Genomic DNA, 57,671 nt, shown 5'->3' with positions numbered 1-57,671 from the left:
CTAACTGTTGCACTGCTTTTACACCTGTTCCAGTGATGGATTGGTACGTAGAAACAATAACACGTTTAATGTTGTATTTTCTGTGTAATGGAGCCAAAACCAACACCATTTGTATCGTAGAACAGTTTGGATTTGCAATGATTTTATCGGCTGCAGTCAATTCAGATGCATTGATTTCAGGAACGATTAATTTTTTGGTTGGATCCATTCTCCAAGCCGATGAATTATCGATAACGGTTGTTCCAGCTGCTGCAAATTTTGGAGCCCATTCCAGTGAAGTATCACCTCCTGCAGAAAACAAAGCAATATCAGCCTTCATGTCAACAGCAGTTTGCATACCAACTACTTTATATTTTTTACCTTTATATTCTATTTCTTTTCCCACTGATCTCTCAGAAGCAACCGGAATTAATTCTGTTACAGGGAAATTTCTTTCTGCCAATACTTTTAACATTACTTCGCCAACCATTCCAGTAGCGCCTACAACTGCTATTCTCATAGTATATTTTATTATTGAGTACTAAATTTGAATGGCAAAAGTAAGTAATATTCAAATTAAAACAAGCGTGTTCACAAAAAATAACAAAATGTTATAAATACAACAATTCATTATTTCCTGTTTTAAACAAAAAGAAAAACCGCCTCCATTACGAAGCGGTTTAGTCCTGAAATTAATTCAGGATAAATTAGAATATATAGTATAGCGGTATTATTTTTTCAATAAATCTCTAATTTGTGTAAGCAATTCTTCCTGTGTAGGTCCAGCTGGAGCGGCAGGAGCAACTTCTTCTTTCTTTCTCGCTTTTTCAGCAGCTCTTAAAATGACAAAAATAAAGAACGCAATAATAACAAAATTAATTATGGCTTGAACTAAATTTCCATAAGTAATTACGGCAGCTCCGGCAGTTTTTGCAGCAGCTAAAGTTTCATAACTGTTTCCGTCAAGTGTGATGAATTTTTGCGTAAAATCAATTCCACCAGTTATCAAACCTACAATTGGCATAATAACGTCATCTACAGCTGAGCCAACAATTTTACCAAAAGCACCACCTATAACAACAGCAGTGGCTAAACTCAATACGTCACCTTTCATTAAAGATGCTTTAAAATCACTGAAAAATCCCATAATTTATTTTTTTAGGTTAAAATTTATTTTGCTTTACGAATTTAATTAAAATTTCAAAACAATTAACAGTCTTTTCCCTAATATTTAATTATTCCCTGTAAAACACCCTTTTTACTCGTTGCGATATGCTCGTAAGAATTTCATACGGTATCGTGTTTAACTTTTGGGCAATAACATTTACGGTTGGGCTTTCGCCAAAAATAATTGCGGCATCCCCTTCTTTACAATCAATTTCGCTGATATCTACCATTAACATGTCCATGCAAATACTGCCAAGGATAGTCGCTTTTTCATTTTTAATAGTCACAAAACCAACTCCATTTCCCCAACTCCTTGAAATTCCGTCCGCGTAACCTATAGGAATTGTGGCAATTTTTGTTGGTTTCTCCGCCATAAATCGTCTGCCATAACCCACACTTTCACCGGCAGGAATGGTCCTGATTTGAGAAATCACTGACTTGAGTGTGCCTACATTTTCTAAATACTTTTGTTCTTCACTGTCATTCGAAACGCCGTAAAGACCAATCCCAAGACGAACCATATCGTATTGTGAATTGGGAAAATTACTGATTCCCGAAGTATTTAAAATATGCCGAATGGGTTTTATTTCTAATTCAGTCATTAATTTTGAGGATAATTTATCAAACAAATCAATTTGTGAATGCGCAAAATCCTTATGTTCTAAATCGTCACTCGTAGCCATGTGAGACAAAACGCTTTTGACTTTAACGGTTTGATTTCCTTTTAAAGTAGCTATCAAATCATCAATTGTATTGTTCTCAAAACCCAAACGGTGCATTCCGGTATCGAGCTTTATATGAATAGGAAAATGTTTTAGTTTCTTTTGTTCGGCAATTTTAAGGAACGCACGCAATCCTTTCAAGCTATAAATTTCGGGTTCTAATTGATGTTGAATAATCGCTGCAAAACTGGTTGTTTCAGGATTCAATACCATAATTGGTAAATTAATCCCGCCATTTTTTAACGAAATCCCTTCATCGGCGAAAGCCACACCCAAATAATCCACTTTGTGATGCTCCAGTAATTTGGCAATTTCAAGACCTCCGCTTCCATACCCAAAAGCTTTTACCATCACCATTATTTTAGTTTTTGGTTTCAGCTTCGATTTGAAGAAATTCAGGTTATGACTAATGGCATTCAGGTTGATTTCCAGAACAGTTTCGTGTGTTTTCTCCTCTAACAAAGCCACGATTTCCTCAAAATGGAACGTGCGCGCTCCTTTAATCAAAATCGTTTCATTGCTAAAATTTAAATCCTCAAAACCGGAAATAAATGCTTCCGTATTTTTGAAAGTAACACAATTAGTAAATTTATTTTCGAATGATGAAATGGTTTCTCCAATCCCGATAACTCTGGTAATTTTATTTGAAACTACCAATTGGGCAACTTTGGAATACAATTCCTCATTGGATAAACCACTTTGAAAAATGTCAGATAATATTAAGGTCTTTTTTTGACGTTTATTTTGACTTTCGAGAAAATCCAATGCTATTTTCAGCGATTGAAAATCGGAACTATAACTGTCATCAATAATACTGCAATTGTTGATTCCGTTTTTAACTTTCAAACGCATTTCGACCGGATATAACAATTCCATTCGGTTTTGAATCGTCTTTTCGTCATATTTAAAATGCAACAAAACCATCAAACACGAAATCGCATTTTCAATGGACGCTTTATCCTGAAACGGAATGGTCAATTCGAATAAATTTCCTTTATATTGGTATTGAATGGTTGCGCTGTCGTTTTTAATTGCTGCATGAAAGACAAAAACATCGGCATCTTTAGCATCAAAACTCCATGTAAAAGCTTTTGTTTTTTTAGAAATACAGGAATCAACTATTTCATTCTTTTGATAAATAACCACTTCTGAATCTTCAAAAAGCAGCATTTTCTCTTTTATTTTTTCTTCTAAACTTGTAAAACCTTCATCGTGAGCAGAACCAATATTCGTTAAAATCCCAATCGTCGGCTTGATAATGGATTCCAGTTTTTCCATTTCTGAACCAGTGGAAATCCCAGCTTCAAAAATTCCAAGATTGTGTTGTTCATTGATTGCCAAAACGGACAAAGGAACTCCCACCTGTGAATTGTAGCTTTTTGGGCTTCGAATAATATTATAATCCGGGCTTAACAGAAAATTAAGCCACTCCTTTACTATCGTTTTTCCGTTACTTCCAGTCAATCCAATAATAGGAAAATGAAAAAGACCACGATAATACGCCGCAAATTGTTGCAAAGCTTCCAAAGTATTTTTGACAACCAAAAAATTAGCTTTAGTTTCACAATCATCAGGAATATGGGTAACTACGAAATTTTGAACACCTTTTTCAATTAAATCTTTAATATAAATGTGCGCATCATTATTGGTTCCAACCAAAGCAAAAAATAAGGTTTGCGAACCATTTTGCAACGAGCGGCTGTCGATAGAAATAGTATCAATTGAAACGGTACTGTTGTTGCCTACAAATTCGGCCTGAATTTGAGGAATGATATTTTGGATTTTTAGACTCATTGATTTGCAACGCGACTGACGCCGATTTTACTGATTGATACGAATTATTCTATCGAAAGGAAAGCAGCGTAACTTTTGCGAAAGCGCAGCAATTACTAATTTTCTTTCTAAAACTTCCTCAAAAATAACACTTCTTTTCAAAATGAAGACTTCGAAACGCTACAATTTACAGCTATTTCGGTTTATTAAAACTCAAATAAAAATACCTTCTATAGTTAGAAATACGTTAAAAACGCCATAAATACCAACCAACTATTTTGTCATTATTGCTATATTTGTTGGTATAAATACCATTAGAAATCTTGAAAAAAATCCTTCCAATATTCTCCTACATTTTTCATCCGATATTCATTTCGGTAATGGCAACGCTGGTTTACCTTTTTTACAATGCTTCCTTTATTATAAATCAGGAAAAGTTAGTCATTTTTTTACAAATCTTAATTATTACGGTAATCGTTCCCGTTCTACTATTTTTTTTACTACGTGCTGCCGGAAAAATTGATTCCATCATGGTTGCCGAAGTCTCCCAACGTAAAATACCTCTTCTTCTTCATTCTTTTCTCATTATTATATTGGTTCGAAAAAGCATTACGATAGATAGATATCCCGAGTTGCATTTCTTCTTTTTGGGAGCGTTAATGAGTACTTTGCAAGCTTTAATATTATCGTTTTTTAAGACAAAAGCCAGTTTACACATGATGGGCATCAGTTCCTTAACGGTATTTGTTATTGGAATAAGCATCCATTATCAGGTTCAAAGCACTTTTTTGATTGTCTTTTTAATATTTATGAATGGTGTCGTGGCTTCCTCCCGCTTAGAAATGAAGGCACATACGACTACTGAACTGATTATTGGGTTTCTCCTAGGAAGTGTATCGCAACTGCTTTTGCTGTACTTATGGCTATAAAATATAGAAAATAATTCCAATATTAAGAGAAGTCATATCGATAGGTTTGCCGTCAATTTTTGCGGTTTTGAACAGGGAATTAAAACCATAATACGCATATACATTTATTGTATTATACCCCGATGAAATATAAGCGCCATATAAAAACTTATTGAAATCTTTATTACCCGAAACAACTATTTTACTCTGATCATCACTATAAATAGATCGGTCATAAATTAAATAACTGAATTTAAAACCACCATAAATTCTCCAAAACTTATAACTTTCATAGGTTGATGTTCTCCATCTGAACTCCAGAGGAACCTCTACTAATAGTTGTGAAAATTTGTTCTTGCTAAAGATTGTTTCGGCATCAATAATTGAATACGCAGGTGTTTGGTCCATTTTAGAAATGGCAAGATTTTGATTATAATTGTTATAAGAAAAACCAATTCCGGACGCGATTGCAACGGTTCTATTTTTATTTATAGGCATGTCTCTAAGAAAACCAACCGAAAGACCAGTTGACAATTTACTTTGAGACAACCCCACAGGTTTGTTCAATAACGTATTGTAGGTAAACCCAAAATAAAACTGATCTTCTCTGTACAATGAATCAATTTTTGCTTTTGGCGTATTTTCTTGTTTCACAATTTCTTGCGAAAAAACAGAAAGAACGGATAAGAAAAGAAAAGAACTCAGAAATAATCGCATATTGCTTTTGGTTTAAAATTACTTAATGATTGTTCCACACCTATTCATAGGTTTCTATTTCTCATTATGACTTTACAAATATAGGATTTTGATACTTTTCTTATACGTATTGCTCACAAATAAAGCTTATAATAAACTAGACACAGAAAAACTTAAATCAACTTATATTTGTCTTATATATTGAGAAACATAAACCCTGTAATAAACATAAGTTTATTTAAAAAATTGTGTAGCAATTCAAATCTGCTCCATCAAAAACCAATTAATTAACATATTGATTTAAGCTAGTTTAAATATTTCTTAAATAAATTGCTTGTTAAAAAATTAAAACTAATATTTTTACTAGAAAAAAAATTTAAACGCTTTTACAAAAGCATTTTCAAATTATACTTAAAACAAAAAAGTCATGCAAATTGGAATTATAGGATTAGGAAAAATGGGCTTCAACCTTGCCCTTAACTTACAGCGAAATGGTTACGAAGTAGTAGCCCAAGATGTAAACACAGACTTTGTAACAAAAATTGGTCAGGAAGGAATCACAACTGCTCTTTCGGTAAAAGAATTATGTAATAAATTAATCGACAGAAAAGTGATTTGGTTAATGGTTCCCGCTGGCGAAATTGTTGACGGAGTTATCACTTCCCTAATTCCTTTTTTAGAAAAAAATGACATTATCATTGACGGAGGAAACTCTAACTATAAAGATTCTAAACGCCGCTATTCCCAACTGAAGGAACTTGGCATTGACTTTTTAGACTGTGGAACTTCAGGTGGAACTTCAGGAGCTTTGAATGGTGCTTGTACGATGATTGGTGGAGATGCTCCAGTATTTGAATATGTTGCGCAAGTTTTCAAGGATATTTCTGTTGAAAATGGTCACTTACATACCGGTGCAGCCGGAAGCGGACATTTTACTAAAATGGTTCACAACGGCATCGAATACGGAATGATGCAATCCATCGCTGAAGGTTTTGAAGTTTTCGAACACTCTGAATTTGATATTGATTTCGAAAAAACAGCTAAACTATTCAATCATGGTTCCGTAGTCCGCAGTTGGTTAATGGAATTGACAGAAAATGCTTTTTCGAAAGATCCAAAATTAGATGGTATTAAAGGAATCATGCATTCCTCCGGCGAAGGGAAATGGACATTGGAAACAGCCTTGGATTTAGGCGTTCCTACTCCGGTTATTGCCCTTTCAATCATGATGCGCTACCGTTCCCAAATGCAGGATACTTTTTCCGGAAAAGTGGTAGCTGCACTTCGCAACGAATTTGGCGGTCATGCAGTCGAAAAAAATGAGTAATAGAAAATCTTTTACAGCATTTAAAAGTTCAAAAAAAAGTCTCGACTGCACTCGATTTAACACGCATTTATCTGATTCCTAATTTATCACATTCCAGTCTATGTCCATATTAATTTTAATTGCAAGTATTCTTTTATTGCTTGTTTTGATATCCGCAATAAAACTGAATGCTTTCATTTCATTGATTATTGCTTCTCTTTTTGTGGGAATTGCTAAGGGCATGGGCTTTCCTGATATCATTAATTCGTTACAACAAGGAATCGGAAGTACGTTGGGTTCTTTGATTTTGATTATCGCTTTGGGAGTTATCTTGGGAAACATCCTTTCGGATAGTGGCGCGGCGCAACGAATAAGTTCTGTAATGATTCAGTCTTTTGGTATTAAACACATCAAATGGGCGATGATGCTTACGGGTTTTGCAGTAGGAATTTCGATGTTTTACAATGCCGGTTTTGTGATTTTGATTCCAATGGTTTTCGCTGTCGCAAAAAGTACTAAGCAACCCATTATTTATCTTGGAATTGCGATGGCTTCGGCCCTTTCGGTAACACACGGGTTTTTGCCACCTCATCCTGGACCAACAGCCATTGCCGTGATTTTTAAAGCAGATATTGGCAGGACCTTACTTTACGGATTAGTGATTGCTATTCCTACTTTAGTGATTGCGGGGATTGTTTTTCCAGAATTCATTAAGAAAATTATCGCCAATCCACCCAAAGGATTATTCGAGAGCAAAACATTCGATGAAAACGAAATGCCATATTTCGGTATCAGTTTTCTGACGGCTCTAATTCCTGTGATTTTAATGGCATTGGCAACAACAAGCGAATTAACCTTACCCGAAACATCATCTTTACGTCATATCCTTGGATTTATTGGAAATCCAACCACTTCAATGCTTATTGCCGTATTGTTTGCAATTGTTTTTTTAGGCATCAATCGGGGTCGAAAGATGCAGGACCTTATGGATAAATCCAGTTCGGCATTGAGTTCTGCCACCATGATTATTATGATTATTGCAGCAGGTGGCGCTTTCAAACAAGTATTAATTGACAGCGGCATCGGCACTGATTTAGCCGCATCTTTCGAACAATCAACACTTTCTCCTTTACTTTTAGGTTGGTTAATCGCAACGATTATTCGCATTGCATTGGGTTCAGCAACTGTAGCTGGATTGACTGCGGCAGGAATTGTACAGCCTTTGGTAGTTAGTTCCGGAATCAGTCCTGAATTGATGGTATTATCAATTGGAGCAGGAAGTTTAATGTGTTCGCATGTAAATGATACGGGTTTCTGGATGTTTAAAGAATATTTTGGAATCAGTATTTCGGATACGTTTAAAACATGGACCGTCATGGAAACCATAATCGGAGTTATGGGATTAGCAGGTGTATTGTTACTGAATTTATTTGTGGGATAAGAATCGTAAGCTTTAGAATAAAAAAAATTAAATGAAACAGTTTTACATAGGAATAGATATCGGCACCACAGCAACCAAGGCGGTGTGTTTTGACAAGACAGGGAAAGTGATTCGTCAATTTACCCAGTCCTACCCTATGTATCATCCAAAGCCTGATTGGAGCATACAAAAACCCGATGAAATTTTAACGGCAGTTTTAGAATGCATTGCCGAAATTACAAAAGAAATTCAGCCTGAATTCATCAGTTTTAGTTCGGCTATGCAAAGCATCATAGCTATAGACAATACTGGAAAACCCATTACCGATGCGATTCTGTGGGCAGATAATAGAGCACATTCACTAGCCGAAGCATTAAAAGAATCAGAGCAAGGTAAAAACTTCTATCAAAAAACCGGGATTCCCATTCATACTTTTTCACCAATGACTAAAATTGCTTGGTTGAAAGAATATGATACAACACACTTTTCTAAAGCGCATAAATTCATTAGCATCAAAGAATACATTTGGCATCATCTTACGGGCCAATATGTAATTGATTCCTCCATGGCTTCCGGCACTGGCTTGATGAACATTCATACGCTACAATGGGAATTGGAAATTCTTGAATTTTTAAAAATAGAAGAATCCCAACTTTCCACTATTGTTAGTCCTACGCATCAAAGCAAAGGACTATCCGATGGTTTCCATTATATTCTTGGTGGCGGTGACGGAGTATTGGCAAATTTAGGAACTGGAGCTATGGAACCAGGCCGAATGGCATTATCCATTGGAACCAGCGGTGCGGTGCGTTTGCCAGTTGACAAACCTTATATTGATTCCCAAATGCGAACGCAATGTTATCATTTGATGGACAATCAATACTTAAAATTAGGAGCGGTGAACAATGGTGCAATTGTTTTGCAATGGCTGAAAGAATCCATCTTAAAAACGGAAGAATCTTTTGAAGAATTATTTGAACAGGCTGAAACAATTCCTGCCGGATCCGAAGGCTTGCTTTTTGTCCCTTATTTATTGGGCGAAAGAGCTCCTATTTGGGATGCTTCCGCTCAGGGAACACTTTTGGGAATCCGAATCATCCATACCAAAGCGCACTTGATTCGAGCTACACTCGAAGGCATTTTATTTGGATTGTTGAGCATTACTGAAGTCTTACTTCCTGATCCAGAAAAAAGATACGAAACCACTATCATGGCTAGCGGTGGTTTTGGAAAAAGCGAACTTTGGCTGCAAATGGTCGCTGATATTTTTCAAATGAAAGTAATTGTCGCCGAAACAATCGAAGCTTCTGCTTGGGGAGCTGTTTTAATAGGGTCTAAAGCTACTGGGATTACCGTTCCATTTGAAAATAAAGTTGGAAAAACCTTTTTACCAAATAAAGATCACAAAGAAATCTACGAACAGGGTTTTGAGAAATTCAAACGGGTTTATCCTTTGTTGAAAGATATTTAAAAACGAATTTTTTAAATTAATCCAAATATCTGCTATAAAAAAAGTTTGTCACGCTATAAACCCTTTCAATTAGGGATTAACTTCGTTGATCTCTGATGGGACGTTTCATGCCCGACCCTTTTTTGTTTTATACGCTTAGACAAATAAAAAGTTTGTCACGCTATAAAACAAAAAATGCTCCCCTTTCGGGAAGCATTGATTTTTTTGCAGAGAGGATGGGATTCGAACCCACGATGCAGTTACCCACATACTAGCTTTCCAGGCTAGCTCCTTCAACCACTCGGACACCTCTCTATTTTTATTCAAGGTTGCAAAGAACACAAAAAAAACTGACTTAGAAAAGTAAAATCTGAATATTATACCATTTCTCCCCGTAAAGGTGTTTCAAAGATAGTTTTGAAGTCTTTTGGGGCAATTTTTTGGTTCAATAAGTACATTAATTTTGTGATTGCAGCTTCGGTAGTGATGTCTTTACCAGAAATCACTCCTATTTTTTTCATTCCTGTACTAGTTTCATAATGTCCCATACTGACACTTCCTCCTGAACATTGGGTAACATTAATGATGTACAATCCTTTTTCAATCGCTTTACTCAAAAGAGCTATAAACCATTCTTCGGTTGGAGCATTTCCAGAGCCATAGGTTTCTAAAACAATTCCTTTAAGATTTTGAATATTAAAAATGGCTGACAAAACTGTTTCATTTATTCCAGGAAACATTTTTATGATGACCACATTATCATCTAAATTCTTATGAACCTTTAATTTTCTTACTCTTGGTATTGGTAAAAATAATTCGGGATTCATATTTAAATGAACACCAGATTCTACCAAAGCTGGATAATTTGGGGATGTAAATGCTTTGAAATGTTCTGCATTTATTTTTGTCGTTCTGTTACCACGATATAATTTGTACTCAAAATAAAGACAAACTTCTCTTATAACCGATTTTCCATTTTCACGTAAAGACGCGATTTGGATAGCCGTAATCAGATTCTCTTTAGCATCTGTCCGTAAATCCCCAATAGGCAACTGCGACCCCGTAAAAATGACTGGTTTTGATAAATTTTCGAGCATGAAACTCAATGCCGATGCAGAATACGACATGGTATCCGAACCATGAAGTACTACAAATCCATCAAATTCAACATAATTTTCTTCAATAATCGAAGCAATTTTAGCCCATTCTTGAGGATTCATATTGGAGGAATCGATAGGATTTTCGAAAGAAATAGTCTCTATTTCACAGTCTAATTGTTTCAATTCGGGAATGCGCTGCAATAATTTACTAAAATTAAAAGCCTTGAGCGCACCCGTTTCAAAATCTTTCCTCATACCAATGGTTCCACCAGTATAAATTAGAAGTATTTTGGCTTTAGATAACATTATGGTATTTTGATTTATTAACTACAGGATTAGAGTACATAGCTAAAAATCCTTGTAATGCAATGGGATTCGTTTCGTCAATACGCATCTCTAACCTACGTTCAAAAAGTGATTTCTCATTTTCTGTATAAAGATGGGAATGGGTATTGATTTTATTAACAATATCATACGCGATATAATTCGTTGGCCATAGCTTATAATTGGACAGTATAGAATCATCAATAACTTGTGCCAATGCCAGTATTTGCTTGTTACAATTGTCATTTTCAGCAACGATTGTATCTATTTCAGTGTCTAAAACTTTCCCTATATGGATATGAATTCTTTTCTTCTGTCCCAAAGCGCCACTGAGAATCGTCATGAAGTCTTCATTTTTTTCTTTTATGTAAACTTCATTATTGGCTTCAGCCATTAATTGAGGCATTTTCAAAGCATCAGTTGGATCGTATTCATACGAAATAGAAACTGGGACGATTTTAATTTTTTTGAAATAATCCATTAAATTCTTTTCATCTGAAGCCATTCCCAGCATTTTTAAAACCCCTGGGTTTGTAGCGTCATTTCCATCTTTGGTTCTTCCTTCGCGTTGTGCAATCCAAACCGAACGGTTTTCATGAAGCAACAAGTGACCTATATATTCTGACAATAACTTTGAACTCTGCAACATTTCCCTAGGCGTTAAGCCACGTTGTACCAGAAAATTACGGTTCAGCTTTGCTAATGTCTTCAAAAAAGATTTTTTGACCAAATTATCTCCAATTGCTGAAGCTGTCATCACTAATCCATGCTCAAACAAAGCAGCATTCAATAAAGTGGTATCTAAAAGGATATCACGATGATTTGAAATAAATAGGTAAGAGGTATTAGGTTCTAAATTTTCGAAGCCAGAAGTAGTTAATCCTTCGGAACTTTTTTCTAGTACTTTCTGAACGGAGTTGTAAATAAAATTACATTGAAAATCACGAATAGAATGCGTTTTTCGGAGTTGTTCTTTCCAAACTTCGTCAGCAACATCCGGAAAAGAAAAATTCATTAATGCCTTCATCATAGGGTGATGAATCACATTTTGAAGAGCCTCGTTTATTTCGGAGTCGTAAAATGGCCGAATGGCGTCAAATTTCTGCATTGTTAGTTTTCTATGTTTGTGTGGGCAAATGAACAAAAAAAAAGTTAAAATAAAATAAATTTGTTTTAAATCCCAAAAATTGCTTTAGAATTTTCAGTTGTCGTGGCCGCAATTTCATTTGTCGTCAGACCATAAATTTCGGATAACTTGTTTACAACATTTACTAGATAGCTGCTTTCATTCCTTTTTCCTCTATAAGGAATGGGTGCTAAATAAGGGGAATCTGTCTCTAAAACGATGTTTTTCAAGTCTATTCGATTCAGGAATTGGTCGATTTTACCGTTTTTGAAAGTAACTACACCGCCTATTCCTAGTTTCATATTATACGAAATTGCTCGTAATGCCTGCTCGTATGTTCCCGAGAAACAATGAAAAATCCCAAACAAATCCTCAGATTTTTCTTCCTCTAGAATTTCGAATATCTCCTCAAAAGCATCTCGACAATGAATCACTATAGGTAATTTATATTTTTTTGCCAATTGAATTTGTCTTCTGAAGGCAATTTGTTGCTGAGGCAAATGGGTTTTGTCCCAATACAAATCAATCCCAATTTCACCAACGGCATAGAATTTCCTTTTAGCCAACTCGGCTTCTACATGTTGCAACTCTTCCAGATAATTATCTTTTACATAAGTAGGATGCAAACCCATCATCAAGAACACATTATCAGGATAATTTCTTTCTAATTCATACATGGATTCCGTACAAGAAGAATCGATTGCAGGAATAAAAAAACGAGAAACGCCGGCATCAATCGCTCTTTGGATCATCTCTTTTCGGTCTTCACCAAAATCTTCTGAATATAAATGAGTATGTGTATCGGTTATTATTGTTGTTGTTTCCAAGTGTAAAGTTTAAGAGTACAAAGTTGCGAAGTTTTTTAAAATTTAACCACAAAAGTCACAAAAGAAAAAAGACACTCCAGAAAATTCTTTTGTGTCTTTTTGATGCACTAATAAAATGCCATTTCTTTTTGTGCCTTTTGTATTTAAAAAACCTAATCCAATTTCTTCAACAATTCCTGAACTTGATCATAATCCTCGTAATCCGAAGGAATCGTCAACAAGATTTCCTTACATGACTTATAATCTTTCTGTTTTAATTTAGACAAAGCAAGACTCCAAATCGCTTTGTTTTTATAGATGGAAGTTCCTGCTTTCAGCTCCTTAAAAACAGCTTCGGCTTCTTTAATTTTATTCGTTTCCAATAATGAAATCCCATAAAAATATTGAATTTCAGGAGTTTTTTTCTCTTTTAGAACCGCTTCAAAAAACGGAATAGCCGCTTTATAATTTTTGGCATTGAAAGTAGTTTCTGCTTGTTTCAAATTAGCATCAACACTGCCTCTTTCGACGAAATAAGCATTCTCCTGTTGGTTGAAATCTTCAAAATTTGGATTTGGATTAAAAAGAAACAACCCAAACAAAACAGCAACTGATGCGGCAACTAAATACATCCAAGGCTTGAATGCAATCACTTTTGCTTTCGGCTTAGAATCTTTGAAATGATTATTAGAAATCGATTGTAAATTTTCTTTGAAAGCATCAAACGCATCAGCGTTTCCAAATTTATTTTCCAAGTGAAGATTTAATTCCTTGAAAGTGTCAAATGCCGAAGCCAATTCCGGATCTTCAGACAATTGGTTCTCGAACTTTACTTTATCTTCGGCAGACAATTCGTCTTGAAGATATTGGTCGAATAGTATATAATGTTCCTCGTTCATGGCTAAGTGATTTTTAAAGATTTAAAACGACTCGTTTCCTGAATCCACTGGGTTAATTGCCCCGTACACAACGATTTTTTCTTGCGGACATATCCGTAAGTCACATTGAGTTTCTCCGCCACTTCTTCCATTGACTTAATAGTAAAACTCAATTTTAATAACTCTTGGCATTTATCGCCCAGTTTTTGAAACATAGCATCAAAAAGCTGTTGTTTTTCTTCGAATGCTTCGGTTTCTGTAACCATCTCGGCTGTGGGTTCATTATTAGATATAAAATCTTCATCAATTGTTACCCCTTTATTCGATGCTTTTTTCAATTCATTCAACCATTTCCTTTTACACAATAAAAAAAAGTAGGCATCAAACGGGCAGGTGAGTTGCAATTTATTGGCTTTAGACTGATTAAAAAGCAAAATCATAATTTCCTGTACCACATCTTGAGCCTGATCTTCATCACCAGAATTATTCCTTATATAGGAAACCACTTTGGGAACAAATTTTTTATAAATAGATTGGATGATTGCCGAATTATTATTGGCAAGTCCCTCTATATATATTTGGTCGGGATGAATCACATTATTAGCCATAAAAAAACTTTTTATGGCTAATGTAAAAAAGAATCTGAAATAAATTCAGATTAAAGGGGTAACAATTATAAAACCAATTTGATATAGCTATGTAAACGTTCTTTAAACAACTTGAAATTATCCAACCTCTGAAAAAATTAAATTTTAAGGGGTAACAAAATAATAAGAGAGTTGATATAAGAATGAAGCCATAAGAATCTGAAATAAATTCAAATTAAAGGGGTAACAATTACAAAACAAAAAGTATCTATTAAAAAAACAATTAGAAAACAATTTAAAAAATTAGAAATCATGAAATCAAATTTAAAAAACATCGGATTATTATTCTTAGCAACAATTTCATTAGTAAGCTGTAACAATGATGGCAACGACACCGCCATTTCACCAGCATCGGCAGCAGAATTTGCAGCTGTCAAAAAAGCGGCTTTAGACGGACAAACACAAAAATTCACCATGACCGCAGGAACTGGCGTAATCACGCTAACATCAGTCAAAGGAGTTAAATTATACATCAATGGAGATTGTCTTACCAAAGGCGGAAATCCTGTAACAGGAACAGTCGATATTGAATTTGTGGAGCTTTTCGATAAAGGTAAAATGTTGGTAACCAACAAACCTACCATGGGAATAATGGGAGATGGAAATAGAAATTTATTGATTTCTGGCGGAGAATTCTTTATCAAAGCGACACAAGGTGGAGTTGATCTTGCAACCACATGCAACATTAATCTAATGGTTCCCGCAAGTTTAACTGACGGTGTAGATACTGCAATGACATTTTGGACAGGAATTGTAGATGCTAATGGAGACTTAGCTTGGAAAGATGCCAGAGATGCAGCTGGGACAAATGGAGGAAAAGGCGGCGTACAAGCAGAACAAAATAATTATTATGTTTCTTTTGGAAACTTTGGATGGACAAATGTAGATAAATTTTACAGCGACCCAAGGCCTAAAACGACGATTCTTGCTGATGCTCCTGACGGTTATGACAACACCAATAGTGCGATTTATTTATCTTACGATGGCGAAGGACAAAATGCACTTGCAAAATTAGACACCTACACTGCAGCCGGATTATTTAGCGAACATTACGGTCAAATTCCAATAGGATTAGCATGTCACGTAATTTTTGCAACCGAAGACAACGGGCAATGGAGATACGCTATCAAAGCCGTTACCGTTCAAGCAAACGATGTGTATACTTTTACCTTAGCCGAAACTACGCTAGGTACCGAAGCCCAATTAGTAGCCGCAATCAATGCTATTCAGTAGCTTACAAAATAAATTTAATAAAAAAGTGATGATTTGCTCATCACTTTTTTTTACATTTAAAAATATTTTCGAATTTATCCTGATGCTTTTCAGGAGCTAATCCTGCTGTACACTGTATCTTTCTTGTCCAGAACTTGCTTCTGGAGCCTGAACTAAATTAAGGACAAGAAAGGATGCCGTTTCCATCAGGGCTAAAACCATCCCGATTATGAAACCAACTTTATTTTTCCTCTTATTTCTAACCTCTTTTCTACTTTATTCCCAAACAAAAATAAAAGACACCATCACCCGAAGAGCAAACATTGGTTACAATCAAAAAGGGAATCTAGTCACTTTCAAGCCAGAAACGCCACCACTTATCCCAATATCCGGCGCACCAAAACCCAGTTATTCCTACTTATGGGAAATGGGTGACGGGCATTACAGCAAAGAAGCGGAACCCAAACATGTCTATAAAGCCAAAGGAACCTATACCACCCGACTCACCGTAACCAATAATTATGATAACGGAAAACCACCCGCAACAAGACCAAAAAAAGTAGTCGTAAATGAAGTTTCTGAAGAAGCTTACAAAGACATTGCTTCCATTGAAGACCAAAACGGATTCGCTATCCAAAAAAATTGCGACCCCATCCCTGAACAAGAAATGGTTGTTATTTTAAGTTATCAAAATCTGGAAAACTATGTGAGCAGCGGTAAATTATATCTTTTTTACAACGAAAAACAATTCAAAAACAACAACTTCGAATTGGTTGATTTTAGAACACATGCCGGAGAAAGAGAAATCAAGGAAAACACCATTGCATCCATAAATGACTTGGACGATTCTAATTCGTATTTGGCTTCCAGCGAAATTTTGGCTCCAGCCAAAAAATACAAAACCACCACCACCGAAGAGGATCTGGACGCCACGCTTTTAGAAGCCCATAAAACGTACAAAAACGTTTCCATTTTGGAATTTGACGACACTAATCCAAAAGAAACCCACAATGTTTTCTATACGTTCAAAACTACTCCCGAAATGATTAAAGACACGAGCGCAACCATAACCATGCGTGGTATATTTGTCCCCAATCGAAGTTTCAAGAATCACAAAATAAAAAATCTGGAGATGGAAATCGTCACTTCGCACGACCCTAACAAAATGGGTTCTAATGGAAGTTTCCTGAATTATAGGTTGGTGCGTTTCAAGAGAGTTAACTTCAAAACCCGTTTCCAAAACAATGGCGAAGGCCCGGCAAGAATGATTCGTCTGGAAACGGACATTCCGAATATGTTCGACAAAAGAACATTTCAAATTGAAGATATGTACCCCAAATGTCCTATTTGCCCTAAAGGCGAAGTACCCACAACGAGTTGTTTAGACACAATTATCAAACAAAATCAAATATTCTTCACTTTCAAAAACATTTATTTACCCGGAAGCAATCAAAAAAACATAAAAGAAATTGACAGTACCAAAGGCTTTGTAAAATACTCCATGAAATTCAATAAAGACTTTCACAAAACAAAAACCAAAAGCAGAACCGCGATAATTTTCGACAAAAATGAACCTATTATTACCAATTATGCTACTACCCGATTCTTACCCGGAATTTCTATTGGCGCTAAAGCGGGTTATAATTTGTATCCCAATTTGGAAAATTCCAAAAGCTATTTTGTTGGCGCAACCATTTCTCCTTTCAAATCCTATCGGTATTATTGGCAGGCCGAATTCGTAAACAGCATTCATACCTTTCACAATTCAAGTTCAGTTACAGATGCATTTATAACCAGTTCCAATGGAGTTCGGCAACTACAACGTACCACAACAGCATCAAATAACAGCAACATCAACTGCGAAATCCCGGTATTGATTCGTTACAATATCAATAATTATATTGGTATTGGAGCCGGATTGCAAGCTAACATCAATATTTCGGAGCAACAAGAACAAAGACAAAAAGTCGAAACCTATGAAGGGATAACCGATAAATTTTTAATTAGCACAACCCAACAATCCAACTCGGTTTCCGACTCTTTTACCAATTTAAAAACGGGTTTGCTTTTTGATTTAACAATAGGCGCAGCCAGAATTGGTCCAAGTTTAGGAGCTCGATACGTGATGAATTTCAAGGAAAATTTTAATTATTTTCAGTTTTATGGAATATGGAAGTTTTAGCTTAAACCCTTTTTAATGACAAAACCTATTTTCTTCTTTTTACTCTTTACAACTCTGACTATATTCGGACAGAAAGCACTCACCCAAGAAGACAAAATTTACCATACAATTGATATTTTTGTAGCAAATCCATCCGCTGAAAACTTACAAAACCTCACTAAAAACGAAAAGGAATTTTACAAAAGTCCAAATCCAAAATCCAAGAATGAACTATTGGCGCTTGTAGTATTAAATTGCAATATCGCTTTCTACCAAAACCAATTTGGCCAAACCAATCAAGCGATTTCAAGCTACGAAAAAGCATGGCAACTTTATCAAAAGAACAAACTTAAGGATTATGATATTATCGAATATTGTCTAAAACCATTGGGGAATTTATACACGATTTTAGGTGATTACGACAATGCCGAAAACACTATAAAACAGTATTATTTCATTGCCAATGCCGAGAAAAACCAATCGCAAAAAATAGCAGCCATTCTCAATTTATCGAACGTGTACCAAAGTTCCGGCAAGAGTATATTGGCTATAGAATTATTAGAAAAAATCATTAATACTGAAAAACTATCAAACGCCCAAAAAGGAATTTTACTCAATAATTTGGGAGCTAATTATATTATTAGCAGTCCCGCAACAAGTATAAATTCAGATGAATATCGAAAAGCTCAAAACGCATTCGAAATGTCTAAAAAATTATTAAAAAAAGAAAAAAATCAATCCGAAACACTATCTAATGTTTACCGAAATTTAGTCTCGATTTATAGTCAGCAACAAGACTATGGACGTGCCAATTCCAATTTTGAAAAGGCAAAAAAACTGTTTTTGGAAACCAAGAATAAAGAACCCAGAAAAATAGCAAAACTCGATTATGAAAACGCTTTACTGCTATTTGAACAGAAAAAATACACCGAAGCAACTGAATTAATTTCGAATGTATTCGAAAATTTAATTCCAAATTATTCCAGTACGAAAACCATTTTACCGAACCAAAGTTCACTTTATTCCGAAACTGTTTTACTGGACGCGCTAGATTTACAAGCCGCTATTTTTCAAAAACAAAATCAACCCAAAAAAGCATTGGAAGCCTATGCGCTTTCGTTTCATATCGAAGATTTATTTGCCCAACTTTTAGTTTATGAAAACTCTAAAATTATCAGTCAAACCCGAGTTAGAAACCGCACCGAAAAATGCATCGCCATTTATGATTTACTTTATCAAAAAGAGAAAAAAAGCAGCTATATAGAAAGCGCTTTCCAATTAGCCGAAAGAACAAAATCAGGGGTTTTAAAAAGTTACCTTGCCCAAAATAAAATCATTTCAAGAAAAGAAAAAATCCATTTAGAACAGCTTCAAAACTGGAATACTGAAATCATAAAAGAACAGCAAAAAGGATCTTTAGCCAATATTTCAAAAATAAACGAAGCCATAAAAAGGCAAAATGAAACAATGCTTTCGCTTAAAAAAATACGTTCCAAAAATCCGGAATTTATTCCTGAAAATTTAAATCTAACCACTTTATTTTCGAAGCTGGAAAAAGACAAAGCCATTATGGTTTATTATTTCTCGGGCTATGAAAAAGTATATTCTTTTACTTTGGAAAACGAACAAATAAAACTAAACTCCTTTAGTAATGATACACATTCCATTGCTAGAATCTGGCAATTCTTAGACTATTTTAGTGATGCCAATACTATTACAAATGATATAAAAGGCTACAACAAACAGGGGAAAATCGCTTTTGATTTACTGAAATTACCCAAAAACACAATCCATAAAAACCTCATTATTATTACTGATGGTATTCTCAATTTCCTCCCGTTTGAAGCTTTAATCACAAAAGAAACCGTAACGAGTAATTTTACTCAAATGCATTATTTGTTGAATGATTTCAAGATTGCCTATAACAATTCGGCCACATTTTATTTGAATGCAAAACCACTTTCGACGGAGCAACAAACAGTTCTAGGGATATTTCCTGTTTTTGAAAAAACAGCTTACGAATTGGCTTTTTCGAAAGCCGAAATGCAATCCATAAAAAAGAATTTTGAAGGGCAGTTTTTTGAAAATACAACTGCAACATTCAAAAATTTTAAAACCAACGCTCCTAATTATTCGATTCTGCATTTGTCTACACACGCTTCTTCTGGCGATATTGAAAGACCGGCCAGCATCAAATTTTACGATCAGGAGATTTTATATTCGGAATTATACAACCTAAAAATCAATCCTGATTTGGTTGTGCTCAGTGCCTGTGAAACTGGAATAGGCAAACTCTACAAATCCGAAGGAGCCATGAGTATTGCCAGAGGTTTTCAATTTGCCGGAGCGCAAAATTTATTATTTTCTCTGTGGAAAGTAAACGATTATACGACCTCCGTTTTTATGGACGATTTTTATAAAAACATCAAAAACGACGAATCTTATTTTGAGGCAAATGCCAATGCAAAACTTAATTTCTTGAATAATAAAAGTATTCCTAATGCCAAAAAATCACCTTATTACTGGAGTGCATTTGTATATTATGGTGGAATTGAAACAAAAAGTAATCCTATAAATTATATTTTTTACAGTATTGGTTTTTTGATTCTAATTGGATTATTTTTGGTTTTCAATCGCAACCGAAAATGAAAAACCTCCACGATATCCTCAAAAGAGAAAATTACAAAAAAGTAAAATTTAAGATTACCAAAACACAACATCTTTTAATAAAGGCAAAAATCAATGGTATCATAGGAAACTTTATTCTGGATACGGGAGCTTCAAACAGTTGTGTGGGATTTGAAAGTATCGATTTGTTTTTATTGAATGCTAAAAAATCGAAGACCAAAGCATCAGGAGCTGGCGCAACCGGAATGCATACACAAATTGCCACAACTAACATTCTTCAACTGGGTAACTGGAAAGATTTAGAATTTGACCTCGTAATTTTCGACTTATCTCATGTAAATGAGGCACTGATGCAACACAAATCAAAACCTGTTCATGGAATCATAGGTGCCGATGTTTTGATGAAAGGGAAAGGGATAATCGATTACTTTAATCATTGTTTGTATTTGAAACACTATACTTTTTCAACGAAAAATAAGCAACAATACCACTTATCATCATCAATATACCCCCAAGAATAAATGGCATTCCTGCAAATTCAAATGGTGCCCCTTTATGTGTAAAATAATAAAAAAGACTCGACATTACTGGTGGTCCAATAATGGTTGCGGCGCTCGTTAAACTCGCAATTGTTCCTTGAATTTCGCCTTGTTCTGATGGCAAAACATGATTCGTAATGATAGCTCGCAATGATGGACCGGCAATTCCTGCAAGACAATACGGAATCAAAAAGAGAAACATCATCCAGCTTTCTGAAACAAAAGCAAACAAAAACATTCCAATAGTATATAATACCATTCCAACATAAATACTTTTTTCATTTCCTAGTTTTCGACTAGTCCACCGTATCAATCCTCCTTGAACAAGACTTACTAAAACCCCAACAACGCCCAACGAAATTCCGACCATTTTTTCGTCCCAACTAAATTTGTACATCGTAAAATAACTCCAGTTACTTTCTACCGCATGTCCCGCAACATAAATCAAAAACAGAGCGAACAATAATCCATATAGTGAAGGGTATTTCTTTAAATTCAAAAAAACACCAATTGGATTGGCTCTTTTTAAATTAACGGGTCTTCTATTTTCTTTTGATAATGATTCGGGTAAAATAAAATAACCGTATAAGAAATTCAGCAAGCACAAAACTGCCGCTGCATAAAACGGAATCCTAGACCCGTAATGCCCCAAAACACCGCCTATAACGGGTCCAATTATAAATCCTAGCCCAAAAGCCACACCAATCATTCCGAAGTTTTTGGCTCTATTCTCTGGCGTACTCACATCAGCTATATACGCCGAGGCGGTTGAAATACTCGCACCTGTTAATCCTGCAATTATTCTTCCTATAAATAGCCATGTAATCGTTGGGGCAAACGCCAACAATATATAATCCAATGAAAAGGCAAAAAGCGAAATTAAGATTATGGGTCTTCGCCCAAATTTATCACTCAAATTACCAATTAAAGGTGCAAACATAAATTGAGTTATCGCATAAGCAAATGTTAACCAACCGCCATATTTTGCTGCATCACTAACATCGCCATGTATTAATTCTTTAATCAATTTTGGAATAACTGGAATGATAATTCCCCAACCAGTTATATCAATTAGCATTGTGATGAAGATAAAGCTGATAGCGGCCTGTTTTTTATTTGATGCCATAAAATAGTATTGGTTAAAAAGGCAAATAAACAAAAAATCCGTTTAGAAAATTTTCTAAACGGATTTTTGTTATTTATGAATTGTATATTACAATTCTAATGCTTTTTTAGGATTGTTATCCAACAATAATTCTAATGGATTCTCTAAAGCTTCTTTTACTGCTACCAAGAAACCAACAGACTCACGTCCATCAATAATTCTATGGTCATAAGATAATGCTACGTACATCATTGGGTGAATTTCCACTTTACCGTTTACGGCAATTGGACGCTCGATAATGTTGTGCATTCCAAGAATTCCAGATTGTGGAGGATTGATAATTGGCGTACTCAACATACTTCCAAAAACACCACCATTAGTAATTGTGAACGTTCCACCAGTCATATCATCAACTGTGATTTGTCCGTCACGAGCTTTTAATGCCAATCTTTTAATATCTGCTTCAACTCCACGGAAAGTCAAGTTTTCAGCATTACGAACTACAGGAACCATTAATCCTTTTGGCCCTGAAACCGCAATTGAAATATCGCAAAAATCGAAAGCAATCTTATGATCACCATCCATCATTGAATTTACATCCGGGAATAATTTTAGCGCTCTGGTTACTGCTTTTGTAAAGAAAGACATGTATCCTAAACCAATTCCACCATGTTTTGCTTTGAACGCATCTTTATATTCATTACGAATCAAGTTGATAGGCGTCATGTTTACTTCATTGAAAGTAGTCAACATCGCTGTTTCGTTTTTAGCGGCAACTAATCTTTCAGCCACTTTTCTACGCAACATAGATAATTTAGTACGCTCTGTTCCACGAGATCCACCTGTAGGTGTTCCCATAGATGGCACTGCATTTACGGCATCATCTTTAGTGATTCTTCCGTCTTTTCCAGTTCCTGTTACTGAAGCTGGTGCTATATTTTTTTCGTCTAATATTTTTCTTGCTGCTGGAGATGGAGTTCCTGAAGCGTAAGTTGCTGCTGGAGCTGCCGCTACCGTAGCCGCTTTTGGCGCTTCAGCTTTAACTTCAGCTTTTGGTGCTTCAACCACTGCCGCTGGTGCAGCACCTGATGGTTTTGCAGCGCTAGTGTCTATTAAACAAACTACTGCTCCTACTGCTACAGCATCGCCTTCTTCTGCTTTTAATGTAATGATTCCGCTTGCTTCTGCAGGCAATTCTAATGTTGCTTTATCAGAATCAACCTCAGCAATCGCTTGGTCTTTCTCTACATAGTCTCCGTCTTTTACCAACCAAGTTGCAATTTCAACTTCTTTTATAGATTCCCCTGGTGATGGGACTTTCATTTCTAAAATCATCTTTCTTTTAGTTTAAAGTTTTAAAGTTAAATAATTTAAAGTTTAAGGTTTGACGTTCTATAAAAGAAACTTTAAACCTTAAACTTTAAACTTTTTTCTATCTAAATAAATTTTTATCGAATACCATTCGTATTGCATCGGCCTGACGGCGTTTTGCTCTTGTATAACTTCCTGCTGCCGGTGCTGCATATGCTTTTAGTGAAGCCAATCTCCATTTTACTAAATCGAAATTCATCAACATATAGCTATAAGCTCCCATGTTTTTAGGCTCTTCTTGTGCCCAAACATAATCATCCGCGTTTGGATATTTAGCGATAATGGCTTTTAATTGTTCTACCGGTAATGGGAATAACTGTTCAATTCTAACAACAGCAACATCATTACGACCGTTATTTTCTCTTTCGGCAGTGATGTCATAATAGAATTTACCCGTACAGAAAACTAATGTTTTCACATCCGCTTTATTTACTGTTTCATCATCAAATATTTCTTGGAAACTACCAGTTGCAAATTCTTCAACAGAAGAAACAACTCTTGGATCACGCAATAAACTTTTTGGTGTGAACACAATAAGTGGTTTACGGAAAGTGGTTTTCATTTGTCTTCTCAACAAGTGGAAGAAGTTGGCAGGTGTTGTACAATCAGCAACATACATGTTTTGTCTGGCGCAAAGTTGTAAATAACGTTCCATTCTGGCAGATGAATGCTCTGCTCCTTGTCCTTCGTAACCGTGAGGCAATAACAAAACGATACCGTTTTGATTGTTCCATTTATCTTCTCCACAAGAAATGTATTGGTCAATCATAATTTGGGCTCCATTACTGAAATCCCCAAACTGTGCTTCCCATATGGTAAGTGTATTTGGGTTTGCTAAAGCATAGCCATAATCAAAACCTAAAACACCATATTCAGATAAAAGAGAATTGAAAATATTGAATTTCCCTTTTTTGTTTTCGATAGCATTCAATAAGATTACTTCTTCCTCAGAATCTTCTACTTTAACCACAGCGTGGCGGTGAGAGAATGTACCACGCTCCACGTCTTGACCTGAAATACGAACATCAAAACCTTCTGTTAAAAGCGAACCATAAGCTAATGCTTCTGCAGTTCCCCAATCTATAGTGTTATTGTCGTAACCCGTTTTTCTATCAGTAACAATTTTAGTTATTTTATTGATGAACTTCTTATCTGACGGTAAGCTTGAGATTGTTTTTATGATAGAATCTAATCCGTCTTTAGGATATGAAGTGTCATATTTTTCAAGCATTTGCTTGTCAGTAACTTGCTCAAAACCTTTCCATTCATTTTTCATAAATGGAGTAATGATTGTCAAATCTTTTTTACGGGAAGCTTCAAGATTTACTTCAAGATTAGATTTGTATTCTTTTTCTAATCCGTTTACATAAGTAGCATCAATAACTCCTTCTGACAATAGCTTTTCAGCATAAATATCTCTAGGATTTTGATGTTTTGCAATAATTTTATACAAAACTGGCTGCGTGAAACGAGGTTCGTCACCTTCATTATGTCCGTATTTTCTATATCCTAATAAATCGATGAATACATCACGACCAAATTGCATTCTGAAATCCAAAGCAAATGACATCGCATGTACTACCGCTTCTGCATCATCTGCATTTACGTGTAATACAGGCGAAAGTGTTACTTTGGCAACATCAGTACAATAGGTTGATGAACGAGCATCCAGATAATTAGTTGTAAAACCTACCTGATTGTTGATTACAATGTGAATTGTACCTCCCGTTTTATATCCGTCCAATTGTGCCATTTGCACTATTTCATAAAGAATTCCCTGACCAGCAATTGCGGCATCCCCGTGAACAGCGATTGGCAAAACTTTAGAGAAATCATTAGGGAAATATTTATCTTGTTTTGCTCTTGTAATTCCTTCGATTACTGCACCTACTGTTTCAAGGTGAGAAGGATTTGGAGCCAAATTAATATTTATTTTTTTACCTGTACTGGTAACTTTATCAGCAGTAAGACCTAAATGGTATTTTACATCCCCATCAAAATATTCCTGATCGTAATCTTTACCGTCAAACTCACCAAAAATGTCTTGGGTTGATTTGCCAAAAATATTGGCTAAAACATTCAAACGACCTCTATGTGCCATTCCCATTACAAATTGCTCTACTCCTTTTTCGGCTGCTTTTTCAATCAAAGCGTCCAAAGCGGGGATTACAGATTCTCCTCCTTCAAGTGAAAATCGTTTTTGACCAACATATTTTGTATGCAAGAAATTCTCGAAAGAAACTGCTTGATTTAATTTATTAAGAATCGATTTCTTTTCATCAGCAGAAAAATTAGGCTGATTATCGTTTATACCTAATTTATCTTGAATCCAAGTAATCATTTCTGGCTTACGAATATACATATACTCCACTCCTATGTGTTGACAGTATATTGCTTCGAGGTGCATTATAATTTCTTGAAGTGTACAAGGCTGAATACCGATAACTTTTGCCGCATCAAAAACCGTATTTAAATCGGCCGCAGAAAGCGAAAAATTTGCGATGTCCAGTGTAGGCAAAGTCGCTCTTCTCTCTCTTACAGGATTTGTTTTAGTAAACAAATGTCCACGAGAACGGTACCCGTCAATTAATTTTAGTACGTTGAATTCTTTTTGAAGTTTTTCTGATACGTGAGTACTCTCCATATTCCCAGAAGCTACATTTGCAATGTAGGTTACTGGATTCTCCTCATTATAAGTAGTCATTCCAAAGTCAAAACCTTGAAAAAAACTTCTCCAACTTGGCTCTACGCTATCTGGATTTACTAAATATTGATCGTATAATTGTGCGAAAAATTCGGTGTGTGCTGCGTTTAAAAATGAAAACCTATCCATAATGCTAGTGAATATACTTTTTGTTAAATAGTTTGACAAAAGTACAATAATCCAGTATATCTAAATCTATTTTTTACGTACTTTTACGTAAAAATTTGTTAAAAAAACCCTTAAAACATGAAAAAAACTCATCGATTAACCATTTTAAGATCTTTTTTGATTTTGACAACCTTATTCTCTTCCCGTTTTTTATCAGCTCAACAACAAACAATTGCACACCATTCACAAAGTGATTTCTGGAAAAAAGTACAATTTGGAGGAGGTATTGGATTGGGTTTTGGCTCTGAATATACCAATATTTCACTGGCTCCAAGTGCTATTTACAACTTCAATGAATATGTAGCTTTGGGTCTTGGCGTCCAATATACTTATGCAAAACAAAAAAATTATTACGCCTCCCATTTATACGGCGGAAGTATTGTAGCACTCCTTAATCCCATAAAGGAAATTCAACTTTCGGCAGAACTGGAACAATTAAGAGTCAATGTGAATTTAGATGGTTCCAATAGCAATTCACAAGATTACTGGAACACCGGTTTGTTTTTAGGAGCGGGTTACAGAGCAGGAAATGCAACTATTGGTGCGCGTTATAATGTATTAAATGACAACAACAATGTTTATGGTACTGCCTTCATGCCTTTTGTCAGGGTTTATTTTTAATGGTCCCTCTACCGAAATTTCGGGACTCTCCAAAAGGAAAGGACTCTAAACCCTAGAAAAAGCGATTAGCGATACTTATTCCTGAACCACACTTTTTGCCATTCTCTTTTTAGGATTAGAAAAGCTACTTGTTCAGAAAGAATTACTAAATCTGAGCCATCCAGCTTTTTTATTTGTTCTTCAGAAACATCAATTATATAAAGTAGATTAAGATATTCGGCAAATTTATATTGAATTAATCTGTAGATTTTTTCATGTAATTGTATCTTCAATTCATTGGGAGAAATACTCAACGGAAAATCAATTCCCTCATTCGCGAGATTGAAATCCTTATTCATTTGTTCGATTAATTTCAAATATAAGTTTTCTCCTTCCGCTTCGGTAAGTAGTAAATCGGTATTTTTTGGAGCTATAAACATTTGATTTCAGATTGTTGATTAACGAATTTAGATTTTTGATTTTAAGTAACTGCTCTAAATGTTTGATTTTTTTGAATCATACTAATTTTTGAAATAAACCATTATTTATCCGAAGTAAAAGTTCTGCAATGCTTCGCCAGTTCGCTATAGCTCGGGTCAAAAATCTAAACTTTTCTTCCCATTAGATTTTCACCAAAAGCTCTTAACATTGCTTTTTTATCAGCACTGATATTCATTTTGTCTAATGTTTGGAAAGCTTTAAATGTAAAATCCTGAATAGCATCTTGTGTTGCTTTTGAAGCACCGGAACTGTTGAAAATTTCTTTTACTGCCTTAATTTTATCTGAATTATCTTCTGGCTGAACAGAAAACAAATCCATCAATTGTTGTTGCTGTTCTTTTTCTGAGAAAGCAACGGCTTTTAGATATAAATACGTTTTTTTGTTTTCAATAATATCACCTCCCACTTGTTTTCCAAAAGTTTCCGGATCACCAAAAGCGTCCAGATAATCATCCTGCAATTGAAAAGCCAATCCTAAATTTAGTCCGAAATCATAAATTAAATTTGCATTTTCCCTTGAGGCTTTAGCAATAATAGCACCCATTTTCATTGCTGCAGCAACTAAAACGGCTGTTTTATTTTCGATCATTTTAAGATATTCCGGAATGGTAACATCATCTCTAACTTCAAAATCCACGTCCCATTGTTGACCTTCACAAACTTCAAGAGCTGTTTTACTGAACAATTTAGCCAGTTTACGAAATATTTTAGGTTGGTATTTTTCAAAATATTGATACGCCAAAATCAGCATTGCATCACCAGATAAAATTCCGGTATTTATATTCCATTTCTCATGTACCGTTTGCTTCCCTCTTCGCAGAGGAGCATCGTCCATAATATCATCGTGAACCAACGAAAAATTATGAAAAACCTCAACTGCTAAAGCCGCTGGCAACGCTTTTTTATAATCTGCATCAAAAACTTCAGCGCTCATAAGTGTAAGAACCGGACGCATTCTTTTTCCTCCAAGATCTAAAATATAATGTATGGGTTCATACAAATTTTTGGGCTCTTTGGCTTCATATTGGGATTGCAAATATTCCGAAATGAACTCCTGATACTGATAAATGGTATGCATAAATTAATTTTTGGCTAATTTACAGTATTCACTCTTTATTCCAAACTGCGTTTCTTAATGAAATGTTAAATAATCATAAATACATTGGAAACTATTTTGGTATTCAAAGTTTCCTATCTACATTTGCATCGAAATTTAACATTTCAATTAAAGTCATTTCAAACTATTGTGAAATGAAAATCAAACCTAAATAAAACCCATTTATTATGACAACAACATGGACAATTGATTCAACACAATCTGATGTTCTGATTAAAATAAGACATTCCATAATTGCCTATTTAGCTGGAACTATCAACAAATTTAAAGGACATATAGACATTCAGGATAATGAAATTGAAGATGCTTCAATCGAATTTTCTTTAGACGTAAACAATACCGATACGAAACTGGAACAAATTGATTCGCACTTAAAACTGAATGATTTCTTTGATATCAACGAATATCCAATTATAAGCTTTAAGTCAACTTCTTTTCAAAAAGTGAACAAAAACATTAATTTTTTGAAAGGAAATTTAACCATCAAAAACATCACAAAGGTTGTTGAACTTGATGCAGAGTTTATTGGAATCAATGCTTACAATGGCGATCAAAAAGCTGCATTTGAGATAACTGGAGACATCAATCGCAAAGATTTTGGATTAACATCAAATGCATTTACTCAAACTGGCGGTATAACTACAGGGCAAGACATCAAGCTTATTGCAAATTTAGAATTCACGGTTTAAGACCCTTTTATGCAAATGTTAAATAATTACAAAATAATTGGAAACTATTTTGGTGTTTAGAGTTTCCTTCTTACATTTGCACTCGAAATTTAACATATTTCTATAAATTAAAATAAACCGTAACAGGTTCAGAATAAACAAAATGAAAGAGAAAATTATATCAAAAGCAAGTGAGATGTTTTTAAAACTAGGTTTTAAAAGCATCACCATGGATGATATTGCCGGTGAAATGTGCATTTCTAAAAAAACGATTTACAAGTATTTTTGCAATAAAGAAATACTCATTGAGGAAAGCACTGCAACAATCCATAAAGAAATACACCAGATAATTGACGATGTTATTTTAAAAAATTACAATGCAATTCAAGAAAATTTCGAGATAAGAAAATTGTTTAAAGAAATGTTTAAATCATCGGATACTTCTCCGGTATATCAATTAAAAAAACATTACCCAGAAATATATGAAAAGGTAATGTGTAGAGAAATTGACGAGTGTAACACTATTTTCAAACAAAATATTGAGAAAGGGATTAAACAAGGATTGTATCGAGAAAACGTAAATATTGAAAGCTATGTACGGTTTTATTATCTCCTCGTTTTTAGCATTAAAGAAACCACAAGTTCTGAAAAAGAAGCTCAAAAAATAGAACTTGAAATTTTAGAATACCACACCAGAGCTTTGGCAACGCCAAAAGGAATTATTGAACTTGAAAAACACTTACTAAAACCTAATATATAATGAAGAATATAATTTTAACCAGTTTCTTGATTTTTGCAATCACTGTAAAATCACAAGAGATTAAATCGTTAACCTTAAAAGATGCGATTACCTATGCTTTAGAGAATAAAGCAGATGCTAAAAAAGCCAAACTTAAAGTAGAAAATAGCGAATATCAAATTCAAGAAGTTCGTTCCAAAGCTTTACCTCAAATTTCTGCCAATGGTGGTTTAACATACAACCCTATTTTACAAACTACTTTCCTCGACGGAGGGTCTTTTGGTGGTGAACCTGGGACTACAGTTAAACTTAATTTTGGACAAAAATGGAATTCAACTGCGGGTGTTTCGTTAACACAAACTCTTTTTGACCAATCTGTTTTTACAGGTTTGAAAGCTGCAAGATCAACTAGAGAATTCTATCAGATAAATGATCAATTAACAGAAGAGCAAGTAATTGAAAGAGTGGCTAACAACTACTACCAAGTATATGTTCAAAGACAAAAATTAAATGTTCTGGACAGTAATTATGTGAACACTACCAAAGTGAAAAACATAATTAAAGGACAATTTGATAATGGTCTTGCCAAAAAAATTGACTTGGATAGAATTTTAGTGAAAATTTCGAACATCAATACACAACGTCAACAAATTTTAAATGCAGTTCAATTACAAGAAAATGCTTTAAAATTTTACATTGGGATGCCAATTGAAACAAAAATCAGTATTCCACAGACTGAATTTCAAGTTACACCACAAGCATTCTCTGAAGCACCAAATACGGCAAACAGAACGGAATATTTGCTTTTGAAAAAACAAGAACAACTATTAATGTTCCAAAAGAAAGCAGATGAAGCGGCATATTACCCAACACTTTCCCTTTCAGCAGGCTACAATTATATTGGTCAAGGTCCAAAAATGCCTTGGGGAGCGAAACCAGCTGATGGTGTTTACTGGTCTGATTATTCTTCAATTGGTTTGAATTTGAAAGTGCCTATTTTCACTGGGTTTTCAACTAGAGCAAAAGTAAGACAGGCAGATGTTAATTTAAGATCCTTGAAGGAAGACATAAATGACACTAAATTAAGTCTTGATTTAGCGTATGAAAACGCAAACATTCAAATTAATAACAGCATCATTACTATAAGCAACCAAAAGGAAAATGCACAGTTAGCACAAGACGTTTTAAACAACACCAGAAATAATTACATACAAGGATTGGCTTCTTTAACTGATTTATTGGATGCTGAAAATTCATTGACAGAGGCACAAAACAATTACACTTCTGCAATATTAGATTACAAACTGGCAGAAATTCAATTAATCAAATCAAAAGGAGAATTAAAAACATTACTAAACAACTAAGAACATGAAAAAAAATATAATAACCGGAATAATTATTTTAGGCGCAATAGCAATCATAGCAGTAGTTTTAACAAATAACAAAAAAGAAAACGAAGCAAAAACAGCTCTTGTAGCTGAAAAAAACGCAAGTGTTTCCGTTAAAGTTGGAACGGTAAAAACGGAAGAAATTTCACTTGATTTTTCGGCCAATGGAAATTTTGAACCACTGCAAGAATTGAGTTTTTCGGCAGAAAAACCAGGGAGAGTGGTACGTGTTTTAGTAGATGGAGGATCAATAGTACATATCGGTCAAACCCTAGCAATTGTAAGAAGCGAACAAATTTCTTCGGACTTAGAAACAGCTCAGGCTTCCTATCAAAATGCATTAAGTGATTACAATCGCTTTGAAAATGCATTCAAAACAGGAGGAGTTACCAAACAACAATTAGATCAGGCAAAATTAGGGTTAGTAACTGCAAAATCAAGATTACAGCAAGCTAAAGTTAATATTGGTGATACTAATATCAAATCTACCATTAACGGTATTGTAAACAAAAAATACATTGAGCCAGGATCTGTTCTTGGTGCTGCAACGCAAATGTTTGACATTGTAAATGTTACCAGATTAAAATTAAAAGTTACAGTGAATGAAAATCAAGTGGCCGGTTTAAAACTAGGAAACAATGTAAATGTCAAAGCAAGTGTTTATCCTGATGCTACTTTTTCAGGTAAGATTACTTTTATCGCCCCAAAAGCGGATTCCCGTTTAAACTTTCCTATAGAAATAGAAATTGCTAATAATTCCTCTAATGATTTGAAAGCTGGGATGTATGGAACTGCTGAATTTGCTTCAAACCAACAAAAACAATCGTTGATGATTGTTCCTAGAAACGCATTTGTAGGAAGCGTAAGCAGTAACCAAGTATTTGTAGCAGAAAACGGAGTTGCTAAACTAAAAACGGTAACTGCCGGAAGAATTTTTGGCGACAAAGTAGAAATTTTAAACGGTCTTTCTGATGGTGAAACTGTAATTGTTACAGGTCAAATCAACCTTCAAGACGGATATAACGTGGATATTATTAAATAATTTGTTAATGGTAATGATCAATTATAACTGATTGACCTTAAAAACTACATGAACCATTAATAATCAACAATAAAAACATATGAAATTAGCAGAAATATCCATAAAGCGTCCCTCATTAGTAATTGTATTGTTTACAATTCTAATTCTAGGAGGATTATTCAGTTACACTCAATTGGGCTACGAATTAATTCCAAAATTTGAAACCAATGTAATTACCATTGCGACTGTATATCCTGGAGCTTCTCCAAGTGAAGTCGAAAATACAGTGACCAAAAAAATTGAAGATGCGGTTGCCTCTTTAGAAAATATCAAAAAATTAGACTCTAAATCATACGAAAGTCTATCAACAGTTTCTATCACTTTAACCTCTGATGCTGATGTTGATATTTCCATGAATGATGCGCAACGCAAAATAAATGCTATTATCAGTGATTTACCGGATGATGCCAAAACACCGTCTTTGAGTAAATTCTCCTTAAGTGATTTACCTATTATGACCATTGGTGCCAATGGAAAGATGGATGAAGCAGCTTTCTATGATTTAATTGATAAAAAAATTGCCCCTGTTTTATCTCGTGTAGCCGGTGTAGCCCAAGTAAGTATTATCGGGGGACAAGAACGTGAAATTCAAGTCAATCTTGATGCCGTAAAAATGCAGGGATACGGACTTTCTGTTCCACAAGTGCAACAAAACATTTTGAGTTCTAATCTTGATTTTCCTACAGGAAATATTCAAACTCGTGAACAAAAAATCTTAATTCGTTTAGCTGGAAAATACAAAAACGTTGAAGAATTAAAAAACCTAATCGTTTCATCAAACAATGGAATTCAAGTTCGCTTGGGTGATATTGCCGATGTTCAAGATACACAAAAAATTGCCGAAAAAGTCGCTCGTATTGATCAAAAAAGCGCCATTATTTTACAAATCGTAAAACAATCTGATGCCAATGCAGTTGCAGTAAGTGAAGAATTATTGAAAACAGTTACTAAACTGGAAAGTGACTACAAAGTCAATCAACTGAAACTAGAAGTAGCAAAAGACAGTACCGTTTTCACATTAGAAGCAGCAGATTCTGTAGTACACGATTTATTGATTGCCGTATTTTTGGTAGCTTTCGTAATGTTGTTTTTCTTGCATAGTATTAGAAATTCCTTGATTGTAATGGTTTCTATACCTGCTTCATTGATTTCAACATTTATCGGAATTTACTTGCTAGGGTACACACTAAATTTAATGAGTTTATTAGGATTATCACTTGTTGTTGGTATTTTGGTGGATGATGCCATCGTGGTATTGGAAAATATTTACCGACACATGGAAATGGGTAAAAACCGAGTACGTGCTTCCTATGATGGAACTGCCGAAATTGGAGGAACCGTAACTTCAATTACCCTAGTAATTGTTGTCGTATTTTTACCAATTGCGATGAGTTCTGGTATGGTTTCAAACATTATTACACAATTTTGTGTCACTGTAATTATCTCAACCTTACTATCACTTTTAGCTTCGTTTACTATTATTCCTTGGTTGTCTTCCCGTTATGGAAAATTAGAACACATTGAAGGTAAAAATCTTTTTGGAAGAATTATTCTTGGGTTCGAAAGCTACTTAACTCGTTTTATCAACTGGATTTCTGGCTTGTTAACGTGGTGTTTAGACCATTATAAGACTACTTTAGCGATTGTACTATTGTTGTTTTTTAGTTCCATAGCACTTATTCCTGCAGGATTTATTGGTGGAGAGTTTTTTGCGGCATCAGATAGTGGTGAATTTTTAGTTCAAATAGAAATGCCAAAAGATGCGTCATTAGAACAAACTAACTTTATGACTCAAAAAGCAGAAGCCTTTTTGAAAACGCAAGAATATGTAAAAAGTCAAATCACAACCGTTGGGCAAACCAGTGAAGGTTTAGGAGCATCACAAGCCACCGCCTACAAATCAGAGATTGATGTAAAAATGGTTGATAAAAAAGACCGTTCTGATGAAGCCTCTGTATATTCTGCAAAAATAAAACGGAAGTTAGAAAAAGTATTGGTTGGAGCAAAAGTAAAAACTGCCCCTGTTGGTATTTTAGGAACTGCCGAAGATGCTACATTAGGATTAATTGTAACAGGTTCTTCACTAGAAAGCGCGATGGCTTTTGCAAAACAAGCTGAAGCTGAATTGTATAAAATCCCAGGAGCAACAGAAATTAAATTATCTGTAGAAGATGGAAATCCAGAAATTAATGTCAAAGTAGACAGAGATAAAATGGCAGCACTTGGATTGAGTCTTCAAACTGTTGGTATGACTATGCAAACGGCCTACAGCGGAAATACAGATGGAAAATTTAGAGCTGGAGAATATGAATATGATATCAATATCAAATACAACAGTTTTGACAGAAAAAGCATTAGTGATGTGAGCAACTTGATTTTTATAAATGAAAGAGGCGAACAAATTAAATTATCACAATTTGCGACTGTAAAAGAAGGTTCTGGACCAAGTCAATTGGAACGTAGAGATAAGACAGCATCGGTTACTGTAAAAGGACAAAATATTGGTGTACCAGCCGGAACTATTGTTAATCAATGGCAAGAAAAATTAGACAAACTGAAAAAGCCAACCGGTGTAAATTATATTTGGGGTGGGGATCAGGAAAATCAATCCGAAGGTTTTGGAACATTAGGAATTGCATTATTAGCGGCTATTATATTAGTTTACCTTGTAATGGTTGGATTATATGATAGTTTTGCGCATCCATTTGTAGTATTGTTTGCTATTCCGCTTTCGTTTATTGGAGCCTTATTAGCTTTGGCATTGACGAACAAAACCTTGAATATATTTACCATTCTTGGTATGATTATGCTAATTGGTTTGGTTTGTAAAAACGCTATTATGCTTGTAGATTATACCAATCAAAGACGTAAAGCGGGTGAATCGATAAGAACGGCATTAATTCAAGCGAATCATGCGAGACTTCGTCCAATTTTGATGACGACTATTGCAATGGTTTTTGGAATGTTCCCAATTGCATTAGCATCTGGAGCCGGGGCTGAATGGAAAAATGGTTTAGCTTGGGTAATTATCGGAGGATTAATTTCTTCGTTATTCTTAACCTTGATTGTCGTTCCTGTAATTTATGAAATTATGGAGAAATTAATTTCCAAATTTAGTAAAGGAGAAAAAACAGATTATGAAGCGGAAATGGTTGCCGATTATGTTCATGCTGAATTAAGTGAAGATGGATTTAATCCAAAACATACGCTTTAATACCTAATTATATTTTAGAATTTAGAACCTGTCCATTAGTTTGGGCAGGTTTTTTTGTTTCTAAAAATTAGCTTTCTGCGAATTCGTTTTTTTAAAACGATATGTTACTGGTTTTAAACCTTCTTTATCACATAGGTCACGATTCCCCAAATGATCAATTGATTTTCTTCGGTAACTTTTATAGGAGAATAATTAGAATTTTCAGGCATGAGATATAAACAATCTTTCTCAAGTTGAATGCGTTTCACCGTAAATTCTCCATCGATAAAACAAATGGCAACTTTATTGTTTTGTGGTTCTAAACTTCGATCCACCACAAGCACATCTTTGTCGTTTATGCCTGCATCAATCATTGAATTCCCTTTGACTTTGATATAAAAAGTGGCCAAAGGATTTTCACTTAGCTCTTTGTTTAAATCAATATTTGTCTCCATAAAATCAGCCGCCGGCGAGGGAAATCCCGCCGAAACGCCTTCGGACATGAAAGGGATTTTCAGGTCACTTTCAAAATCAGGCAGAAAAAAGGTAAGTTTTTTATTTTTGTTTAATGACATTTTATTTCGAGAATGTGTTTAAAATTAGTGGTATATTTTGGAGACAAATGCTTCTGATTCATATTCCACGTCAGGCTTAAATTTTGAGTAGCCAATTTTACTTTTTTATCTCCAATTTTATTATTGAGACGATCCATCACTTTCATTAACTCCAAATGTTTTGGATTTTCCTCATCAAATAACTGCAATTGTTTTCTGTTTTCATCCATAAGTTCCGTAACAATAACGCCTGCTTTCTTGAATTTTATATTCTCGTTTCCCTTGTACAATTTCTTAAAGATATCAATTGCCGTATTCGAAATTGTCAAAGTAGAATTAGTTGCAAAAGGCAGAGTAACGGCCATATTAAAATAATATTTGGAAGTTTGTACCGTATGTTTATCGATGACTAACATTACTATAATCGTATGACAACAAGAGTTTTGTTTCCGTAATTTCTCTGCACAAACCGATGCAAAAGTGGCAATGCGTTCCCGCAATAAATCAAAATCAGAGATTTGTTTTGGAAAACTTCTGGTAATCGCGATACTTTTCTTTTGATCAACAAGAGGTTCTAATTCTAAAACTGATTTCCCTTCTAATTCATATTTTAACCGAAGACCCGTCACTCCCATTTCTTTCTTAATCCAAGCTTCGTGTTGTGGTGCTATAAAGTCTAAAGCGGTGGTAATATTTCGAGCTTTCATCTTTTTATTCATTCGATAACCAATGCCCCAAACATCTTCAATTTTAGTCCACTTCAAAGCTTTGATGCGTTTCTCATCACTATCGATTACATAAACACCTGCTGTTCTATCTTGGAATTTTTTGGCGATTTTATTGGCTACTTTTGATAATGCTTTGGTTGGCGCAAAACCAATACAAACGGGAATTCCCACCCATTTTTGTACGCGGGTTTTCATTTGAATACCATAATCATGGTAATCTAAAACCTGTAAACCATCAAAATTAAGAAAGGCTTCATCAATGCTGTAAATTTCGACATTAGGCGTAAACTGGCCTAAAATTGACATCACCCGATTACTCAAATCACCATAAAGGGCATAATTCGAAGAAAATAACGTTACACCTTTCTCTTTTACCAGCTCCTTGATTTTAAATGTCGGCGCACCCATTGGAATTCCAGCTGCTTTAGCTTCACTGCTTCTGGAAATTACACAACCATCATTATTTGACAATATTGCAATCGGTTTTCCTGCGAATTGAGGTTGAAAAACCCTTTCGCAAGAAGCGTAGAAATTGTTACAGTCGACTAAAGCATACATTGTACAAAATTACTCAATATGCTTTTATGCGAGTAAGTAACAAAAGTTAATTTTCGGATTTGTTAATAAGTAAAACAGATTGGCTTTTAAGAAATAAATTAGATCAAAACTCGAAATTGAACCCTTTTTGAGTTAATTTTTCATAAATTTCAGGGTCGAATTTATACAATTGTGCAGCTCGATGGGAAACATCTTGTTGTTTTTCATCCAGTGGGACTAGTAATTTCATCTGTAGAATCTTTCTGCGGAAATTGGATTTGTCTAATGTGATTCCTAATATTTCCTCGTAAAGATGCATGAGTTGCAATAAAGTGAATTTTTCGGGTAATAAGTTAAAACCTATTGGTGCTTGACGTACTCTGTTGCGTAATTGCATCAAACTAAAGTCTAAAATTTCGTTGTGGTCAAAAATTAAATTTGGTATGGCGTTAATTTTATACCATTTAGCTTCCTTTAAGGTAAGACTGGCTTTTATATTATAATCTTCTCGGTTTACCAATGTGTAGTAGGCAATGGTTACAACTCTTCTTTCGGGTACACGATTTGGATCTCCAAAAGCTTTCAATTGCTCTAAATAGATGTTGTCAAGACTAGTTAGTTCATACAATATTCGTTGAGCAGCATCATCGGCACTTTCCTCTTTTCGTAACCAACCCCCAAGAAGCCCCCATTTTCCTATGCTTTCTCCTTCGGCATGTTGTACTAAAAGAACTTCTAGACTTTCTTTGTTAAATCCAAATATAACACAGTCAATAGAAATTCCATCGATATCTTGAATACTATTAGTTTTGGTATTGTTTTTAGAAGATAGGAATGTCATTTATTGATTTTATAAGCGATTATCAAAACTCGAAATTGAATCCTTTTTGAGTTAGTTTTTCATAAATTTTGGCATCAAATTTATACAACTTTGCTGCTCTATGGGAAACATCTTGTTGCTTTTCATCCAAAGCAAGCAGTAACTTCATGTGCAGAATTTTTCTACGAAAATTAGATTTATCCATCTCTACTCCCAAAACCTCTTCATAAAGATGCATGAGTTCCAATAATGTAAATTTTTCAGGTAAAAGATTAAAACCTATGGGAGCCTGACGCACTCTATTGCGTAATTGTTTTAAGCTGTAATCTAAAATTTCATTGTGGTCATAAATCAAATCCGGTATTTCATTAATTTTATACCATTTCGCATCAGCCGCAGTAAATCCGGCCTTTACATTATAATCTGCTCTTTTAATCAAAGCATAATAACCAATTGTAATAACCCTTCTTAACGGGAAACGATCAGGATCTCCAAAAGCTTTCAATTGCTCTAAGAATATATTATCTAATCCTGTAAGTTCTCCCAACAATCGATGGGCAGCATTATCTATACTTTCTTTCTTTTTTATCCAACCTCCCGGAAGCCCCCATTTTCCTTTACTAATACCTTCAGCATGTTGCACCAAAAGGACTTCTAAAATTCCGTTGTCAAAACCAAATATTACACAGTCAATCGTTATTGCATTCATGGCTGATTGCTCTACAATTTTTAAGGAATCAGTATCGGTATTTTTTTCAACCATAGTCTAGAAATTTGAATGAAATATAGAAAAAAATTAAAAAATGAGATTTATTTTCTTTCTGTGTTTTAAGAGCTAAATGCTTTTTTTGTAAATATTTAAAAAAATAATGGAATTATTGACACATTATTTTTAAAAAAATCATTTGCAGCTAAAATTTAAAAATAATAATTTTTATCAGATAACACTGCCCTTATTTGATGCAAATGTATAATAATACCCTCAATTAATTATCAATTACAAATTTTTAAACATAAAATATTGTTAATATAAAAAAAATGTTTTACACTTGTAGTCAAATTTACCATAAGCATATAGTTAATTTGACTAGAAGTTTAAAAAAAGCAAACATAAACAACAAATACAACCCCTTAAAAACAAGTAATATGTATTTTTTAGGAATCGATTTAGGAAGTTCTTCGATAAAATTATCGGTATTTGATCCCGAAAAAGGAATTACTGTTGGTTCAGTAACTGTTCCGGAATTTGAGATGGATATTATTGCGCCTAAATTTGGCTGGGCTGAACAAGATCCTAATTCTTGGTGGCAAAATGTTAAGAATGGCATACAAATTTTAGGAACAAAACAGCATATTGATTTAAAACAAATAGCAGGAATTGGCATAGCCTATCAAATGCATGGATTAGTCTTAACTGATGAAAAATTAAATCCAGTACGTCCTTCGATTATTTGGTGTGACAGCAGAGCTGCAACTATAGGGAACGAGACCTACAATCGTATGGGGCAGGAATACTGCCAACAACAAATTTTAGGAAGTCCAGGAAATTTTACAGCTTCTAAATTAAAATGGGTTCAAACCAATGAACCTGAAGTTTTTGAAAAAGCGACCTACATGATGCTTCCGGGTGATTTTATAGCCGCAAAACTTTCAGGGATTCCACAAATCAGCACTTCTGGACTATCAGAAGCCGCTTTATGGAATTTTTCCAAAGGAGGTTTAGCTACCGAAATACTTGAGGAAATGGGGCTTCCAGAGAAAATGATTCCTGAAATTGTACCTAATTTTGGATACCAAGCAACAGTTCATCCAGATATAGCAACTGAATTAGGTCTTGATAAAAACACTAAAATAACGTATCGTGCCGGTGATCAACCTAACAATGCATTATCGCTAAATGTATTAAAACCGGGAAAAATAGCCACTACAGCAGGTACTTCAGCCGTAATCTATGCTGTAAGCGACAAGGACATCTATGACAAAGAAAATCGCATCAATACGTTCTTGCATGTAAATAACACCGAATCTCAAAAAAATAATGGGGTGATGCTTTGCATTAACGGGTCCGGTATTTTGTACCAATGGTTACGAAAAATCATGTCCGTTGACAAAGCAAATCTAATTGCATACGACACGCTTAATGCTGAAGCCGCAAAAGTTGAAGTAGGAAGCAAAGGCCTTCGCTTCTACCCTTTCGGGAATGGTGTTGAACGTATTTTTAATAATAAGAACGCCAATTCAGGGATTCAGAATTTAAACTTTAACATCCACCAGTCCGGACACCTCATTAGATCAGCTTGTGAGGGAATTGTATTTGCCATGAATTACGGTTTTGATGTCATGAAATCCGTAGGAGCATCTGGAGATGTCGTGAGAGCTGGGAATGCAAACTTATTTTTAAGTCCTGTTTTCAGAGAAATTTTCACCAATACAACACAAACCACTTTAGAACTCTACAACACTTCCGGAGCCGAAGGTGCAGCACGCGGCGCAGCCTATGGTTTTGGATTTTATGCTTCCCTTGATGAAGCTTTTAAAGGGTTGAAATGCATCGAACGAATTGAACCCAATCATTCGCTGACTTCACAATATCAAGACCTATATCAAGAATGGAATAATCATATTAAACTAGAACAATAATGAATACAACTAAACAATCTTATTTCAAAAACATCGATACCATAAAATTTGAAGGTAGAGAAAGTGATAATCCTCTTGCTTTCAAATGGTATGACGAAAACCGTGTGATTGCAGGAAAGACATTAAAAGAACATTTACGTTTCTCTATGGCGTACTGGCATACCCTATGCAACAAGGGAGGAGATCCTTTTGGTGCAAACACAGAAATACTTTCTTGGGATAAAAATGAAAATGCAATTCTGAGAGCCAAAGATAAAATGGATGCGGCTTTTGAATTCATGAGCAAACTAGGATTGCCATATTATTGTTTTCACGATTTAGATATCGTAGATGAAGCACCAACCTTGTCAGAGTTTGAAAACCGAGTACAAACGATGGTGGAATATGCCAAACAAAAACAACAAGAATCTGGAATAAAACTGTTGTGGGGAACTTCAAACCTATTCAGTAATCCTCGTTATATGAATGGAGCCTCAACCAATCCTAATTTTGATGTTGTTGCTTATTCAGGTGCTCAGGCTAAAATTGCTATTGATGCTACTATTGCTTTAGGCGGTGAGAATTATGTTTTCTGGGGAGGTCGTGAAGGATACATGAGCCTTTTGAATACCGATATGAAAAGAGAATTAGACCACATGGGTCAATTCTTGACTACCTGTAGAGATTATGCTCGTAAAGAAGGTTTCAAAGGTACTTTCCTTATTGAACCAAAACCGATGGAGCCTATGAAACATCAATATGATTTTGATGCAGCCACTACATTAGGTTTCCTTAATAAATACGGACTTCAAGATGATTTCAAATTGAACTTGGAAGTAAATCATGCTACTCTTGCAGGCCATACTTTCGAACATGAGTTACAAGTTGCGGTAGATGCCGGAATGTTAGGAAGTATTGATGCGAATCGTGGTGATTATCAAAATGGTTGGGATACCGATCAATTCCCTGTCAATGTTTATGAAATTACTCAAGCCATGTTAGTCATCTTAGAAGGTGGTGGAATTAAAGGTGGTGGAATCAACTTTGATGCAAAAGTGCGCAGAAACTCTACCGATTTAGAAGATAAGTTCATTGCACACATTTCTGGAATGGATGTTTTTGCCCGAGGTCTTATCTATGCAGATCATATTTTACAAAATACAAATTATAAAAATTTACGCAAACAGCGTTACGGATCATTTGACAGTGGCAATGGAGCCAAGTATGAAAAAGGAGAACTCTCTTTGGAAGCACTTAGCGAAATAGCACGTGCAAATGGAGAACCTCAACAAATAAGTGGAAAACAAGAATTATTTGAACAAATTATTGCCAACGCATATTAGTCTATTAAAATTACCATTAACTAACCAAATTAATCAATTCTTAATTATTATGAAAAGAAAATATTGTACATCGACAATGCTTCCCTTTTGTATGTCGCTACTATTCAGTGTATTTATGCTGCAATCAGGTTTTGCACAACAGCGATCTCTTACCGTAAGCGGAAAGATAACATCTAGTAACGACGGCATGGGCATTCCCGGAGCAAGTGTTGTAGTAGAAGGAACCAATAAAGGCACCACAACTGACTTTGACGGTAAATATCAAATTAATACAGAATCCGATGCTGTATTAAAAATCAGCTTTATGGGTTTTAAAACACAACGAATATCGGTAAAAAACCAAACAATAGTGAACGTTGCCATGCAAGTGGAATCAGCAGATCTTAAAGAGGTTGTTGTAATAGGATATGGCTCTCAGAAGAAAAAAGTATCCACAGCAGCTACTTCTTTGGTTACTGGAAAAGACATTCAACAAGTTGCCAGTCTTGATGTTGTTAATGCCTTACAAGGACAAAGTTCTGGAGTATCCATCACTTCGACTTCTGGGCAACCGGGAGCAGGTATGGTAGTAAACATACGCGGTGTGGGAACCGCAGGAAACAGCGCTCCACTTTATGTTGTAGATGGCGTTGTTGTGGATAATGGTATTGGGTACTTAGACCCTTCCTCAATTGAAAGAGTCGACATCCTTAAAGATGCCTCAGCAGCATCAATTTATGGAGCCAGAGCTGCCAACGGAGTTATATTAGTGACTACTAAAAAAGGTAAAGATGGTAAAATGAGTGTATCGCTAAACAGCTATACTGGTTACCAACAGATTGCCAAAAAATTAGACATGCTAAATTCAAATGAATATGCTGTTATCATGAATGAGGCGCGAGTAAATTCTGGTTTTACACCTTTGTATACTGCCTCGCAAATAGCGGCACTTCCTAACCACGATTGGCAAAATGATTTATTCAATAATGGAGCTACAAAACAAAATCACTCCTTAATGATTACGGGTGGTGATAAAAAATCTACTATCGCTACAGGATTATCTTATTATGGACAAGAAGGTCTTATAGGAAGTCAAAACAGTCAATCACAGTATGACCGTATCACATTCAATGTGAACACTACATCTGATGTTATAGAAAATCATTTGAAAATTGGAGAAAATTTCTCTTTCGCTAATATTAAAGGTAATGGTGTTTCTGACCAAGGGATATACAATAATAGTATAAGAAGTTTTCTAAACGCATCTCCGTTAGACGCTGCATATAATGCTGATGGAAGTTTTGCCACTTCAATTATTGCTGCTGATGTTTTTAATCCGGTAGCTTCTTTATATCATAATAATTTTAAAGAAGATAAAATAAATCGTTATGTAGGAAATGTATTTGCAGAAGCAAAATTCATGAAAAACTTTACATTCAAAACTAGCTTTGGAGTGGATATGTCGGATAGCTCTTATCGTTCTTTTAAACCCGTGTATAATGAAACGCTTTTTGACAATAATCTTATCTCAAGTGTTACACAAAGTTCTAATAAAAGTTTAGGATGGTTATGGGAAAACACTTTGCAATATAAAGCTTCAATCAATGACATCCATCATTTTGATGTATTGTTAGGGACTTCTGCTAAGTCAAATACTTCCGAAAGTATGGGTGCCACGGGTAAAAATTTAACTTTCAATGATTTCACCCATGCCTATTTAAGCAATGCAACAGATAAAACATCAAACACTGTAAATGGAGAAAGATATGATTATAGACTTCAATCTTATTTTGGAAGATTATTATATGATTATGACAATAAATACTTATTCACAGCAACAATAAGAAGAGACGGTTCTTCTGAATTTGGGTCTAATAATAAATATGCATATTTTCCTGCTGTATCAGCCGGATGGAATGTAGATCGTGAAAATTTCTTTCCAAAAGAAAGTATCATAAAAAACCTTAAAATAAGAGCCAGTTGGGGACAAAACGGTAATGATCAGTTTTCAAAACGATTTGCATATATGTCTACCATAAACTCTTATGATAAAAACTATCATTTCGGGACAGGTGCTAATGAAACATTATACACAGGTTCCAGCCCGGATGCACTTTCAAATCCAGATTTGAAATGGGAAACATCTGAGCAAACTGACTTTGGTTTTGATGCTACATTATTTTCAAACCTTACTTTGACATTCGATTATTATAACAAAACGACTAAGGACTGGTTAGTACAAGCATCTATTCCTGAAATTGCAGGGGCTACGCCTCCCTATACTAATGGTGGAGATGTTAATAACAAAGGAATTGAATTAGGATTAGGATACAGAACTAATTTTGGAAAAGACTGGTCATTTTCTATAAACGGAAATATATCTCATAATAAAAACGAAGTGCTTCGTGTTGCCAATTCTGAAGGCATAATCCACGGTGATTCTAACCTTCTTTTTCAAGGTTTAGATGAAATGAACCGTGTACAAGTAGGACAACCTATTGGTTATTTTTACGGACTTAAAACAAATGGTATTTTTCAAAATGCAGCCGAAGTTGCTGCTGGAGTTCAACCTAATGCAATGCCTGGTGATGTTAAGTTTGTGGACTTAAATGGCGACGGAAAGATTGATGCAAGTGATAAAACTAATATTGGAGATCCAAATCCTGATTTTACTTATGGATTAAACATGGAACTATCTTACAAAGCTTTTGATTTATCTATTTATACCTATGGAGTTTCAGGAAACCAAAATGTTATTGGAGTTCGCAGTATCGAACGTCCTTACTCAAATTTCACAACCGCTATCTTGAATCGCTGGACAACAGAGGGAAGCTCTAACTCTGTTCCAAGAGTTACTTATGGTTCAGATGCAAACGGGAATTATACCAAAATGTCAGATTTATATGTTCAGGACGCAAGCTTCTTTAGAATTAAGTCTGCTACATTAGGTTGTGATTTAACGAAACTAACGGACAAGTTAAATTTCTTTTCAAAATTCAGATTATATGTTGCCGCAAACAATCTATTCACTTTTACCAAGTATAAAGGAATGGATCCAGAAATTGGGTTTGGAAACACAAACCAATCATGGGCAAAAGGGATTGATGTAGGGTACTACCCACAGCCAAGAACCTACATGATGGGACTTAATGTTAACTTCTAATTATCAAAAAAATGAAAAATTATATTAAACTATTTACCGCATCAACCCTATTAATATTAAGTTCTTGCTCGAATGATTTTTTAGACACTACACCTGTAACTGAAAAAGTTTCAGAAAATTTTTATAGAACTCCGAAGGATGCTCTTGAAGGACTCGTTTCAATATATGATGTATTGCAACAAGAAGGTGGCTGGGCTGGTTTCCAAATGATTACAGAAGAAGCTTCGGATGATTGTTTTGGAGGTTTTGGAACTGCTGACGGAATAGGTGTTTTAGACTGGGATCGCTTTAAAAACAGCTCTGATCCAGAAATGAATAATGTTGTTTGGCAAACGTGCTACAAAGGAATATACAGAGCCAATGTTTTATTAGAAAATTTGGATAAAGTAAATTGGGGAACTGACACTGCACTTAAAACAAAATATGAGGCAGAAGCTCGTTTTTTAAGAGCTCATTTCCATTTTGAACTAGCAAGAATTTTTGGAGATATCGTTCCACTTGATCATACCATTAGCACAAGTGAATTTAATTCCCCAAGAGTAGCTCCTGAAGTTACTTATGCTTTAATTGCCAATGATTTAAAATTTGCCGCTGCCAATTTAGGTACCGAAAATTATTCTCAAGTAGGAAATCCAAATTACGGTCGCATTACTAAATGGGCTGCAGAAGCATACATCGCTAAAGCATTTTTATTCTACACGGATTATTATGATAAAACTGATTTGGCAGGTGTAATTACTAAAACAGAAGCGATAACTAGCATTAATGATGTTGTAAACAATAGTGGACATGCTTTGATAGCAGATTATTCTCGTCTATGGCTTGCTGCCTCACTCGCAAATTATGCAGGTGAAGGTAATACAGAGATGGTATGGGCCATTCGTTATAACGGAAGTGGTAAAGGAGACTGGAATCTTCACGAAGGAAACCGTTTATCAGTATTAATTGCACCACGTGGTGGAAACATAGGACGCTATGCTTATGGTTGGGGTGGACTTACTGTTACTCCTAGTCTTTATAATGCATACGAAGTTGGAGATACTCGTAGAGATGCTACAATCATCAATTTTGCAGGAGAAGGATTAAATTTTGATCCGGCACCGAATAAAAGAGACCAACGTCAATATACAGGATATGCTTGGAAAAAATATTGTCCGGTTACCAATGAAGCTGGAGTTGCAGACGTAACTGCTAACGGTGGAAATTTCCAAATTGACAATGTCGAAGATTATGCAGTAATACGATTTTCGGATGTATTGCTAATGGCTGCTGAACTTAATCTTGGTACTAATGCTGGTTTTGCAAAAACCTGTCTTGATAACGTTCGTGATCGTGCTTTTCAAAATGCTACTCACCGTGTTGCAGCAACTTTACCAAATATCATGAAGGAACGTCAATTAGAACTTGCATTAGAAGGGCAACGCTACTTTGATTTAATCAGACAAAGTCCAGCTTTAGCTAAAGCTGCCATTGATAATGTAAATAGTGATTCTCAATTTAATGTAACATTTAGAACAGAGACACTAGGTTTATTTGCATTACCTCAGTCACAAATAGTACTTTCTAACGGAGCAATAAAACAAAATCCAGGTTGGTAATAACCTTAAAAATAATGATTATGAAAAATATATTTTTAACATTAATAGCTATAATTGCAGTCGGTTCGTTATTTTCTTGCGAACCGGTAGAAGACCGTAACAGCCTTCCTGCCATGACTCTTAAGTCCTCAGACCTTAATTATACGGCTGTAGCAAATGGGAATACCATCGAATTAAAAAACCTAACTCCAGATATTATACCTTATTGGAGTTATGTTGATTCAAAAGGGAATGAATTAGGACATTCAAACCTAAATGAATTAACTATTGCCATGCCATTTGCCGGTACTTATACCATTAACTTTTCAGCTTATACAAAAGGCGGTTCAGTAACAGATACAAAAACGGTAACCATTTTAAAAAATGACCAAACTTTATTTAGTGATCCCAGATGGGCAATGCTAACTAACGGTGTAGCTGGAAAAACATGGGTATTTAATATGGTAACTGAAAGCCCATTTGCATTTGTTGGTGGTGGATATATAAATAAGACAGTAGAAGGAGATTGGGCTTGGTATCCAGGCAGCATCAATGACGTTTCTTGGTCGGGTATAGAAAACAAAGATTGGGGAGAAGTAACTTTCGACCTGAACGGAGGCTATAATGTAAAAGTCAAACAAACTTCATTGACTACAGGAAGTACTGTAAAAACCACTCAATCTGGAACGTACAATTTTAGTCTTACAAACGGTTCTACAAATGATAGAATCATATTAAATGGAGGAATAGAAATACTACATCTTAATGCCTATTATAACGAGACTTTATCAGGGTTTTCATTTTCTAATGTTAGATTAATTGAGCTTACTGCAAGTTCTTTAAGGTATGCCGCAATTCGTAACGACGGTGTTCAAGTTGTAATGAATTTAATACCAAAAACTAGTAATTAAACTCAATTGGTTTAGTTATAAAACAGAATAAAAATATTGATAATCAATGTATAAATAATTTATAATCTCAATATTTTACTCACTTACATCAAACATTTAAATATTTTTAAACAGTTACGATACACAAAAAGGTTTAGATTAATTTATACTACTGATAAGCTATATTTGTTCGACTTATCAGTAGTATTAAATTAAATTAATATAAATTCATCATGAATAAAAAGAAAAATTTCAACCATTTTCAGAAAACACTTATTCTACTTGGGATTATTATCACTTTGGCTTTTAATAGTAAAGGAGGCAAAACTGATTTAAATTCCAGAAAAATCAACTTTAATTCTGGTTGGAGTTTTCATTTGAATGATAGTATAAAAGATAAGGATACTATCAATAGCACAACAACTTGGAGAACATTAAACCTACCGCACGATTGGAGCATTGAAGGAAAATTTGATGAAAAAAGTCCTGCAGGTTATGGTGGAGGCGCACTTAATGGTGGATTAGGCTGGTACAAAAAAACATTTAAAGTTGCCACTGCAAATAAAACTAAAACGACTTCTATAATTTTTGACGGTGTTTATAGAAACAGCGAAGTCTGGATCAACGGACATTATCTTGGTAAACGTCCAAACGGGTATATTGGTTTTCAATACGACCTTTCTCCTTATTTGAACTACGGAGATAAAGACAATGAAATTATTGTCAAAGTTGACAATTCAAAACAACCCAATTCGCGTTGGTATTCCGGTTCAGGAATATTTAGAAATGTATGGTTACAAACAACGGATAAATTACATGTTGAACAATGGGGAACTTATATTACTACCCCAAAAGTAACTGTCAAAAGTGCTTCGGTACATTTGGAAACCACAATTAAAAATCAATACACGGCTTCAAAAAGCGCAACGATTCTAACTACAATTTTTAAAAATGACATCAAAGTAACTTCGGTTACCCAAAATATAAGTATTGCTGCAAATGCAAATCAAGTTCTAAACCAAGACATTCTTGTTAACAACCCCGTTTTATGGTCTATTGAAAAACCGGAACTGTACACTGCAGTTACAATCATTAGCATAAACAACAAGATAGTTGACGAATACAAAACCACTTTTGGAATCAGAAATTTCAAATTTGATGTCAACAAAGGATTTATTTTAAACGGAAAACAAGTCAAAATCAAAGGTGTTTGTATGCACCACGATTTAGGACCATTGGGATCGGCCATCAACACCAGAGCCATCGAACGCCAATTAGAAATTTTGAAAGGAATGGGTGTCAACGGCATTAGAACCTCACACAATCCGCCTGCTCCAGAGCTTTTAAATCTTTGCGACAAAATGGGTTTTATTGTCATGGACGAAGCATTTGATATGTGGAAAAAAGCCAAAACCAAATACGATTATAGCCTTAATTGGGACAAATGGCACGCTAAAGATTTACAAGATCAAATCCTTAGAGATCGAAACCATCCCAGCATATTTATGTGGAGTATCGGCAACGAAATTCCAGAACAATGGAGTGATGAAGGCGTGGTAATTGCCAAAGAATTATCAGCAATCGTAAAAAAATTAGACACCACACGATTAGTGACTGCCGCAATGAATCCTGCCGTAAATATGAATATTGATGCGGTAACTTTGCAATTTGAAAAGTCTAAAACCTATTTCAATTCATTAGCAACTTCGGGGGCTTTGGATATTATAGGGTATAATTATGCCCATCAAACTTTTGAATACCATCAAAAAAACTTTCCTAATGTTCCTTTCATAGCCACCGAAACTACTTCGGCATTAGAAACCAGAGGGTATTATGAATTTCCTTCCGATACAATCAAAGTATGGCCTGTTCGTTGGGATTTGCCTTTCACAACGGGAAATCCAAACAATACCGTATCCGCATTTGACCAAGTAAGAGCGCCTTGGGGTTCGACCCACGAAGCCACTTGGAAAGTGATAAAAAAATACGATTTCCTTGCAGGAATGTACATCTGGACTGGTTTTGATTATATCGGAGAACCAACACCTTACGAATGGCCATCGATAAGTTCGTATTTTGGAATAGTGGATTTAGCGGGTTTTCCCAAAGATGTTTATTATATGTACCAAAGTGAATGGACTGATAAAACGGTGCTACATATTTTTCCACATTGGAACTGGAAAGTGGGACAAAACGTAGATGTTTGGGCGTACTATAACAATGCCGATGAGGTTGAACTTTTCCTTAACGGAAAATCAGTTGGAGTTCGAAGCAAAAAAGAAGACGATTTACACGTGATGTGGAGAATTCCTTTTCAAGCAGGAACATTAAAAGCAGTTTCTCGTAAAAACGGAAAGACAGTTTTAGAAACCGAAATCAAAACGGCTGAAGCTCCTGCCCTTTTAAAATTAACTGCCGATAGAAATACCATTAACGCTGACGGAAATGATTTGTCTTTTGTAACGGTTGATATTTTAGATGCAAATGGGGTGCTTTCGCCAAATGCCAATAACGAAATTAGTTTTTCTTTAAAAGGAAACGGAAAAATAGTAGGAGTTTGCAGTGGAGATCCTGTAAGTCATGAATCGTATAAAGGGACAAAACATACTGCACTAAACGGAAAATGTTTAGTGGTGATTCAGTCTGGAAATAAAGCCGAAAAACTAGAATTAACTGCTAGCGCCAATGATTTGAAAAGCAGTAAAACAGTAATTACAACTAAATAAAACATTTAATATTTAACCTAACTAACCCTAACAAGATTAAGGTTCTAAAACGAACAACAATGAAAAAACGACAATTAATACCACTATCCCTATTCATGGTATTTGGACTTTTTGTGACTCCAAAAGGATTTGCTCAAATTCAAAATGCCGATGTTCTGAACGCACCAATGGATATCAGCAAAGATTTTCAGAATTACCTGAACACGTTTTATTTTGCTGATGAACTTACTAACTTTGACCCTCAAACAGGAAAAGGAACAGTAAAATATTTAAGATACAATTACCAAACACGTCAGGCATTCAACAATATGATGATGAAGCCAAGTCCGGTTGTAGCCAATGAATTTCCTGCTACCGAGTATGCCGCTTCACCTGAATTGCCATTCCAAATTCAGTTTGTTTCAGACCGTACGTTGAGAATAAAAACAACTTCAGGACCACAATTTCATCCCGAGGCAGCATCTTTGATGCTAGTTGACGGAGTGGCTCCGAATCACCCAGAATTATGGAAATATTCTAAAATTGAAGGCGGTTATAGATTTACCAGTAAACATGGTTCTGTTGAAATTCAAACCAAACCGTGGCACGTAAAAATTTACGATGAAAAAGGAAAATTGTTAACAGGAACATTACATGATTCTGATTTTAAAAATACGTATACACCAACACTTCCATTCTCGTTTGTGCGTAGAAACAGCGATTATTCCAGAAGTATGGGAGCTGCTTTCAGCTTAGAGCCTGATGAAAAAATATTTGGTTGTGGGGAATCGTTCACCCAATTCAACAAACGCGGACAAAAAGTGGTTTTATGGACAGATGATGCCAATGGTATTCAAAACGAAACCATGTACAAACCGGTTCCGTTTTATATGAGCAGCCGTGGTTATGGAGTGTTTATGCACCATTCCACTCCTATCACTGTTGATTTTGGTAAATATTTTGGCAGTGCCAATGAAATGTATATTGGTGACGATGAGGCCGATTTGTTTTTCTTCATCGGTGAACCAAAAGAAATATTGGATGAATACACTAATTTGACTGGAAAAGCAGCAATGCCACCACTTTGGTCATTTGGTTTTTGGATGAGCCGCATCACGTATTTCTCTGAAAAAGAAGGGCGTCAAGTTGCCAAAGATTTACGCGCCTATAAAATCCCAACTGATGTAATTCACTTCGATACGGGTTGGTTTGATGTAGATTGGAGAAACAATTACGAATTTTCTAAAGACCGTTTCCCGGATGCTGTGAAAATGATGTCGGATATGAAAGACGATGGTTTCCATGTATGTTTATGGCAATTGCCTTATTTCTCTCCAAAGAACACTTTGTTCAATGAAATCATGGACAAAAATCTAGCAGTAAGAGACCGTAAAGGAAACTTGCCTTATGAAGATGCAGTTTTAGACTTTTCGAACCCTGCAACTGTGACTTGGTACCAAGCCAAATTGAAACATTTATTTGACCAAGGAGTTTCTGTTTTCAAAGTGGATTTTGGAGAAGCTGCACCGCCAGACGGAATTTATCATTCAGGTCGTACCGGTTTCTACGAGCACAATTTATACCCATTGCGTTATAATAAAGCCGTTGCCGAAATTACTCAAAAAGAAAAAGGATATACTTTAATCTGGGCCAGAAGCACTTGGGCAGGTAGCCAACGGTATCCATTACACTGGGGTGGTGATGCAGAAACAAGTAATGGTGCAATGTCAGCCGAATTGAGAGGAGGACTTTCATTAGGATTAAGCGGATTCAGTTTCTGGAGTCATGACGTAGGAGGATTTGCAACCAAATCGCCTGAGAATTTATACCGCAGATGGGCACCGTTCGGGATGTTTACTTCACACGTGAGAAGTCATGGTGAGCCTCCACGTGAACCTTGGTTGTACAGCAAAGATTTCTTGGAAGGATTTAGAAATGCCGATAATATGCGCTACGAATTAATGCCTTACATCTATGCGCAAGCCAAAGAAAGTTCTCAAAAAGGATTGCCAATGATGCGTGCTTTGTTCCTTGAATATCCAAATGACCCGGGCGCTTGGTTGGTGGACAATGAATACTTATTTGGATCCAGTATGTTAGTGGCTCCTTTATTCGAAGAAGTAACAGAAAGAGATGTCTATCTTCCGGAAGGAACTTGGATTGATTACCAAACCAAAAAAGTCTATCAAGGCGGATGGCATAAAATCAAAGCGGGTGCGATTCCAATCGTAGTTTTGGTTAGAGACGGCTCAGCGATTCCTCACATTGCATTGGCACAATCTACAAAAGACATGGATTGGAGCAAATTAACTTTAAAAGTATATGCTACTGATACTACCAATACTGCAATCGCTAAAGTATTCTTGCCAGATGGTGATGCTGTACAAACGATTACAGTTTCTAAAAAAGGAAACAATTTTGAAACGACATCAAATCCATTAACTGGAAAAACCACTTTCAAAACGGAGTGGGTAAAATAAACAAGTTGAGTTAGTTTTAAATCGGGGAGTTAAGAGTTACTTAATTCCCTGATTTATAAAAAAGACAATTAAGAAATAATACGATGATAAAAAGACTGATACTTCCTGTTCTATTACTTTCAATAGCTATAGGTAACGCTCAAGGCAAAAAAGCAAAATCCTACGAATTGACTTCTCCGGGAGGGCAAAATAAAATTAAATTTGAACTAGTAAATAGCGTTCCGAAATATGCCGTATCTCACGGAAAAACAGAAGTTATCACACCATCGGATATGGGGTTTTTGCTAAAAAATAATGAAAATTTTAGCTCAAATTTCAAAATTACGGGCGTAAAAAAATCAACCTTCGACGAAACTTGGAAACAGGTTTGGGGAGAAAAGAAAAACATCAGAAATCACTACAATCAATTAGTGGTGAAACTGCAACAAAAAAACAAACAAAAACGCAAACTGGAAATTCAGTTCCGTGCTTTCGATGATGGAATTGCCTTTCGTTATGTATATCCAAAACAAGGGACAAAAGACAGTATTTTCATCATGGATGAAAAAACGACTTTCAATCTGAAAGAAGATGGAAAAGCATGGTGGATTCCGGCTAACAGAGAAAACCGTGACGAATATCTGTTTAAGGATTCGCCTGTAAGTACACTAGATACTGTTCTTACACCGCTGACTATTGAAAGTAAAAGCGGACTGGCATTGAGTTTTCACGAAGCAAATTTAGTAGATTTTGCAAGTATGACTTTGGTAAATACTACTGGAACGCAACTTAAATCGGACCTTGTGCCTTGGGCAGACGGTGTGAAAGTGCGTGTAAAAGATACATTTACCTCTTCTTGGAGAACGTTACAAATTGCTGAGAAACCTACAGATTTAATTACGTCTTATTTGATTTTAAATCTGAACGAACCGAATAAATTAGCCAATACAAGTTACTTTAAACCCTACAAATATTTCGGAATTTGGTGGGGAATGCACATTGGAAAATATACCTTTTGGGAAAGCGACAAGCAAGGAGCAACAACCAAACATGCTCAGGAATATATTGATTTTACAGCGAAAGAAGGATTTCATCATTTGCTAATCGAAGGTTGGAACAAAGGTTGGACTCCTACTTGGTATGAAAATAAAATGCACATGTTTAGTTTTACAAAAAGTGCCGATAATTTCGACTTGGAAAAAGTAGTGGAATACGGAAAGAAAAATGATGTAGCGCTTATTGGGTATCACGAGACTGGTTCGAACTTAATCAATTACTTAAAAGAAATCGACGACGCTTTTGCTTTATACAAAAAACTGGGAATGCATTCGGTTAAGATTGGTCATGTCGGTTCTAAATTGAATATGAAACAATGGCATTTTGGACAATTTGGAGTGAATTATTTTAGATATGTTTTGGAAAAAGCGGCCCAATATGATTTGGCTGTACTGTATCATGAGTCTATAAAAGATACAGGAGAACGCCGTACCTATCCAAATATGGTTTCAAGAGAAGCTGCAAGAGGACAGGAATATAACGCTTGGAGCGAAGGAAACCCACCAAACCATTTGACAATTATTCCTTTTACCAGATTACTTTCCGGACCAATGGATTTTACACCTGGGATTTTTGATGTTGAGGTAAAACAAGGATATCCAGGCAAAAGAGTTCACGGGACAACAGCCCAACAATTGGCATTGTATGTAACTATTTATGCACCAATCCAAATGATGGCCGACCTTCCGGAAAATTACGAAGGAAAACCAGCCTTACAATTCTTGAAAGACGTTCCAACAGATTGGGAAACTACCAAAGTCTTGAATGGTGAAATCGGACAATACATCACCACCGCTCGTAAAGACAGAAACAGTGCCGATTGGTTTTTAGGAAGTATAACCAATGAGAAAGCTAGAGATTTAGCTATTTCATTAGCTTTTTTAGATTCCAAAGCCACTTACGAAGCACAGATTTATGCTGATGCTGAAGGGACAGATGAAACACACAATCCATCTGCAGTAGCGATTTCTAAAAAAAATGTAAAAGCTTCAGATGTTTTGAAATTGCATTTAGGTGGTGCTGGAGGAACAGCTATCCGATTCAAAAAATTATAAATTATGATAACAGCAACGGAGTAAAATCCGTTGCTACAATATGTCCCGTCCTCAGCGGACTCTTACATTCCGTGTTAGAGCCCTAGACTCAGACAATTGTGTAAGGCTGGGCTACAATGTCCCGTCTGCAGCGGACTCCTACATTGTGTGTTAGAGCCGTAGGCTCGGACAATTTTGTAGGGCTGGACTTTAGTTTTTTAAAACAAAGAAACATTTCCAAATGAAAAAAAATATATTTACCCTTATTTTTCTATTCCTCTTAACCCATATTTCGATATTTGGGCAAGATGCAAATGTCACAAAATCGACAGTTTACCGAACTATAAAAGTCGATTATAATAAATCAGTGGGAGAATTGAACACCATGTTCAAAGAGTGCATTGGAGCGGGAAGAGCCAATGAAGGATTACGAGCCGATTGGCAGCAACAATTGGCTATGGTAAAAAAAGAATGTGATTTTAAATACATTCGGATGCATGGTTTATTAACAGATGACATGGCCGTTTACCGAGAAGACAATAAAGGAAATCCAGAATACAATTACCAATATATTGATGCCTTGTACGATTTTCTTTTGAGCATCAAGATGAAGCCTTTTGTTGAATTAGGGTTTATGCCTTCAGCATTGGCGAGTGGGAATCAAACCATTTTTTGGTGGAAAGGCAATGTAACACCGCCAAAAGATTATAAAAAATGGGAAGACTTAATTCGCAACTTAACCCAGCATTTTACCGAACGGTATGGCGCTGAAGAAGTGAAAACTTGGTATTTTGAGGTTTGGAACGAACCCAACTTATCACCAGGTTTTTGGACGGGTACTCAGGCTGAATATTTCAAATTATATGAGTATACTGCAAGAGCCATCAAAAGTGTAAATGCAGCGTACAAAGTGGGAGGTCCTGCTACAGCTGGAGCAGCTTGGGTTCCTGAAACCATCGAATTTTGCAATAAAAATAATGTTCCATTGGATTTTATTTCAACACATACTTATGGTGTAAAACAAGGTTTTTTAGATGAATTCGGAACCTCCGGAACCGTTTTGAATAAAGATGATTCTAGCGTGAGCGGCGAAGTAATCACTTCTCGTCAGCAAATTTCGAACTCGGCTAAACCTAACTTGGAATTGCATTATACGGAATGGAGTTCGTCCTATACTCCTGCCGACCCAATCCATGACAGCTACCATTCTGCCGCCTATATTCTTCAAAAACTGAAACAAGTAGGAAACGCTGCAAACTCCATGTCGTATTGGGTTTTTACCGATATTTTCGAAGAAGCGGGTCCACGATTCACCCCTTTTCATGGAGGATTCGGATTATTGAATACGCAAGGAATCAAGAAACCAGCCTATTTCTCTTATTATTTGCTAAACAAATTAGGAAAAACAGAGCTTCAAAATACAGATACATCATCTTGGGCATGTAAAAATGCAAAAGGAGATGTCCAATTACTATTTTGGGATTTTACTCATACACTTCCTGATACTTCCATAAACAATCAGCAATACTACATTAAAGACTTACCGTCAAAACCCAAAGGAACTATAAAAATTGAAGTTACTGGGCTCCAAAAAGGAAAATACACTTTAAAAATATATAAAGTAGGCTATAAAGTGAATGACGTTTACACGGATTATTTAGGGATAAATAAACCAAATCAATTGACGAAGCAACAAGTAGATCTCCTTAAAAACAAAAATAACGGGGCACCGATTACAACAGAAAAAGTAATTATAGATTCAAAAGGAACTTATAGTAAGGATTTTAATATAAATGAAAATGATGTGCTGTTGCTGAATTTTGTAAAAACAATGAAGTAAAATTCTAAAAAATGAAATCTTTTTAATTTGGGCGTAACCCTTCAGATTTAAAAATAATTTAGACAACAATAGCCTAAAAAATAATTTAAAAATAAAATTAGCTACACATGAAATATAAAATAATCACATTATCCATCACATGCTCAGTAATGCTTTTGGCTGGATTCAATGCGAATTCCCAAACGGTTAAAAATAAAAAACAAACAAAAACGCTTATTGCAAATTCTTTAAGCACTAAATACGATGCCGAAATTGACAAGTTGATTTCAAAAATGACCCTTGAGGAAAAAATAGGGATGCTACATGGCAACAGTATGTTTTCAACTGGTGGCGTAAAACGCTTGGGCATTCCAGAATTAAAAATGGCAGATGGTCCATTAGGAGTTCGGGAAGAAATTTCTCGTGATAATTGGTCAGCAGCAGGTTGGGACAACGATTTTGCGACATACTATCCTGCTGGTGGAGGTTTAGCTGCAACTTGGAATACTGATTTAGCTTATACATTTGGGAATAGTTTAGGTCAGGAATTGCGCGCTAGAGACAAAGATATGTTACTGTCCCCTGCGATTAATATTGTCAGAACACCACTTGGAGGCAGAACATATGAATATATGTCCGAAGATCCGTTTTTGAACAAAAAAATTGCAGTGCCGTTAATCGTCGGTTTACAAGACAATGATGTTATGGCTTGCGTAAAACACTTTGCAGCCAATAACCAAGAAACCAATCGTGATTTTGTTGATGTACAAATTGACGAACGCACCCTTCGCGAAATATATTTACCAGCATTTGAAGCGTCTATAAAAGAAGCTCATGCTTACAGTGTCATGGGAGCTTATAACAAGTTTAGAGGCGAATATTTATGTGAGAACGATTATATGCTGAACAAA

41 protein-coding genes, 1 tRNA gene and 1 pseudogene (2 of these 43 running past the window's edge) are annotated in these 57,671 nt (G+C 35.3%); 24 read left to right on the top strand and 19 right to left on the bottom strand.

Annotated elements, in window-relative coordinates:
* The 3 genes from ACM55H_RS02790 to ACM55H_RS02780 all read right to left on the bottom strand — a co-directional run.
* Window positions 1-499, bottom strand: the 5' portion of a protein-coding gene (locus tag ACM55H_RS02790; protein WP_039110375.1) for an aspartate-semialdehyde dehydrogenase. 491 nt of this gene lie to the left of the window's left edge; the window shows 499 of its 990 coding nt (coding positions 1-499); it begins with the start codon at window positions 497-499; the stop codon falls past the left edge of the window.
* A gap of 210 nt (window positions 500-709) precedes the next feature.
* On the bottom strand, window positions 710-1,126 hold the full coding sequence (mscL, locus tag ACM55H_RS02785; protein WP_416835054.1) for a large conductance mechanosensitive channel protein MscL: 417 nt from the start codon (window positions 1,124-1,126) through the stop codon (window positions 710-712).
* A gap of 88 nt (window positions 1,127-1,214) precedes the next feature.
* The gene (locus tag ACM55H_RS02780; protein WP_416835053.1) at window positions 1,215-3,662 is read right to left on the bottom strand and encodes a bifunctional UDP-N-acetylmuramoyl-tripeptide:D-alanyl-D-alanine ligase/alanine racemase; all 2,448 of its coding nucleotides are present in this window, start codon (window positions 3,660-3,662) and stop codon (window positions 1,215-1,217) included.
* Between the two features lie 302 nt (window positions 3,663-3,964).
* Here ACM55H_RS02780 and ACM55H_RS02775 point away from each other — a divergent pair, with 302 nt between their 5' ends.
* Complete coding sequence (locus tag ACM55H_RS02775; RefSeq protein ID WP_416835052.1) at window positions 3,965-4,570, top strand: hypothetical protein; 606 nt, start codon at window positions 3,965-3,967, stop codon at window positions 4,568-4,570.
* Here ACM55H_RS02775 and ACM55H_RS02770 read toward each other — a convergent pair.
* Window positions 4,565-5,266, bottom strand: a complete 702-nt coding sequence (locus tag ACM55H_RS02770) for a porin family protein (protein WP_416835051.1) — start codon at window positions 5,264-5,266, stop codon at window positions 4,565-4,567. The genes ACM55H_RS02775 and ACM55H_RS02770 overlap by 6 nt on opposite strands.
* A gap of 406 nt (window positions 5,267-5,672) precedes the next feature.
* On the opposite strand from ACM55H_RS02770, the gene gnd reads away from it, so the two are divergent.
* The 3 genes from gnd to ACM55H_RS02755 all read left to right on the top strand — a co-directional run bounded on the left by gnd (window position 5,673) and on the right by ACM55H_RS02755 (window position 9,442).
* On the top strand, window positions 5,673-6,572 hold the full coding sequence (gene gnd / locus ACM55H_RS02765; RefSeq protein WP_416835049.1) for a phosphogluconate dehydrogenase (NAD(+)-dependent, decarboxylating): 900 nt from the start codon (window positions 5,673-5,675) through the stop codon (window positions 6,570-6,572).
* Window positions 6,573-6,672: 100 nt separating this feature from the next.
* On the top strand, window positions 6,673-7,992 hold the full coding sequence (locus tag ACM55H_RS02760; RefSeq protein WP_416835048.1) for a gluconate:H+ symporter: 1,320 nt from the start codon (window positions 6,673-6,675) through the stop codon (window positions 7,990-7,992).
* A 31-nt stretch (window positions 7,993-8,023) separates the two neighbouring features.
* Window positions 8,024-9,442, top strand: coding sequence for a gluconokinase (locus ACM55H_RS02755; RefSeq protein ID WP_416835047.1), 1,419 nt, complete (start codon window positions 8,024-8,026; stop codon window positions 9,440-9,442).
* 207 nt (window positions 9,443-9,649) lie between these two features.
* Here the strand turns inward: ACM55H_RS02755 and ACM55H_RS02750 are convergent.
* The 6 genes from ACM55H_RS02750 to ACM55H_RS02725 all read right to left on the bottom strand — a co-directional run bounded on the left by ACM55H_RS02750 (window position 9,650) and on the right by ACM55H_RS02725 (window position 14,263).
* Window positions 9,650-9,736, bottom strand: a tRNA-Ser gene (locus ACM55H_RS02750).
* Window positions 9,737-9,798: 62 nt separating this feature from the next.
* Window positions 9,799-10,827, bottom strand: coding sequence for an asparaginase (locus tag ACM55H_RS02745; RefSeq protein ID WP_416835046.1), 1,029 nt, complete (start codon window positions 10,825-10,827; stop codon window positions 9,799-9,801).
* Window positions 10,817-11,953: a 1-acyl-sn-glycerol-3-phosphate acyltransferase gene (locus tag ACM55H_RS02740; RefSeq protein WP_416835045.1), complete on the bottom strand. Its 1,137-nt coding sequence runs from the start codon at window positions 11,951-11,953 to the stop codon at window positions 10,817-10,819. The genes ACM55H_RS02745 and ACM55H_RS02740 overlap by 11 nt, the downstream gene beginning before the upstream one ends.
* Before the next feature lie 65 nt (window positions 11,954-12,018).
* Window positions 12,019-12,798 (bottom strand): TatD family hydrolase, encoded by a 780-nt coding sequence (locus tag ACM55H_RS02735; RefSeq protein ID WP_416835044.1) that lies wholly within the window; start codon window positions 12,796-12,798, stop codon window positions 12,019-12,021.
* Between the two features lie 152 nt (window positions 12,799-12,950).
* Window positions 12,951-13,676, bottom strand: a complete 726-nt coding sequence (locus ACM55H_RS02730; protein WP_416835043.1) for a tetratricopeptide repeat protein — start codon at window positions 13,674-13,676, stop codon at window positions 12,951-12,953.
* A gap of 2 nt (window positions 13,677-13,678) precedes the next feature.
* Window positions 13,679-14,263 carry an RNA polymerase sigma factor gene (locus ACM55H_RS02725; protein ID WP_416835042.1) on the bottom strand — a complete coding sequence of 195 codons (585 nt, stop codon included), beginning with the start codon at window positions 14,261-14,263 and terminating at the stop codon, window positions 13,679-13,681.
* A gap of 291 nt (window positions 14,264-14,554) precedes the next feature.
* On the opposite strand from ACM55H_RS02725, the gene ACM55H_RS02720 reads away from it, so the two are divergent.
* From ACM55H_RS02720 to ACM55H_RS02705, 4 genes and pseudogenes are all read left to right on the top strand, one after another.
* Entirely contained in the window at window positions 14,555-15,535 is a 981-nt protein-coding gene (locus ACM55H_RS02720; protein WP_416835041.1) for a hypothetical protein, read from the top strand.
* Between the two features lie 208 nt (window positions 15,536-15,743).
* Window positions 15,744-17,696 (top strand): PKD domain-containing protein, encoded by a 1,953-nt coding sequence (locus ACM55H_RS02715; RefSeq protein ID WP_416835040.1) that lies wholly within the window; start codon window positions 15,744-15,746, stop codon window positions 17,694-17,696.
* A gap of 15 nt (window positions 17,697-17,711) precedes the next feature.
* The gene (locus tag ACM55H_RS02710) at window positions 17,712-20,324 is read left to right on the top strand and encodes a CHAT domain-containing protein (RefSeq protein ID WP_416835038.1); all 2,613 of its coding nucleotides are present in this window, start codon (window positions 17,712-17,714) and stop codon (window positions 20,322-20,324) included.
* Window positions 20,321-20,755: pseudogene (locus tag ACM55H_RS02705) on the top strand (retropepsin-like aspartic protease); the annotation flags it as partial. The gene ACM55H_RS02710 and the pseudogene ACM55H_RS02705, both read left to right, overlap by 4 nt.
* On the opposite strand, the gene ACM55H_RS02700 reads toward ACM55H_RS02705, so the two are convergent.
* The 3 genes from ACM55H_RS02700 to ACM55H_RS02690 all read right to left on the bottom strand — a co-directional run bounded on the left by ACM55H_RS02700 (window position 20,733) and on the right by ACM55H_RS02690 (window position 26,151).
* Window positions 20,733-21,968: a TCR/Tet family MFS transporter gene (locus ACM55H_RS02700; protein ID WP_416835037.1), complete on the bottom strand. Its 1,236-nt coding sequence runs from the start codon at window positions 21,966-21,968 to the stop codon at window positions 20,733-20,735. The pseudogene ACM55H_RS02705 and the gene ACM55H_RS02700 overlap by 23 nt on opposite strands.
* Before the next feature lie 87 nt (window positions 21,969-22,055).
* Window positions 22,056-23,282: a 2-oxoglutarate dehydrogenase complex dihydrolipoyllysine-residue succinyltransferase gene (gene odhB, locus ACM55H_RS02695; RefSeq protein WP_416835036.1), complete on the bottom strand. Its 1,227-nt coding sequence runs from the start codon at window positions 23,280-23,282 to the stop codon at window positions 22,056-22,058.
* A gap of 97 nt (window positions 23,283-23,379) precedes the next feature.
* Complete coding sequence (locus ACM55H_RS02690; protein WP_416835035.1) at window positions 23,380-26,151, bottom strand: 2-oxoglutarate dehydrogenase E1 component; 2,772 nt, start codon at window positions 26,149-26,151, stop codon at window positions 23,380-23,382.
* A 117-nt stretch (window positions 26,152-26,268) separates the two neighbouring features.
* Between ACM55H_RS02690 and ACM55H_RS02685 the strand changes: the two genes are divergently transcribed.
* Window positions 26,269-26,811 (top strand): hypothetical protein, encoded by a 543-nt coding sequence (locus ACM55H_RS02685; RefSeq protein WP_416835034.1) that lies wholly within the window; start codon window positions 26,269-26,271, stop codon window positions 26,809-26,811.
* Window positions 26,812-26,876: 65 nt separating this feature from the next.
* Here the strand turns inward: ACM55H_RS02685 and ACM55H_RS02680 are convergent, their stop codons facing one another.
* Both ACM55H_RS02680 and ACM55H_RS02675 read right to left on the bottom strand, forming a co-directional pair.
* On the bottom strand, window positions 26,877-27,230 hold the full coding sequence (locus tag ACM55H_RS02680; protein WP_416835033.1) for a hypothetical protein: 354 nt from the start codon (window positions 27,228-27,230) through the stop codon (window positions 26,877-26,879).
* A 164-nt stretch (window positions 27,231-27,394) separates the two neighbouring features.
* Window positions 27,395-28,369 (bottom strand): polyprenyl synthetase family protein, encoded by a 975-nt coding sequence (locus ACM55H_RS02675; protein WP_416835032.1) that lies wholly within the window; start codon window positions 28,367-28,369, stop codon window positions 27,395-27,397.
* 206 nt (window positions 28,370-28,575) lie between these two features.
* Here ACM55H_RS02675 and ACM55H_RS02670 point away from each other — a divergent pair, with 206 nt between their 5' ends.
* From ACM55H_RS02670 to ACM55H_RS02650, 5 genes are all read left to right on the top strand, one after another.
* Window positions 28,576-29,097, top strand: a complete 522-nt coding sequence (locus ACM55H_RS02670; protein WP_039110397.1) for a YceI family protein — start codon at window positions 28,576-28,578, stop codon at window positions 29,095-29,097.
* 142 nt (window positions 29,098-29,239) lie between these two features.
* Window positions 29,240-29,836, top strand: a complete 597-nt coding sequence (locus ACM55H_RS02665) for a TetR/AcrR family transcriptional regulator (protein WP_416835031.1) — start codon at window positions 29,240-29,242, stop codon at window positions 29,834-29,836.
* Entirely contained in the window at window positions 29,836-31,179 is a 1,344-nt protein-coding gene (locus ACM55H_RS02660; RefSeq protein ID WP_416835030.1) for a TolC family protein, read from the top strand. Before ACM55H_RS02665 ends, ACM55H_RS02660 begins: the two co-directional genes overlap by 1 nt.
* A 4-nt stretch (window positions 31,180-31,183) precedes the next feature.
* The gene (locus ACM55H_RS02655; RefSeq protein WP_416835029.1) at window positions 31,184-32,245 is read left to right on the top strand and encodes an efflux RND transporter periplasmic adaptor subunit; all 1,062 of its coding nucleotides are present in this window, start codon (window positions 31,184-31,186) and stop codon (window positions 32,243-32,245) included.
* Between the two features lie 79 nt (window positions 32,246-32,324).
* Window positions 32,325-35,498 (top strand): efflux RND transporter permease subunit, encoded by a 3,174-nt coding sequence (locus tag ACM55H_RS02650; protein WP_416835028.1) that lies wholly within the window; start codon window positions 32,325-32,327, stop codon window positions 35,496-35,498.
* Window positions 35,499-35,611: 113 nt separating this feature from the next.
* Here the strand turns inward: ACM55H_RS02650 and ACM55H_RS02645 are convergent, their stop codons facing one another.
* The 4 genes from ACM55H_RS02645 to ACM55H_RS02630 form a co-directional block, all read right to left on the bottom strand.
* A complete protein-coding gene (locus tag ACM55H_RS02645) occupies window positions 35,612-36,052 on the bottom strand; it encodes a LexA family protein (protein ID WP_416835027.1) in 441 nt (146 codons plus the stop codon).
* Window positions 36,043-37,317 (bottom strand): Y-family DNA polymerase, encoded by a 1,275-nt coding sequence (locus tag ACM55H_RS02640; protein ID WP_416835026.1) that lies wholly within the window; start codon window positions 37,315-37,317, stop codon window positions 36,043-36,045. Before ACM55H_RS02640 ends, ACM55H_RS02645 begins: the two co-directional genes overlap by 10 nt.
* Window positions 37,318-37,420: 103 nt before the next feature.
* On the bottom strand, window positions 37,421-38,137 hold the full coding sequence (locus ACM55H_RS02635; RefSeq protein WP_416835025.1) for an NUDIX hydrolase: 717 nt from the start codon (window positions 38,135-38,137) through the stop codon (window positions 37,421-37,423).
* 22 nt (window positions 38,138-38,159) lie between these two features.
* On the bottom strand, window positions 38,160-38,879 hold the full coding sequence (locus tag ACM55H_RS02630) for an NUDIX hydrolase (protein ID WP_416835024.1): 720 nt from the start codon (window positions 38,877-38,879) through the stop codon (window positions 38,160-38,162).
* Between the two features lie 383 nt (window positions 38,880-39,262).
* On the opposite strand from ACM55H_RS02630, the gene ACM55H_RS02625 reads away from it, so the two are divergent.
* The 10 genes from ACM55H_RS02625 to ACM55H_RS02580 all read left to right on the top strand — a co-directional run.
* Entirely contained in the window at window positions 39,263-40,756 is a 1,494-nt protein-coding gene (locus ACM55H_RS02625; RefSeq protein ID WP_416835023.1) for a xylulokinase, read from the top strand.
* Window positions 40,756-42,078, top strand: a complete 1,323-nt coding sequence (xylA, locus tag ACM55H_RS02620; RefSeq protein WP_416835022.1) for a xylose isomerase — start codon at window positions 40,756-40,758, stop codon at window positions 42,076-42,078. The genes ACM55H_RS02625 and xylA overlap by 1 nt, the downstream gene beginning before the upstream one ends.
* Before the next feature lie 91 nt (window positions 42,079-42,169).
* Complete coding sequence (locus ACM55H_RS02615; RefSeq protein ID WP_416835021.1) at window positions 42,170-45,220, top strand: SusC/RagA family TonB-linked outer membrane protein; 3,051 nt, start codon at window positions 42,170-42,172, stop codon at window positions 45,218-45,220.
* An 11-nt stretch (window positions 45,221-45,231) separates the two neighbouring features.
* On the top strand, window positions 45,232-46,818 hold the full coding sequence (locus ACM55H_RS02610) for a RagB/SusD family nutrient uptake outer membrane protein (RefSeq protein WP_416835020.1): 1,587 nt from the start codon (window positions 45,232-45,234) through the stop codon (window positions 46,816-46,818).
* A 20-nt stretch (window positions 46,819-46,838) separates the two neighbouring features.
* Window positions 46,839-47,708: a hypothetical protein gene (locus ACM55H_RS02605; protein WP_416835019.1), complete on the top strand. Its 870-nt coding sequence runs from the start codon at window positions 46,839-46,841 to the stop codon at window positions 47,706-47,708.
* 212 nt (window positions 47,709-47,920) lie between these two features.
* The gene (locus ACM55H_RS02600; RefSeq protein WP_416835018.1) at window positions 47,921-50,413 is read left to right on the top strand and encodes a glycoside hydrolase family 2 TIM barrel-domain containing protein; all 2,493 of its coding nucleotides are present in this window, start codon (window positions 47,921-47,923) and stop codon (window positions 50,411-50,413) included.
* Between the two features lie 59 nt (window positions 50,414-50,472).
* Window positions 50,473-52,872 (top strand): glycoside hydrolase family 31 protein, encoded by a 2,400-nt coding sequence (locus ACM55H_RS02595; protein WP_416835017.1) that lies wholly within the window; start codon window positions 50,473-50,475, stop codon window positions 52,870-52,872.
* 83 nt (window positions 52,873-52,955) lie between these two features.
* Window positions 52,956-54,962 (top strand): glycoside hydrolase family 97 protein, encoded by a 2,007-nt coding sequence (locus tag ACM55H_RS02590; protein ID WP_416835016.1) that lies wholly within the window; start codon window positions 52,956-52,958, stop codon window positions 54,960-54,962.
* A gap of 220 nt (window positions 54,963-55,182) precedes the next feature.
* Window positions 55,183-56,781 carry a GH39 family glycosyl hydrolase gene (locus ACM55H_RS02585; protein WP_416835015.1) on the top strand — a complete coding sequence of 533 codons (1,599 nt, stop codon included), beginning with the start codon at window positions 55,183-55,185 and terminating at the stop codon, window positions 56,779-56,781.
* Window positions 56,782-56,888: 107 nt separating this feature from the next.
* A protein-coding gene (locus ACM55H_RS02580) for a glycoside hydrolase family 3 C-terminal domain-containing protein (RefSeq protein ID WP_416835014.1) crosses the window boundary here: on the top strand, window positions 56,889-57,671 show its beginning. 1,452 nt of this gene lie beyond the right edge of the window; only the first 783 of its 2,235 coding nucleotides appear in the window; it begins with the start codon at window positions 56,889-56,891; its stop codon lies off the right edge, out of view.

This window comes from Flavobacterium cryoconiti, from assembly GCF_048158645.1.
GTDB lineage: Bacteria > Bacteroidota > Bacteroidia > Flavobacteriales > Flavobacteriaceae > Flavobacterium > Flavobacterium cryoconiti.
Note: the sequence above shows the minus strand (reverse complement) of the source record. Positions and strands in the feature narration are given on the sequence as shown.

What these genes read in the sequence shown, in the direction of transcription:
- ACM55H_RS02690 (WP_416835035.1), bottom strand. Translation starts at nt 26,151, where the DNA reads ATGGATAGGTTTTCATTTTTAAACGCAGCACACACCGAATTTTTCGCA.
- ACM55H_RS02670 (WP_039110397.1), top strand. Translation starts at nt 28,576, where the DNA reads ATGACAACAACATGGACAATTGATTCAACACAATCTGATGTTCTGATT.
- ACM55H_RS02590 (WP_416835016.1), top strand. Translation starts at nt 52,956, where the DNA reads ATGATAAAAAGACTGATACTTCCTGTTCTATTACTTTCAATAGCTATA.
- ACM55H_RS02740 (WP_416835045.1), bottom strand. Translation starts at nt 11,953, where the DNA reads ATGCAGAAATTTGACGCCATTCGGCCATTTTACGACTCCGAAATAAAC.
- odhB (WP_416835036.1), bottom strand. Translation starts at nt 23,282, where the DNA reads ATGATTTTAGAAATGAAAGTCCCATCACCAGGGGAATCTATAAAAGAA.
- xylA (WP_416835022.1), top strand. Translation starts at nt 40,756, where the DNA reads ATGAATACAACTAAACAATCTTATTTCAAAAACATCGATACCATAAAA.
- ACM55H_RS02610 (WP_416835020.1), top strand. Translation starts at nt 45,232, where the DNA reads ATGAAAAATTATATTAAACTATTTACCGCATCAACCCTATTAATATTA.
- ACM55H_RS02665 (WP_416835031.1), top strand. Translation starts at nt 29,240, where the DNA reads ATGAAAGAGAAAATTATATCAAAAGCAAGTGAGATGTTTTTAAAACTA.
- ACM55H_RS02675 (WP_416835032.1), bottom strand. Translation starts at nt 28,369, where the DNA reads ATGCATACCATTTATCAGTATCAGGAGTTCATTTCGGAATATTTGCAA.
- ACM55H_RS02745 (WP_416835046.1), bottom strand. Translation starts at nt 10,827, where the DNA reads ATGTTATCTAAAGCCAAAATACTTCTAATTTATACTGGTGGAACCATT.
- ACM55H_RS02630 (WP_416835024.1), bottom strand. Translation starts at nt 38,879, where the DNA reads ATGGTTGAAAAAAATACCGATACTGATTCCTTAAAAATTGTAGAGCAA.
- ACM55H_RS02600 (WP_416835018.1), top strand. Translation starts at nt 47,921, where the DNA reads ATGAATAAAAAGAAAAATTTCAACCATTTTCAGAAAACACTTATTCTA.
- ACM55H_RS02660 (WP_416835030.1), top strand. Translation starts at nt 29,836, where the DNA reads ATGAAGAATATAATTTTAACCAGTTTCTTGATTTTTGCAATCACTGTA.
- ACM55H_RS02780 (WP_416835053.1), bottom strand. Translation starts at nt 3,662, where the DNA reads ATGAGTCTAAAAATCCAAAATATCATTCCTCAAATTCAGGCCGAATTT.
- ACM55H_RS02635 (WP_416835025.1), bottom strand. Translation starts at nt 38,137, where the DNA reads ATGACATTCCTATCTTCTAAAAACAATACCAAAACTAATAGTATTCAA.
- ACM55H_RS02715 (WP_416835040.1), top strand. Translation starts at nt 15,744, where the DNA reads ATGAAACCAACTTTATTTTTCCTCTTATTTCTAACCTCTTTTCTACTT.
- ACM55H_RS02725 (WP_416835042.1), bottom strand. Translation starts at nt 14,263, where the DNA reads ATGGCTAATAATGTGATTCATCCCGACCAAATATATATAGAGGGACTT.
- ACM55H_RS02685 (WP_416835034.1), top strand. Translation starts at nt 26,269, where the DNA reads ATGAAAAAAACTCATCGATTAACCATTTTAAGATCTTTTTTGATTTTG.
- ACM55H_RS02770 (WP_416835051.1), bottom strand. Translation starts at nt 5,266, where the DNA reads ATGCGATTATTTCTGAGTTCTTTTCTTTTCTTATCCGTTCTTTCTGTT.
- ACM55H_RS02595 (WP_416835017.1), top strand. Translation starts at nt 50,473, where the DNA reads ATGAAAAAACGACAATTAATACCACTATCCCTATTCATGGTATTTGGA.
- ACM55H_RS02710 (WP_416835038.1), top strand. Translation starts at nt 17,712, where the DNA reads ATGACAAAACCTATTTTCTTCTTTTTACTCTTTACAACTCTGACTATA.
- ACM55H_RS02700 (WP_416835037.1), bottom strand. Translation starts at nt 21,968, where the DNA reads ATGGCATCAAATAAAAAACAGGCCGCTATCAGCTTTATCTTCATCACA.
- ACM55H_RS02655 (WP_416835029.1), top strand. Translation starts at nt 31,184, where the DNA reads ATGAAAAAAAATATAATAACCGGAATAATTATTTTAGGCGCAATAGCA.
- ACM55H_RS02645 (WP_416835027.1), bottom strand. Translation starts at nt 36,052, where the DNA reads ATGTCATTAAACAAAAATAAAAAACTTACCTTTTTTCTGCCTGATTTT.
- ACM55H_RS02625 (WP_416835023.1), top strand. Translation starts at nt 39,263, where the DNA reads ATGTATTTTTTAGGAATCGATTTAGGAAGTTCTTCGATAAAATTATCG.
- ACM55H_RS02760 (WP_416835048.1), top strand. Translation starts at nt 6,673, where the DNA reads ATGTCCATATTAATTTTAATTGCAAGTATTCTTTTATTGCTTGTTTTG.
- mscL (WP_416835054.1), bottom strand. Translation starts at nt 1,126, where the DNA reads ATGGGATTTTTCAGTGATTTTAAAGCATCTTTAATGAAAGGTGACGTA.
- ACM55H_RS02755 (WP_416835047.1), top strand. Translation starts at nt 8,024, where the DNA reads ATGAAACAGTTTTACATAGGAATAGATATCGGCACCACAGCAACCAAG.
- ACM55H_RS02680 (WP_416835033.1), bottom strand. Translation starts at nt 27,230, where the DNA reads ATGTTTATAGCTCCAAAAAATACCGATTTACTACTTACCGAAGCGGAA.
- ACM55H_RS02730 (WP_416835043.1), bottom strand. Translation starts at nt 13,676, where the DNA reads ATGAACGAGGAACATTATATACTATTCGACCAATATCTTCAAGACGAA.
- ACM55H_RS02605 (WP_416835019.1), top strand. Translation starts at nt 46,839, where the DNA reads ATGAAAAATATATTTTTAACATTAATAGCTATAATTGCAGTCGGTTCG.
- ACM55H_RS02640 (WP_416835026.1), bottom strand. Translation starts at nt 37,317, where the DNA reads ATGTATGCTTTAGTCGACTGTAACAATTTCTACGCTTCTTGCGAAAGG.
- ACM55H_RS02615 (WP_416835021.1), top strand. Translation starts at nt 42,170, where the DNA reads ATGTCGCTACTATTCAGTGTATTTATGCTGCAATCAGGTTTTGCACAA.
- ACM55H_RS02720 (WP_416835041.1), top strand. Translation starts at nt 14,555, where the DNA reads ATGAAATCAAATTTAAAAAACATCGGATTATTATTCTTAGCAACAATT.
- gnd (WP_416835049.1), top strand. Translation starts at nt 5,673, where the DNA reads ATGCAAATTGGAATTATAGGATTAGGAAAAATGGGCTTCAACCTTGCC.
- ACM55H_RS02650 (WP_416835028.1), top strand. Translation starts at nt 32,325, where the DNA reads ATGAAATTAGCAGAAATATCCATAAAGCGTCCCTCATTAGTAATTGTA.
- ACM55H_RS02585 (WP_416835015.1), top strand. Translation starts at nt 55,183, where the DNA reads ATGAAAAAAAATATATTTACCCTTATTTTTCTATTCCTCTTAACCCAT.